At 64.1% G+C, this 55,493-nt stretch carries 56 protein-coding genes and 3 tRNA genes (1 of these 59 running past the window's edge); 22 read left to right on the top strand and 37 right to left on the bottom strand.

Going from position 1 to position 55,493, the window contains the following annotated elements; translation table 11 throughout:
* The 3 genes in view from CH256_RS25925 to CH256_RS25915 are tightly spaced (at most 22 nt apart) and all read right to left on the bottom strand, a layout consistent with a single transcriptional unit that may run on beyond the window.
* Positions 1-1,529, bottom strand: partial view of a galactan 5-O-arabinofuranosyltransferase gene (locus CH256_RS25925; RefSeq protein WP_176460221.1) — the 5' portion only. It extends 433 nt beyond the left edge of the window; the window shows 1,529 of its 1,962 coding nt (coding positions 1-1,529); it begins with the start codon at positions 1,527-1,529; the stop codon falls past the left edge of the window.
* Positions 1,530-1,551: 22 nt separating this feature from the next.
* On the bottom strand, positions 1,552-2,316 hold the full coding sequence (locus tag CH256_RS25920; protein ID WP_094638921.1) for a decaprenylphospho-beta-D-erythro-pentofuranosid-2-ulose 2-reductase: 765 nt from the start codon (positions 2,314-2,316) through the stop codon (positions 1,552-1,554).
* Entirely contained in the window at positions 2,313-3,764 is a 1,452-nt protein-coding gene (locus CH256_RS25915; RefSeq protein WP_037187223.1) for an FAD-binding oxidoreductase, read from the bottom strand. The genes CH256_RS25920 and CH256_RS25915 overlap by 4 nt, the downstream gene beginning before the upstream one ends.
* Before the next feature lie 47 nt (positions 3,765-3,811).
* On the opposite strand from CH256_RS25915, the gene CH256_RS25910 reads away from it, so the two are divergent.
* On the top strand, positions 3,812-4,330 hold the full coding sequence (locus CH256_RS25910; RefSeq protein WP_082899055.1) for a GtrA family protein: 519 nt from the start codon (positions 3,812-3,814) through the stop codon (positions 4,328-4,330).
* A 368-nt stretch (positions 4,331-4,698) separates the two neighbouring features.
* On the opposite strand, the gene CH256_RS25905 is transcribed toward CH256_RS25910, so the two are convergent.
* Together CH256_RS25905 and rfbA are read right to left on the bottom strand one after the other, a co-directional pair.
* Complete coding sequence (locus CH256_RS25905) at positions 4,699-5,283, bottom strand: dTDP-4-dehydrorhamnose 3,5-epimerase family protein (protein WP_094638920.1); 585 nt, start codon at positions 5,281-5,283, stop codon at positions 4,699-4,701.
* Positions 5,280-6,152, bottom strand: a complete 873-nt coding sequence (rfbA, locus tag CH256_RS25900; RefSeq protein ID WP_068054767.1) for a glucose-1-phosphate thymidylyltransferase RfbA — start codon at positions 6,150-6,152, stop codon at positions 5,280-5,282. The genes CH256_RS25905 and rfbA overlap by 4 nt, the downstream gene beginning before the upstream one ends.
* Positions 6,153-6,282: 130 nt before the next feature.
* On the opposite strand from rfbA, the gene CH256_RS25895 reads away from it, so the two are divergent.
* Positions 6,283-6,801: a maleylpyruvate isomerase family mycothiol-dependent enzyme gene (locus CH256_RS25895; protein ID WP_176460220.1), complete on the top strand. Its 519-nt coding sequence runs from the start codon at positions 6,283-6,285 to the stop codon at positions 6,799-6,801.
* Between the two features lie 16 nt (positions 6,802-6,817).
* Here CH256_RS25895 and CH256_RS25890 read toward each other — a convergent pair whose 3' ends face one another.
* The 4 genes from CH256_RS25890 to CH256_RS25880 all read right to left on the bottom strand — a co-directional run bounded on the left by CH256_RS25890 (position 6,818) and on the right by CH256_RS25880 (position 9,162).
* Positions 6,818-7,186: a hypothetical protein gene (locus tag CH256_RS25890; protein WP_255183188.1), complete on the bottom strand. Its 369-nt coding sequence runs from the start codon at positions 7,184-7,186 to the stop codon at positions 6,818-6,820.
* A complete protein-coding gene (locus CH256_RS28815; protein WP_255183187.1) occupies positions 7,183-7,746 on the bottom strand; it encodes a hypothetical protein in 564 nt (187 codons plus the stop codon). Before CH256_RS28815 ends, CH256_RS25890 begins: the two co-directional genes overlap by 4 nt.
* A 112-nt stretch (positions 7,747-7,858) precedes the next feature.
* Positions 7,859-8,389, bottom strand: coding sequence for a hypothetical protein (locus CH256_RS28810; RefSeq protein ID WP_255183186.1), 531 nt, complete (start codon positions 8,387-8,389; stop codon positions 7,859-7,861).
* Positions 8,386-9,162 (bottom strand): hypothetical protein, encoded by a 777-nt coding sequence (locus CH256_RS25880; protein ID WP_141215228.1) that lies wholly within the window; start codon positions 9,160-9,162, stop codon positions 8,386-8,388. The genes CH256_RS28810 and CH256_RS25880 overlap by 4 nt, the downstream gene beginning before the upstream one ends.
* 88 nt (positions 9,163-9,250) lie before the next feature.
* Here CH256_RS25880 and rfbB point away from each other — a divergent pair, with 88 nt between their 5' ends.
* Positions 9,251-10,255, top strand: coding sequence for a dTDP-glucose 4,6-dehydratase (rfbB, locus tag CH256_RS25875; protein ID WP_094638917.1), 1,005 nt, complete (start codon positions 9,251-9,253; stop codon positions 10,253-10,255).
* Between the two features lie 8 nt (positions 10,256-10,263).
* Here rfbB and CH256_RS25870 read toward each other — a convergent pair whose 3' ends face one another.
* From CH256_RS25870 to CH256_RS25850, 5 genes are read right to left on the bottom strand one after another with little or no spacing between them, the layout of a single operon-like run.
* Complete coding sequence (locus tag CH256_RS25870) at positions 10,264-11,100, bottom strand: glycosyltransferase family 2 protein (RefSeq protein ID WP_094638916.1); 837 nt, start codon at positions 11,098-11,100, stop codon at positions 10,264-10,266.
* Entirely contained in the window at positions 11,097-11,564 is a 468-nt protein-coding gene (locus tag CH256_RS25865) for a GtrA family protein (RefSeq protein WP_068054828.1), read from the bottom strand. Before CH256_RS25865 ends, CH256_RS25870 begins: the two co-directional genes overlap by 4 nt.
* Positions 11,561-12,502, bottom strand: coding sequence for an NAD-dependent epimerase/dehydratase family protein (locus CH256_RS25860; RefSeq protein WP_094638915.1), 942 nt, complete (start codon positions 12,500-12,502; stop codon positions 11,561-11,563). The genes CH256_RS25865 and CH256_RS25860 overlap by 4 nt, the downstream gene beginning before the upstream one ends.
* Complete coding sequence (locus CH256_RS25855) at positions 12,499-13,527, bottom strand: glycosyltransferase (RefSeq protein WP_176460251.1); 1,029 nt, start codon at positions 13,525-13,527, stop codon at positions 12,499-12,501. Before CH256_RS25855 ends, CH256_RS25860 begins: the two co-directional genes overlap by 4 nt.
* A 14-nt stretch (positions 13,528-13,541) precedes the next feature.
* Entirely contained in the window at positions 13,542-15,794 is a 2,253-nt protein-coding gene (locus CH256_RS25850) for a hypothetical protein (protein WP_094671280.1), read from the bottom strand.
* Between the two features lie 174 nt (positions 15,795-15,968).
* On the opposite strand from CH256_RS25850, the gene CH256_RS25845 reads away from it, so the two are divergent.
* From CH256_RS25845 to CH256_RS25830, 4 genes are all read left to right on the top strand, one after another.
* Positions 15,969-17,756 (top strand): N-acyl-D-amino-acid deacylase family protein, encoded by a 1,788-nt coding sequence (locus CH256_RS25845; protein ID WP_094671278.1) that lies wholly within the window; start codon positions 15,969-15,971, stop codon positions 17,754-17,756.
* Positions 17,753-18,358, top strand: a complete 606-nt coding sequence (locus tag CH256_RS25840; protein ID WP_068054851.1) for a TetR/AcrR family transcriptional regulator — start codon at positions 17,753-17,755, stop codon at positions 18,356-18,358. The genes CH256_RS25845 and CH256_RS25840 overlap by 4 nt, the downstream gene beginning before the upstream one ends.
* Entirely contained in the window at positions 18,355-19,188 is an 834-nt protein-coding gene (locus CH256_RS25835) for an alpha/beta fold hydrolase (protein ID WP_094671276.1), read from the top strand. Before CH256_RS25840 ends, CH256_RS25835 begins: the two co-directional genes overlap by 4 nt.
* Positions 19,189-19,299: 111 nt before the next feature.
* Complete coding sequence (locus tag CH256_RS25830) at positions 19,300-21,192, top strand: glycosyltransferase (protein ID WP_094671274.1); 1,893 nt, start codon at positions 19,300-19,302, stop codon at positions 21,190-21,192.
* On the opposite strand, the gene CH256_RS25825 is transcribed toward CH256_RS25830, so the two are convergent.
* The 5 genes from CH256_RS25825 to CH256_RS25805 are packed head-to-tail and all read right to left on the bottom strand — an operon-like array spanning position 21,193 to position 25,347.
* A complete protein-coding gene (locus CH256_RS25825; RefSeq protein WP_094671318.1) occupies positions 21,193-22,056 on the bottom strand; it encodes a TylF/MycF/NovP-related O-methyltransferase in 864 nt (287 codons plus the stop codon).
* Between the two features lie 51 nt (positions 22,057-22,107).
* A complete protein-coding gene (gene glfT1 / locus CH256_RS25820; protein WP_094671316.1) occupies positions 22,108-23,010 on the bottom strand; it encodes a galactofuranosyltransferase GlfT1 in 903 nt (300 codons plus the stop codon).
* Positions 23,003-23,809, bottom strand: coding sequence for a galactan export ABC transporter ATP-binding subunit Wzt/RfbE (wzt, locus tag CH256_RS25815; protein ID WP_094638910.1), 807 nt, complete (start codon positions 23,807-23,809; stop codon positions 23,003-23,005). Before wzt ends, glfT1 begins: the two co-directional genes overlap by 8 nt.
* A gap of 11 nt (positions 23,810-23,820) precedes the next feature.
* Positions 23,821-24,702, bottom strand: a complete 882-nt coding sequence (wzm, locus tag CH256_RS25810) for a galactan export ABC transporter permease subunit Wzm/RfbD (RefSeq protein WP_094638981.1) — start codon at positions 24,700-24,702, stop codon at positions 23,821-23,823.
* A 48-nt stretch (positions 24,703-24,750) separates the two neighbouring features.
* The gene (locus CH256_RS25805; protein WP_094638909.1) at positions 24,751-25,347 is read right to left on the bottom strand and encodes a bacterial proteasome activator family protein; all 597 of its coding nucleotides are present in this window, start codon (positions 25,345-25,347) and stop codon (positions 24,751-24,753) included.
* 175 nt (positions 25,348-25,522) lie between these two features.
* On the opposite strand from CH256_RS25805, the gene CH256_RS25800 reads away from it, so the two are divergent.
* Positions 25,523-26,728, top strand: coding sequence for a cysteine desulfurase-like protein (locus tag CH256_RS25800; protein ID WP_094638908.1), 1,206 nt, complete (start codon positions 25,523-25,525; stop codon positions 26,726-26,728).
* A gap of 74 nt (positions 26,729-26,802) precedes the next feature.
* On the opposite strand, the gene CH256_RS25795 is transcribed toward CH256_RS25800, so the two are convergent.
* Both CH256_RS25795 and mgrA read right to left on the bottom strand, forming a co-directional pair.
* Positions 26,803-27,792 carry an NAD(P)H-quinone oxidoreductase gene (locus CH256_RS25795; RefSeq protein WP_094671272.1) on the bottom strand — a complete coding sequence of 330 codons (990 nt, stop codon included), beginning with the start codon at positions 27,790-27,792 and terminating at the stop codon, positions 26,803-26,805.
* 81 nt (positions 27,793-27,873) lie between these two features.
* Entirely contained in the window at positions 27,874-28,908 is a 1,035-nt protein-coding gene (mgrA, locus tag CH256_RS25790; protein ID WP_094671270.1) for an L-glyceraldehyde 3-phosphate reductase, read from the bottom strand.
* 147 nt (positions 28,909-29,055) lie between these two features.
* On the opposite strand from mgrA, the gene CH256_RS25785 reads away from it, so the two are divergent.
* The 3 genes from CH256_RS25785 (at position 29,056) to CH256_RS25775 (ending at position 30,755) form a co-directional block, all read left to right on the top strand.
* Complete coding sequence (locus tag CH256_RS25785) at positions 29,056-29,499, top strand: MarR family winged helix-turn-helix transcriptional regulator (protein ID WP_094638905.1); 444 nt, start codon at positions 29,056-29,058, stop codon at positions 29,497-29,499.
* A 45-nt stretch (positions 29,500-29,544) separates the two neighbouring features.
* Positions 29,545-29,634 (top strand) — tRNA-Ser (locus tag CH256_RS25780).
* A 308-nt stretch (positions 29,635-29,942) separates the two neighbouring features.
* Positions 29,943-30,755: a formate/nitrite transporter family protein gene (locus tag CH256_RS25775; protein ID WP_094638904.1), complete on the top strand. Its 813-nt coding sequence runs from the start codon at positions 29,943-29,945 to the stop codon at positions 30,753-30,755.
* Positions 30,756-30,772: 17 nt separating this feature from the next.
* Here CH256_RS25775 and CH256_RS25770 read toward each other — a convergent pair whose 3' ends face one another.
* The gene (locus tag CH256_RS25770) at positions 30,773-31,696 is read right to left on the bottom strand and encodes a pseudouridine synthase (protein WP_179272232.1); all 924 of its coding nucleotides are present in this window, start codon (positions 31,694-31,696) and stop codon (positions 30,773-30,775) included.
* 78 nt (positions 31,697-31,774) lie between these two features.
* Positions 31,775-32,098, bottom strand: coding sequence for an excalibur calcium-binding domain-containing protein (locus tag CH256_RS25765; protein ID WP_094638902.1), 324 nt, complete (start codon positions 32,096-32,098; stop codon positions 31,775-31,777).
* 141 nt (positions 32,099-32,239) lie between these two features.
* On the opposite strand from CH256_RS25765, the gene CH256_RS25760 reads away from it, so the two are divergent.
* Both CH256_RS25760 and CH256_RS25755 read left to right on the top strand, forming a co-directional pair.
* Positions 32,240-32,443: a DUF3072 domain-containing protein gene (locus CH256_RS25760; RefSeq protein ID WP_032395510.1), complete on the top strand. Its 204-nt coding sequence runs from the start codon at positions 32,240-32,242 to the stop codon at positions 32,441-32,443.
* Between the two features lie 288 nt (positions 32,444-32,731).
* Positions 32,732-33,778 carry an alpha/beta hydrolase gene (locus CH256_RS25755; protein WP_094671314.1) on the top strand — a complete coding sequence of 349 codons (1,047 nt, stop codon included), beginning with the start codon at positions 32,732-32,734 and terminating at the stop codon, positions 33,776-33,778.
* Here CH256_RS25755 and hisC read toward each other — a convergent pair.
* A complete protein-coding gene (gene hisC, locus CH256_RS25750) occupies positions 33,767-34,819 on the bottom strand; it encodes a histidinol-phosphate transaminase (RefSeq protein WP_094671312.1) in 1,053 nt (350 codons plus the stop codon). The genes CH256_RS25755 and hisC overlap by 12 nt on opposite strands.
* 93 nt (positions 34,820-34,912) lie before the next feature.
* Here hisC and CH256_RS25745 point away from each other — a divergent pair, with 93 nt between their 5' ends.
* From CH256_RS25745 to CH256_RS25730, 4 genes are all read left to right on the top strand, one after another.
* Positions 34,913-35,677, top strand: a complete 765-nt coding sequence (locus CH256_RS25745; RefSeq protein ID WP_068054886.1) for a dienelactone hydrolase family protein — start codon at positions 34,913-34,915, stop codon at positions 35,675-35,677.
* Positions 35,678-35,800: 123 nt separating this feature from the next.
* A tRNA-Ser gene (locus tag CH256_RS25740) sits at positions 35,801-35,890 on the top strand.
* Positions 35,891-35,940: 50 nt separating this feature from the next.
* Positions 35,941-36,013: transfer RNA gene (locus tag CH256_RS25735), tRNA-Arg, on the top strand.
* Positions 36,014-36,150: 137 nt separating this feature from the next.
* Positions 36,151-36,831: a hypothetical protein gene (locus CH256_RS25730; protein ID WP_094671266.1), complete on the top strand. Its 681-nt coding sequence runs from the start codon at positions 36,151-36,153 to the stop codon at positions 36,829-36,831.
* A gap of 34 nt (positions 36,832-36,865) precedes the next feature.
* On the opposite strand, the gene CH256_RS25725 is transcribed toward CH256_RS25730, so the two are convergent.
* The 5 genes from CH256_RS25725 to CH256_RS25705 form a co-directional block, all read right to left on the bottom strand.
* A complete protein-coding gene (locus CH256_RS25725) occupies positions 36,866-37,087 on the bottom strand; it encodes a hypothetical protein (RefSeq protein ID WP_143536679.1) in 222 nt (73 codons plus the stop codon).
* Positions 37,088-37,191: 104 nt separating this feature from the next.
* On the bottom strand, positions 37,192-37,971 hold the full coding sequence (locus CH256_RS25720; RefSeq protein WP_094671262.1) for an SDR family NAD(P)-dependent oxidoreductase: 780 nt from the start codon (positions 37,969-37,971) through the stop codon (positions 37,192-37,194).
* A 12-nt stretch (positions 37,972-37,983) separates the two neighbouring features.
* A complete protein-coding gene (locus CH256_RS25715) occupies positions 37,984-39,315 on the bottom strand; it encodes an MFS transporter (protein ID WP_094671260.1) in 1,332 nt (443 codons plus the stop codon).
* Between the two features lie 24 nt (positions 39,316-39,339).
* On the bottom strand, positions 39,340-40,779 hold the full coding sequence (locus CH256_RS25710) for an FAD-dependent oxidoreductase (RefSeq protein ID WP_094671310.1): 1,440 nt from the start codon (positions 40,777-40,779) through the stop codon (positions 39,340-39,342).
* Complete coding sequence (locus tag CH256_RS25705; RefSeq protein ID WP_179272231.1) at positions 40,772-41,596, bottom strand: SDR family NAD(P)-dependent oxidoreductase; 825 nt, start codon at positions 41,594-41,596, stop codon at positions 40,772-40,774. Before CH256_RS25705 ends, CH256_RS25710 begins: the two co-directional genes overlap by 8 nt.
* 217 nt (positions 41,597-41,813) lie before the next feature.
* Here CH256_RS25705 and CH256_RS25700 point away from each other — a divergent pair, with 217 nt between their 5' ends.
* Positions 41,814-42,476, top strand: coding sequence for an IclR family transcriptional regulator (locus CH256_RS25700; protein WP_179272235.1), 663 nt, complete (start codon positions 41,814-41,816; stop codon positions 42,474-42,476).
* 16 nt (positions 42,477-42,492) lie between these two features.
* Here the strand turns inward: CH256_RS25700 and CH256_RS25695 are convergent, their stop codons facing one another.
* Positions 42,493-42,912 (bottom strand): nuclear transport factor 2 family protein, encoded by a 420-nt coding sequence (locus CH256_RS25695; RefSeq protein ID WP_094671256.1) that lies wholly within the window; start codon positions 42,910-42,912, stop codon positions 42,493-42,495.
* 146 nt (positions 42,913-43,058) lie between these two features.
* Between CH256_RS25695 and CH256_RS25690 the strand changes: the two genes are divergently transcribed.
* The 3 genes from CH256_RS25690 to bla all read left to right on the top strand — a co-directional run bounded on the left by CH256_RS25690 (position 43,059) and on the right by bla (position 46,844).
* A complete protein-coding gene (locus CH256_RS25690) occupies positions 43,059-43,853 on the top strand; it encodes an endonuclease/exonuclease/phosphatase family protein (protein WP_094671306.1) in 795 nt (264 codons plus the stop codon).
* A gap of 179 nt (positions 43,854-44,032) precedes the next feature.
* Positions 44,033-45,712, top strand: a complete 1,680-nt coding sequence (locus tag CH256_RS25685) for a BCCT family transporter (protein WP_256989553.1) — start codon at positions 44,033-44,035, stop codon at positions 45,710-45,712.
* Positions 45,713-45,905: 193 nt separating this feature from the next.
* Positions 45,906-46,844: a class A beta-lactamase gene (gene bla, locus CH256_RS25680; protein WP_094671252.1), complete on the top strand. Its 939-nt coding sequence runs from the start codon at positions 45,906-45,908 to the stop codon at positions 46,842-46,844.
* A 3-nt stretch (positions 46,845-46,847) separates the two neighbouring features.
* Here the strand turns inward: bla and CH256_RS25675 are convergent, their stop codons facing one another.
* From CH256_RS25675 to CH256_RS25650, 6 genes are all read right to left on the bottom strand, one after another.
* Entirely contained in the window at positions 46,848-47,309 is a 462-nt protein-coding gene (locus CH256_RS25675; protein WP_094671250.1) for a MarR family winged helix-turn-helix transcriptional regulator, read from the bottom strand.
* 79 nt (positions 47,310-47,388) lie between these two features.
* Positions 47,389-48,198 (bottom strand): HpcH/HpaI aldolase/citrate lyase family protein, encoded by an 810-nt coding sequence (locus CH256_RS25670; RefSeq protein WP_094671248.1) that lies wholly within the window; start codon positions 48,196-48,198, stop codon positions 47,389-47,391.
* Positions 48,195-48,680 carry a MaoC family dehydratase gene (locus CH256_RS25665; protein WP_094638889.1) on the bottom strand — a complete coding sequence of 162 codons (486 nt, stop codon included), beginning with the start codon at positions 48,678-48,680 and terminating at the stop codon, positions 48,195-48,197. Before CH256_RS25665 ends, CH256_RS25670 begins: the two co-directional genes overlap by 4 nt.
* Positions 48,677-49,843, bottom strand: coding sequence for an acyl-CoA dehydrogenase family protein (locus CH256_RS25660; protein WP_094671244.1), 1,167 nt, complete (start codon positions 49,841-49,843; stop codon positions 48,677-48,679). Before CH256_RS25660 ends, CH256_RS25665 begins: the two co-directional genes overlap by 4 nt.
* A complete protein-coding gene (locus CH256_RS25655) occupies positions 49,840-51,837 on the bottom strand; it encodes an acetyl/propionyl/methylcrotonyl-CoA carboxylase subunit alpha (RefSeq protein WP_094671242.1) in 1,998 nt (665 codons plus the stop codon). The genes CH256_RS25660 and CH256_RS25655 overlap by 4 nt, the downstream gene beginning before the upstream one ends.
* A gap of 5 nt (positions 51,838-51,842) precedes the next feature.
* Entirely contained in the window at positions 51,843-53,420 is a 1,578-nt protein-coding gene (locus CH256_RS25650; protein WP_094671240.1) for a carboxyl transferase domain-containing protein, read from the bottom strand.
* Positions 53,421-53,511: 91 nt separating this feature from the next.
* On the opposite strand from CH256_RS25650, the gene CH256_RS25645 reads away from it, so the two are divergent.
* Positions 53,512-54,159, top strand: a complete 648-nt coding sequence (locus CH256_RS25645) for an SACE_7040 family transcriptional regulator (protein WP_094671238.1) — start codon at positions 53,512-53,514, stop codon at positions 54,157-54,159.
* A gap of 8 nt (positions 54,160-54,167) precedes the next feature.
* Here CH256_RS25645 and CH256_RS25640 read toward each other — a convergent pair whose 3' ends face one another.
* On the bottom strand, positions 54,168-55,220 hold the full coding sequence (locus tag CH256_RS25640; protein ID WP_179272230.1) for a DUF3068 domain-containing protein: 1,053 nt from the start codon (positions 55,218-55,220) through the stop codon (positions 54,168-54,170).
* Between the last annotated feature and the right edge of the window lie 273 nt (positions 55,221-55,493).

Genomic DNA, 55,493 nt, shown 5'->3' with positions numbered 1-55,493 from the left:
ACCGCGCTCGGCGGACGCATGTCGGCGCGGTTGCCGTCACCGTCGGTGTCGGAGTACGCGACGGTGATCTCGGTCTGCAGTACCTGGGGGATGTTCTGCGCGTAGGTCATCGCACCGATGGCTGCTACGACGACAGCGGCGATACGGAACTTCGGTGGCTCGTTGATGGCCTGATAGATCGCGTGGCTGCCCTCGAGGAAGCCGAAAACGCCTGCGCTGCCGAGCAATACGATCAGCACCGCTTCGAGGCGGAACGAGAGCAGGGTGGTGCCCGCGGCCGTGGCGGCCATGGAGAGCAGCGTCCATAGATAGATGGAGACGACGCCGACGCCCAGTGCCTGCGCTCGGCGTGAGGACGAGAACCGCACCGCCACCCACACCGTGCCGATGAGGCACAGCATGCCCATCAGGGAGAACTCGAACATCGGGAAGGGAAGTGTCGCACCGGCTTCGGGCAGATAGTGCAATGCCGTGCCCGACGTGGAGGGTGCACCACGCAGGAATTCGATCAGGTACGGCAGCCACACGGTCGCGGCGATGACGCCCGATATCGCAGCGATCGCGGCGACCTTGATCGCGATGGGAACCAGTACGTTCCAGGACTTCTTCTCGCGATAGGCGAGGACGGCGGCGAACAGCGCCATCAGTACGACGGTGAACGCCGCCAGGCCGAGATACAGCGTGTAGAACGTCGCGGCCAGACCGAGAAAGAGTCCGGTGCCGACCACCGCTCCCCATCCGCCCGATGCGGTGCGCCCCCCAGTCGGGATCAATGTCCCTTTCTTGCACTCTGACTGACTGGATGCCACATTCATCCCGGCGGGCCGGTGCAATGCTCCCCAGGCGAGGACCAGCGCGGGTGCGAAGAGCATCACGATCACGGCGCTGTATGCCTCGGGGGAGGCGTGCGCGACGACGAGTGCGGTGGTGACGGCGCTGACGGCGACGGCCCAGTCGGCTCGGATCAGCGCCTTCCACAGCACGAACGACACGACGGCAGTGACGGCGAGCAGCCCGATTGCGTACGGCTTGAACACTTCCCAGCCGTCTATGCCCAAGATGTTGCCGACGCGGCCGCCGAGCCAGAACCAGCCGGCCGGATAGAAGGGCGGAATGTCGGCGTACGTCATGTCGCGCAACGACGCCGAATCCGTCAGTCGCGTCAGGTATTCGGTACGGAACTCCTGGTCGACGGAGATGCCGAACAGGTAGAGCTTGGTTGCAGCCAGCGGCATCCCGAGGGTGACGGTGACGAATCCGCTCAGCCCGATCCACGCCGCGAGCCGAGCGACCCACGGCCACTTGTGAATCCGGTACAGGTAGATCGACGCGGCGAACAGTGCAGCGGCGGTCACCTGCCCGAGCGTCGTGATGGCGCGGGTGACATTGGACGAGTTGAACGCCGGCCACTGAACCAGTGAGAAGGCGTACAACCCGACCGTCGCCACGACCACTGCGACGAGCACACCGAGAGCGATTTCCCCGACGGCAGAGGCGGTTCTGCGAGCCGGTGCAACCTGCTGTGTCATGAAAACTGAAATGCCGTCGAGATCAGATGGGCAGCTTGCGGAAGATCGGCCGCGGCACGTGCCGCAGCACCATCATCACCAGACGCCACGGTGCGGGAGTCCAGATCAAGGGGGTGCCCTTGCGTGACGCGTTCACCGCGAGCTTCGCGATGACCTCCTTGTCGACGGTCATCGGGGCTTCCTTGACGTGCGCGCTGAACTTGGTGCGCACCATGCCCGGGCGAACGACGGTGACCCGAGGTCCGAACTCGCGCAACGCTTCTCCGAGTCCGAGGTAGAAACCGTCGAGTCCGGCCTTGGTGGAGCCGTAGACGAAGTTGGAACGACGAACCCGCTCGCCTGCCACCGAGGACATGACGATTATGCGGCCGTAGGCCTGCGCCTTCATCTTCTCGCCCAGCAGCACGCCGACCGAGACGGAGGCGGTGTAGTTGATGTTCGCGGCGAGGACGGCCTTGCGCTGGTCCTGCCAGAGCTGTTCGGCATCGAAGTCGACGGCGAAGGCGACGATGGCGACGTCGACGTCACCCTTGGCCCATGCCGCGTCGATCACCTTGGGATGCGAGGCGGTGTCGAGTGCATCGAAGTCGATGATGTCGACGGACTTCGCGCCCTTGGCGTTCAGTTGGGCAACCGCGCTCTCACGAAGCGGGTCGTTCGGCAGCGCAGCGAGGATGACACGTGCCGGAGACTTCGACAGGTACTCCTCGGTGATCGCGAGACCGATCTCGCTGGTGCCGCCCAGAACGAGAATCGTCTGGGGGTTGCCTACGGCGTCTATCGTCACAGCAGTTCCAGCCTTCTAGCCATATCGGAGGCGAAAACGCCTGTGGGGTCAACGGATCGGCGGACCTTGATCCACTCGTCGATCCGCGGGTACATCGAGTGGAAGGTCTCGGCGTCGGTGCGCGAATCCTTCGCGGTGTACAGACGACCGCCGAATTCGAGCACCCGCTTGTCGAGCTCGCGGACGAACTCGTTCAAGCCCGGCTTGATCGGGAAGTCGACGCAGATGTTCCACCCTGGAATCGGAAAGCTCAGTGGCGCTTTGTTTCCGGGCCCGAACAGCTTGAAGACGTTGAGGAACGAGTAGTGCCCGGACTTCTGGATGTCGACGATGATCTTCTTGAACTCGTCGACCGCCTCCGGCGGAACCACGAACTGGTACTGGAGAAAGCCCTTGGAGCCGTAGGCACGGTTCCACTCACCGAACATGTCCAGTGGGTGATAGAACGCCGTCAGGGACTGGACCTTGTTCCGGTAGTTGCCGGCCTTGCGGTACCAGACCTCGCCGACGGCGGAGAACGTGTACTTGTTGGCCAGGCCGTTGGGGAAGACGTCCGGGAACGTCACCAACGGCTTGGCGTTGAACCGCAGCGGGTCCTTCTGGAGTTTGGCCGGCAACTGGTCCAACGTCGCGAGCGATCCGCGGGAGAGGGCCGCGCGGCCGAGCTTGGGCGGCGGGGCGACCGCGTCGAACCAGGCACTCGAGTAGTCGTAGTTGTTCTCGCTGCCGTCGCTGTGCAGGGCGATGGTCTCGTCGAGGGTGGTGGTGACGTCGCCGTCGGCGATGAAGTAAGCCGTCTCCGTCGGCGTCATCTCGATCGTCGCGCGCAGGATGATGCCGGTCAGGCCGTTGCCGCCGACCGTCGCCCAGAAGAGCTTGGCGTTCTTGCCCGACGGCGTCAAGTGGCGGACCTGACCGTCCGCGGTCAGCAGTTCCATCGAGCGGACGTGGTTGCCGAAGCTACCCGCGCTGTGATGGTTCTTGCCGTGAATGTCGGTGCCGATGGCCCCGCCGATCGTGACCTGGCGGGTACCCGGCAGCACCGGTACCCAGAGGCCGAACGGCAGCGCGGCACGCATCAGCTGGTCGAGGTTGACGCCACCGTCGACGTCGACGATCCGCGTCGACGCGTCGATGCTGTGGATGCCGTTCAAGGCATTCATGTCGATGACCAGGCCGCCGGAGTTCTGCGCGTTGTCACCGTAGGAGCGGCCGAGGCCGCGGGCGATGACGCCGCGTCGGAGGTGGGCCGGCTTGGAGTCGTTCTGCTCGGCGACCTGCTTGACCGCGTTCGCGATGAGCTCGGGGTCGGAGGTCGAGAGCACCTCTCCGGTGGAGGGAGCGGTGCGGCCCCAACCGGTGAGTGTGCGGGTCTGCGTGGGTAGCGGCGCAGTGTTCCCGGCCTGTGGTTCCAGGGGGAAGAGTGCGTCGTCGGCTGTCGTGGACATCGCTCAAGAGGGTACCCGCACCGCAGCAGCGGCTAGTGTCAGTCCTCGTGTCCACCCCCGACCGCTCCGCAGAAGAAGGCTCCACGGGCGACGACTGGTCGCCCGAGAACGACGAGTTGCAGCATCACGTCCCGCTACCCGTCGAGTTGCCGCTGACCGAGAACATCGCCGACGCGGCCCTCGATCTCAAGACGCAGGTGGTGCGTTTCTTGGCGACCGGTGTGCTGTCGGCCATCGTCGACCAGGGCGTCAACCTGATCCTGCACTTCGTGTTCGGCGTCGGTGTGACCCTCGCCAAGGCCATCGGCTTCGTACTCGGAACGACGACGGCCTACCTGATCAATCGTCGATGGACGTTCAACGCGGCCCCGTCACGGGCCCGGTTCTTCGCCGTCGTCGCGCTGTACGGAGTCACCTTCGCCGTCCAGGTGGGCATCTACACCTGGCTCTACCAGGCTCTTCCCGACGGCTTCTGGTACGCCAACGTGGCCTTCGTCATCGCGCAGGGCACGGCGACGGTCATCAACTTCCTCGTCCAGCGATTCGTGATCTTCAAAATCCGCTGAGTCGCGGGGTTCGCCGGCGCGGGTTCGCCAGCGCGGGTTCGCCCCGTGTGGTTCGCAAACGCGCGCGCACTTGCCAAATGCGCGCATTCTCGTCAGCGGTCAGGGGCGATTTTGCGCGCGTCTGAAGAATGCGAGCGCGTTTGCCCACATCTGGCGTCGTCGCCTCGTCCCGCCGCTCAGGAGAAGTTCGGCAGGTCTCTGCGTTCGAGGGCGTCGGCGAGGGTGGGTGCGGCTTTGACTTTGCCGCGGGTTCGCAAACGCGCGCGCATTTGCCAAACGCGCGCATTCTCGTCAACGGTCAGGGGCGATTCTGCGCGCGTCTGGCGAATGCGAGCGCGTTTGCCCGGATCTGGTGGCGTCGCCGCCGCTCACGAGAAGTTCGGCAGGTCTCCGTTTTCGAGGGCTTGGGCGAGGGTGGGGGCGGCCTTGTCCTTGTCGGAGAGTTCGTAGGTCAGGGGTGTGCCGTCGCGGGCGGTGGTGGGCCAGTCGATGCCCAGGGCGGGGTCGAGTGGGTTGATGTCGCGGTCCAAGGCCGGGGTGTATTCGAGGGAGCACAGGTACATGACGGTCGAGTTGTCTTCCAGGGACAAGATGGCGTGGCCGAGTCCTTCGGACAGGAACACTGCTTTGCGGTCGATGTCGTCGATCAGCACCGAGTCCCACTGCCCGAACGTCGGTGATCCGACGCGCAGGTCGACGATGACATCGAGGAAGGCTCCGCGGGCGCAGGTGACGTATTTCGCCTGCCCGGGTGGGTTGGTGGTGAAGTGGATCCCGCGTAGGACCCCGGCGGCGGAGATCGAGCAGTTCGCCTGCAGCAGCTCCAACGACCGCCCGGTGGTGGCCTCGAACGCCGACGCTTTGAACCACTCGAAGAACACGCCGCGGTCGTCGCCGAACTGGCGTGGGGTGTACTCGTAGGCACCGGATATTTTCAGTTCACGAAAGGTCATCGGTTCCCTCGGTCGATCAATTCCAGCAGGTAGCGGCCGTACCCGGACTTGACGAGCGTCTCGGCGCGCACGCGCAGTTCGTCGTCGGTGATGAATCCTCGTCGCCAGGCCACTTCTTCGGGTGATCCGATCTTGAGGCCCTGGCGTTGTTCGATGGTGCGCACGTAGTTGGAGGCGTCGAGCAGGGAGTCGAAGGTGCCGGTGTCGAGCCAGGCGGTCCCGCGAGGCAGGACTTCGACGTGGAGGCGGCCGGCCTCCAAGTAGTGGCGGTTGACGTCGGTGATCTCGTATTCCCCACGGGCGGACGGGGTGAGGTCGCGGGCGATGGCGATGACGTCGTTGTCGTAGAAGTACAGGCCGGGGACGGCGTAGTTCGATTTCGGGGCGGCGGGTTTTTCTTCCAACGAGATGGCTTTGCGGTCGGCGTCGAATTCGATGACCCCGTAGGCGGTGGGGTCGGAGACCTCGTAGGCGAACACGGCTCCGCCGTCGATGTGATCGAACCGCGACAGTTGGGTGCCCAGGCCGGGGCCGTAGAAGATGTTGTCGCCCAACACCAATGCCGCGGAGTCGGTGCCGATGTGCTCGGCACCCAGGACGAAGGCTTGGGCGAGACCGTTCGGCTCGTGTTGGACCTTGTAGGTCAGTGAGATGCCGAACTGGGAGCCGTCACCGAGGAGGCGGGTGAATTGGTCGGCGTCCTGGGGTGTGGTGATGATGAGGATCTCGCGGATCCCGGCCAGGATCAGTGTCGAGAGCGGGTAGTAGATCATCGGTTTGTCGTAGACCGGGACCAGCTGCTTGCTGACACCCATCGTGATCGGATGAAGACGCGAGCCCGTGCCGCCCGCCAGAATGATTCCCCGCATGACCGCGAAGTCTTCCAGACCCTCGGATCACCCGCTCGCTTGTGCCTGCCCCGTTTCTGCTGCGTGAGCTCCGAGGTGCACCTACGCTCGCCGCATACCCAGCCTTCCGAGAGAGCCGAGGACAAGCCACGTGACGACAACGCACCAGATCTCCACCGGTATCGATCAGGTCACCGCTCTGCTCTCCACAGTGACCGAAGCCGAACGCGCATCGGCCACGCCCTGCACCGAGTGGACCGTCGCCGAGCTGACGGACCACCTGGTGAACACCGCGGCCAACTTGGTGACCATGGCTCGGGGCGGCGAGATCGATTGGTCGGCGTCGCCAGAACCGTCGTCGGATCCGATTCCGCTGTGGAAGGAGAGGGCTCGCGAACTGCTGGCCGAGATCGATGCAGGTTCACCATTGCCGCTCGGCATGGTGGCTGCGGAACTCTCGGTGCACGCGTGGGATCTCGCGACCGCACTCGGGCGCGGCACGGACGATCTCGACCAGACGGTGGCGGAGGAGGGGATGGTGTTCATGTCGGCCAACATGACCGACGAACGGCGAGGCGGTGCTTTCGATCCTGAGCAGCCGGCACCCGACGGCGCAAACGCGTACGAGCGGTTGGCGGCCTTCGCCGGACGCACTGTCCGAGGGTCCTGACAGTTCCAGCGGCCGATCACTCCCACGGGATTCGGTACGGCGAAGTTCCGGTCTCGGCGATCGGAGTCGGCCATTCGGCCGGCCACAGGATCTGCGGATCGGCCTTGAGCCTTTCGACTTCCGGTGGCACCGGAGTTGCGTCCACCTCGACACGTTCCCAACTGCATTCACCCGACGCGACGCGGGTCGCGTAGTGGATCAGGTCGGCCGATGCCCGGCGTGAGGACGCCAGGCGGGCCAGCAGTTCCGCTGTGACGTATCGGGTTCCCGCCGGAGCTTTCAGATCGGTGTTCAGGGCCCGCGTGCGCGCGGCCTCGAGCTCACCGCAGGATGTCATCAGACGGTCGTACGCGGCTCGGGCGTGTGGAGGCAGTGACTGGATCATGCGTCCCGCCAGGGTTCGTCGCCGGTGCCAACGGAGAAGTCCTCGTCCGGAGTGTCGAGGACCGGTCGGATATCCGCGATCTTTCCCGCTTCGACGGACTGCTTGCCGTAGTCGAGGAAGTCGTTCAATGGGCGTAACGTGTCGTCGATCTTCTTGCCCACCTGGCTCTCGGGATCGCCGAGCGCGTCGAGGAACGCGCCGAAGTCATCGACCACCTGCTCGATCTTCGCAATGAGTTCCTTGGTCAGATCCATTGCTGTCCAGCAGATTTCGATGATACTTTCGACCTGCCAGGCCGTGCCCACCATCGGTACCTTCTTGATCATGACCTTCAACGCACCGCGGGCGTTGTCGACGGCGACCTCCAACTCGAGAAGTTCGACGATTTTCCGAACCACTGCCAGCGCAGCGTCACGGAGTTGTTCGGATATCACTGCACAGACCGCGGAAATCGTGCGGCCTGCGGGCCCCTCCCATCGCATTGCGGCCAGTTGTCGGTCGGCGTAATCGGTGAATGCCTGTGCGGCAGCGCCGTTCCAGTAGGCGTCTACGCGCCCCACACCTGCCGGAACGACTCCGACGCGGCTTCCATGGCGTCGCCTGCGATCTGATATGCGTGGCCGATTCTCCTGATTTCGTTTCAGTTGCCGGTGATCGGCATTGTCGCCTCGTTCAGGGGGCTCCACCCGCAGAGTTCGAAAATCGTTGTGTCGATCTCTCCGAGCCAGCCCGCGGCATCGTCGAGTAACTCTCGGACTTCGTCGACGACGGGATTCGGCGCGGGATAGTCGATCCCGTGGGCCGTCCGTAATCGGCTGCCTCGTCGAATTCGTCCACGTGGCCGACGGCGGCACGATCCGAGCTGCCACGATCGATGCCCGGTAGTGGCGGCGCGCTTGTGTGAGCGTTCAGCAGGTCATAGTTTCGCTGATCCTGATCGGCATACAGCCATGCCGCTCTGTTGAGTTCTGCACCCATTTCCCCGCAGTTGGCGGACAGGTGAACCTGCCGAGTGCGTGTCATCTCCTGAAACCGTGCGAGGTACGGCTGAAGTCGTTTCAGAATCTGCCCAACCACGTTCTCGCTCAGGCCCGCCTGATCGAGCAGATAACGATGACTGGCCAGAGTGTCGCCGCCGATGCGATCGAGAAGATGTCCGAGGCCGGCTATTTCCGAGGATCTGGCGATCAGCGGTTCGGTCATTGCGTCGCGGTCCTTCTCAGTGACGAGATGAGGCCGTCGACGTCCTCATCGGAGAGTGCGTTCTCGACATCACGGTCGGCAAGTACGACGAAGACCGCGACCTCTGCCGTGGCGAAACCGGTAGTGGTGACAACGTCGAATGTGGCGCGGGGAGGAGGGCAGTACGGCGAATCCGGTATGTCTTCCACCAGGGCTGTGTAGCGGACAGCCGGGACTCCGTCGACCTGTAGATACTCGGGGTCGCTGATCTGAACAGTGGGTGCCAGTGAACCGTCTCGGTTGGTGAAGATCATCGACGCCTTCTGCGCTTCTTGATAGGCGAGGACAGTCAAGTCCCCGGCACGTCGACCGGTCATTCCGCTGATCGCCGAAGACTCGAACTCACCCCCCTCGCAATCGAATCGACCGTGGAGGCCCATTGCGCCGTACGTTGCGGTCGACCCGTCCTCGCCGACCCACTCCGAGAAACCGTCGTTCCAATTTTCCCAGTCCGCAGGAATATCGTAGGTCCAGCCGAATTTGGTGGCGATGGGCTGCGGTTGGCCGTCGGGCACCTCGATCTTCGGTGGCGGCCGGTTCATGGACGGAAACCCCGGCGGCATTGGTGGCGGGGCTGTCGTCGAGCCCCTGGGTTCCGGCGACACCGGCGGCAGAGTCTGTACCCCCTCGTACGGCTCGGGCACCTGCGGTGCCAGCTGCGGGATTACCCACATGATTCCGAACAGCAGTGCCACCGATGCCGCGAGACGCAGCAGTATGTATCGAAGACGCATCGTCACTCCCCCCGAAGTCGAAGAGAAGCTAGCACGCGCGCCCGACAAGAACGGCCGTCGCCGACCAGCACCGGTAAAGTGCCGGTACATGAGAATTCTCGTCACGGGTGGGGCCGGGTTCATCGGCGCGAACTTCGTACATCAGACCCTCGCGCAGCGCCCCGACTCCCAGGTCACCGTGCTCGACAAGCTCACCTACGCCGGCAACAAGGCCTCCCTCGACCCGGTGGCGGATCGCATCGAGTTCGTGCACGGCGACATCGCCGACGCCGATCTCGTGGACCGCCTCGTCCGCGAGACCGATCTGGTCGTCCACTTCGCCGCCGAATCCCACAACGACAACTCGTTGACCGATCCGTGGCCGTTCGTGCACACCAACGTCATCGGCACCACCACCTTGCTCAACGCGGTCCGCGAGCACGACGTCCGCTACCACCACATCTCCACCGACGAGGTCTATGGCGACCTCGAACTCGACGACCCGGCACGGTTCACCGAATCGACCCCGTACAACCCGTCGAGCCCGTACTCCTCCACCAAGGCCTCGAGCGACCTGTTGGTGCGCGCCTGGACCCGATCGTTCGGCGTCCGCTCCACCATCTCCAACTGCTCGAACAACTACGGCCCGTACCAACACGTGGAGAAGTTCATCCCACGCCAGATCACCAACATCCTCAGCGGCTCCCGGCCCAAGCTCTACGGGGCAGGGCAGAACGTGCGCGACTGGATCCACGTCGACGACCACAACAGCGCCGTCTGGGCCATCATCGACGGCGGCCGCATCGGCGAGACCTACCTCATCGGAGCCGACGGCGAAGCGAACAACCGCACCGTCCTCGAAGCGATCCTCGAAGAGACCGGCAACCCATCCGACGCGTTCGATTTCGTCACCGACCGCCCTGGCCACGATCTGCGCTACGCCATCGACTCGACCAAGCTGCGTACCGAATTGGGTTGGACGCCAACGTATGTCGACTTCCGGGCGGGCTTGAAAGCGACCATCGACTGGTACCGCGAGAACGAGCAGTGGTGGCGGCCGCAGAAGGACGCCACCGAGGCGGTCTACGCGGCGAAAGAATCCGTACTGCCCTGAAGCCGGAACTAACTACTGCGTGACATTCGATGGCGCAGTAGTAGGTACACCGCGCGACGCATGAACGACGTCATCAGAGCCTTGGCATTACCGATGCGAACGTCGTTGTCGGACAGCAGTGTCGGGTCGCTTGCTTGCAGGGAGCGATGGAAGTCCGCGGCCTGACGTGCCTGCTGTGTCGCCAGTTCCACGCTCCACTGTCCCGAGTTGATTCGGAACGACGCCAGTGGTTGCGGAATTGCCACGATGTCGCCTCGTAGCGCAACCGCGATGAAGGTGGCCTGGTCGATCAGGTAGGGATGGCTGTTGTCCCACAACCCGATCTCGCGGAGTTCCGACAGCTTCATCATGACGCCGCCGGGTTCGCCGAAGATGTTGGCACCGGCCCGAACTGCGGTTCTGGCGGCGACTCGGCCCGATACCGTTCCGTGCAGTCCACCGAGCCCGCGGGCGGCGATGACCGTCTTGCCGTAGGCGTCGATCAGCGTCCGCTGTGCGGCGACCAGAACGGCAGACGGGTTGTCGTCGAACGCCCGCACCTGAGTGTCCAGCGCGGTGGGCGCGATGGTGTCGTCACCGCAGACGAGCTTGATCAGCTCGCCCGTGGCTTCCTCGGTGACGCGGTTCCAGTTGGCCTGCGCTCCGCCGCCGGCCGGGGTGGTCAGGAGGCGGATCCGTGGGTCGTCGAACTTCTGCGCGACGGCGAGGGTTCCGTCGGTCGACGAATGATCGGCGATGACCAGTTCGAAGTCCGTGAACGTCTGGGCAAGAATCGAATCGATGGTCTCGGCCAGATACTCGGCGTTGTTGTACGCCGGGACGACTACGGAAACACGGGGCGTCATGATGTGGGGGCCTGGCTCTTTCTGCGGAACGAGAAGTCGCGGTAGCCGAAGAAGCTGACGACTGCCATCACGGCTGTGACGACCAATTGTGAAGGGATGGGCGGGAAGTGGAAGACGGACACGGCGATCGTCATCAGGGAGATGTTGGCGACGAACGCGCCGAAGTTCACGACGAAGAACCGCAGCAGATCGCGTAGGAAGTGACCCCGCACGCGGAACACCAGGTAGCGGTACATCGCGAACGCGCACAGCACGTTGCAGAGATAGCCGAGCACGATCGCGGCGTGGTATCCGTACTGCTCGCCGATCAGCAACTGCCACAGGATGAACCACGCGGTACCCAATGCGGTGTTGACGCCGCCGACGAGCAGGAACGCGATCTTCTGATTCTTGACGATGCGCATCAGCGGCCCCGGCGCACCGTTCATGCCCGCCGGGGGAGCAGGAGTCTGTGGTTCGGTCATCGACCCACCGCCAGTGCTTGACGCGTCGCGAACAGGGTGGACGCAATACCTGCCGGCAATGTTCGGTGCGTTCGGCGATCGATCTGTGGCCAGACCGTCGACCGCAGCCGTAGATCGCGACCCTGGAACACCGCCAATGGGGACGCCGCCAACACCACGTTCGGTCGACGGCGAAACACCGTCCGGCAGGCTCCGAGAATCGAGCCGATGGTCACGGCCTCACCGGAGGCGAAGATCTTGATCGTCGGCGATATTCGTTGCGTGGCCGACATGGCAAGGGTGTCGGCGACCATCTCGGCCGCGTCGGTCACGTAGAGGTAGTCGCGCAACGTGTCCATCGGGACGTAGATGGAGACGGGGGAGGCCATGAGGTATCCCCGGCACAGGTGCGAGATCAGGCCCTGTGGTTTCGCGAGGTTCTGCCCCGGCCCGTATAGGTTCGCGAACCGGCCGATGGCCACGTTGATTCCGGAGCGTTCACCGAACTCGGTCGCGATGGCCTCGGACTGCAGCTTGGCAAAACCGTAGTCGCCCAACGGAACCGGGTTCGTTCCCTCGTGATGCGGGGCTCCGGTCGCGCCGGCGTAGACACCTCCGGCGGACGAGGCGAGGAACACGGTTCCGGTGCCCGCGCGGTCGGCGGCGACAGCCTCGATGTGCGCCAGGACGGTGCGGATCAGACCGTTCTCTTCGGCGAACTGTGCTGCACTGGTTCCGTTCACGCCCGCGCCCGCGGCCCAGATCACGTTCCAGGTATCGTCGGCGAAGGAATCGAAGAACTCCGAACAGCGTTGTAGCAGAGCCTGTTCGGCGGACACCGTGTCCGACCACGGGATGGTGCTGGTGTGCACTCGATGCCCGCGACGACCGGCCTCCCGGGTCACCGCAGCGCCGAGCAGCCCGCCGCTGCCGACGATCCACGTGTGCGTCGCGGTCACGCCGGCGGTGGGGGTTCGGTCGATGGCGCGGTGCGTCCGAGCGGGCCGTTTCCCGGGTCGGTGACTATCAGGTACGGCGGCTTGCCCATGGCGGTCTTGACGTTGACGCCCACGTACTCGGCCACCACACCGAGAGAGAACAGTGTTGCCCCGAAGCCGAACAACAGGATCACCATCGTCGATGCCCAGCCTCGCACCTCGGCGCCCGAATCGAAGACGAAGTACGACACCAGCACGTACGCCACCAGAATGAGGCCGAGTACCGCGAAAGCGATGCCGATGAAGCTGACCAGTCGCAGGCCCTTGGTGCCGCTCGAGAGCACCATCCGCCAGAAGTGCGAGAGCAAGGTGCGCAGTCGGTAGCCCGATCGACGGTCCACCTCTTCGCGCAACGCCACCGGGCTGGTCGTGACGTCGCCTGCGATCCAGCCGAGTGCGATGTCCAGGTATGCCTCGGAACCGGCGTAGGCGGCGACCGAGCGACCGACTTCACCGAGCACCAGGCGGTAGCTCTGGTAATCGATGGTGTTGTCCCCGGCCAGCGCCTTGGCGATCAGCCACTTCGAACCCTTGGAGGCTGCGTTGCGCCACATCCCGTGCGGTGCGACGTTGGTGGGCTTGGCGTAGACGACGGTGGACTGCTGGTCGAGGGCCGTATCCAGCATGCCGCCGATCGCCGCCGGATCGTGCTGTCCGTCCTCGTCCATCGTGACGATCCACTCGCCGCCGCTCGAGGCCATGCCGGCGAGGGTGGCGGGATGCTGACCGAAATTTCGGCTCAGCCACACCCCGCGAACGAACGTGTGCGCGGCTGTGAGCTGGCGAATCACCGCGGCAGAGTTGTCGGGTCCGTGATCGAAGACGAGCAGAACTTCCTCGACGATCATCGGCCGCCCGAGGGGAGTATGCGTCACCTGCGTCAGCGGAAGGATCTCGTCCATCAACGCGCTGAGCGTCCGTTCGCCCTGGTAGACCGGTACCACGATGGAGATGCGGTGCGGATCAGCGGCAGAGTCGTCGGACATCACGAGGTCTGAGCCTAACCGCTTTCGGGCTCTCCACCGAACTCCGGCGCAGAGGAGATTCTGCGTCGTCGCACATCGAGCACCACCAGGCCGACCAGCACCATCACTCCGCCGGCCATCGCGGCCAGTCCGAGTCGTTCGCCGGGCGGTCGGAAGGTGATCTGCAGGTCCGCGTTCTCGGTGCCGGGCGGCAGGTCGACGTAGAGGAAGATGTCGGCCAGCCCCTTCGTCTGCAGCTCCTCACCGTTCAGCGTCGCGGTGTAGCCGGGCCAGGCCAGACGCGAGAACACGACGCTGCCACCGTTGGGTGCGCTGACGTCGACGTGCTCCGAGTCCGCATCGGACGATCGGGGTTCGGCCGTGGCGTTCACGGTCGCGACGACGCGTCCCGACGACGCGGGAATCAATCCGTCGACGCGTTCGAGGACGTAGATCTGGCGAGCGGAGTCGGGCGTGGGAGCGGTCACCCACATCCAGCCTGCGGGTGCGGGCCGGGAGTTCGCGAGCGGATACTGGTTCTTCTGCAGCACGATTCGATCGAGTTGCATCAGGTCGGCGTACGTCTTGCCGGTGTACGGCTCGATCTCGAACACGCGCCGGAAGGCGTCCGTGCAGGTCGATCCCTCGTGCTCGAAGCACAGCAGGTTGGCGAAGTCGAGATAGCCGACGGGGGTGTACGCGTTGACGTAGTCCAGGCCCATGATCTTGGCGGAGTTGCCGTACACCTGGGAGTGCCAGGGCAGCCGGGTGTCGTCGGGTCCGTCGGCTGCGGTTTCGGTGAGCGCACGGCTACCGAGTTGCAGAGTCGCGCCCTGCCACTGTGGGAACTCGGCCTTGGCCTCGGATTGGGACGTGGGCAGCCACCACTTGGCGAAGGGCGGATCGTACGTGGCCACCTGGTACATCGCGACCGGCGCGATGGTGACCAGGAGCAGCGCCGCAGTTGCCCGGGTGGAGAAGCGGTGGGCCAGCAGCAGAGCGAGCGCGCCGACGAGCAGGATCACCAGCGCAGCGAGGACGTGGCGACCGAAGAATTCCGGACCCGACGAGCCGGCGCGAAGCAGCAGTACCAGCGTCAGCAGGCCGGCCGCGAGCAGCCGTGGCCGGAGCTTGTCCAGAGTTCCGTACCGGCTGATCAGAGTGACCACGAGAATCAGTGCGACGAGGGCGACGAACGGCAGAATGCGGGCGGGCCAGCGGATCGGCCCGATGTCGCTGGGACCTGCGGTGAAGATCAAGGCGAACGCCAGCATGATCAGTGGTGCCGCCAGCTCGCGCAGAGCCGCGGGCACCCGGCGCCACGCGATGAACGCCAGCGCGGGGACCACGAACCAGGCGATGTAGGTGACCGGCGATTCGGTGGTCTCGCCCGCCCAGGATTCGATGCTCGTCACGGCGGTCGGGATGCTCGCGGTGAGCGATTCCGACCACGGTGCCGTCAGGAAGTTGTCGTTGAACGTGCCCTCGTCACCGCTGCGCCAGGTGACCGCGGACGTGAGCACTCCGGGCAGGAAGGTGACGGCGCCGCAGGCCGCGGCAGCGATACCTACCGCGCACACCTTCAGTGCCGGACGCCACAGCCGCTGGAACAGTCGTTCGCCGATGGCGACGGATCCGATCATCACTCCGGCCATCACCGCGGCGTGGACGTATCCCACGCTGATGGCGAGGTAGAGAAAGACGAACGGCACAATCGGGCCGCTGCGGCCGCGGGCGTAGGACACCGAGCTCGCCCAGGCGTTCATGATCCACGCGGTGCCCATCAGCGCGGTCACCCACGAGGTGTTCTCGAAGAAGAGTGTGAACCCGACGAACGGTGCGCTCGCGCCCGCTACCGCAGCCCAGTTGGCTCGCGCTCCGTAGGCCAGAGCGACTCGAAACACGCCCCAGGCCAACAGAATCGAAAAGCCCAGTTTGACGACCGTTGCCAGCAGTACCAGGTTGTCGATCGACGGCGAGATGTAGTTGATCGCCATCTGCACGGGATTCCACAGGCCGCCCTGGCCCTCGACCGGGTAGTTGCCGGCCATCCACTGATCGAGCACCAGCGAGGGGAATTGCCCGTCGCGCATGATGCGTCCGAGTTGGAGCCAGTTGGGTACGGCACCCGATTCGGTGTCGTCGATGTAGAAGAAGCGGGGATCGACGCTGAGCACCAGGAGATAGCCGAGGACCACCACTGCAGCGACCGCTGCTCCCCACGCGAGGCGCTCTCTCCTGCTGTCGGGCAGGGCGGCGCGCGCGATGTGGGTATCCGTGGGGGTCAAGGGTCAACTCCGTGAGTTCGGGCAAAGACACTCGACTGTATCTCTCGAGGTGTCCAGGAACCGAAACGTCGACGCGCGAAACACGCAGGTGATCGCAAGACGGCCGACGCGGTACTGCTATTGCGAGTGACCGCTCTCTAAGTTAAATTAGCCCCACTCTATGACGGAGGTCACATGAACTCGAACATTCCTTTCGACGTCGTCATCACCGGCGGCACTGTCTACGACGGATCCGGCGGTCCGGGAGTTCGAGCCGATGTGGGCATCGTCGACGGCGTCGTGCGGGCCGTGGCCTCCACTCCGCTCGAGGCAGGCCCGACGACCGAGGTGGTCGACGCCACCGGTAAGTGGGTCACCCCGGGCTTCGTGGACGTGCACACCCATTACGACGCGGAAGTGCTCGTCGGGCCGGGACTCGAAGAATCCGTTCGGCACGGGGTCACGACGGTTCTGCTGGGGAACTGTTCGTTGTCGACGCTCTACTCCACTCCGGTCGACATCGCTGATCTGTTCAGTCGGGTGGAGGCGCTGCCGCGCGATCATGTGCTCAAGGCCGTCGATACGCACAAGACGTGGACCAGCCCCGACGAGTACATTGCAGCGCTCGAGCGCCTGCCTCTGGGCCCCAACATCGCAGCCTTGGTCGGTCATTCTGATCTGCGTGCGCACGTGATGGGCTTGGACCGATCTACCGACCGCAGTCAGAAGCCCACCCGCGAGGAATGGCGCGCCATGTCGGACGCGCTCGAGAAGGCACTCGATGCCGGGCTGCTCGGAATGTCGACGATGACGAACCCGTGGGACAAGCTGGACGGAGATCGGTACCGATCTCGTTCGCTGCCGTCCTCGTACGCACGGTGGAGCGAATTCCGTGCTCTGCACAAGATCCTGCGTAAGCGCGGCCGTCTGTTGCAGAGCATTCCGAACTTGAACACCAAGTACGACATGCTGTTCTTCCTCGCCTCGGCCACCGGGATCGGCCGCACTCCGCTCAAGATCTCGTTGCTGGCGGCGGCCGACGCGAAGGCCTCGCCGTGGATTCATCGGATCTTCGGCCCGCTCGCCCGCATCGTCAACGGACCGGGCAAAGGACAGTTCCGCTGGCAGCACCTGCCCACCACCTTCGACGTGTATTCCGATGGCATCGACCTCGTGGTGTTCGAGGAGTTCGGCTCGGGCCGCGCCGCGCTACATCTGCGAGAAGAGTTGGGCCGCAACGAGTTGCTGTCGGACGAGGCCTACCGCCGGTGGTTCCGCGCCGATTTCGAGAAGAAGTTCAGCTCGCGCGTCTGGCATCGAGACTTCGCGGACGCCGAGATCACCGAATGTCCCGACGCGTCGGTCGTCGGCAAGAACGTCGCGGAGGTCGCGGAAGAACGCGGTGTGCACGTGGTGGACGCGTTCCTCGATCTGGTGGTCGAGCACGGCCGAAAGCTGCGCTGGCACACGACGGTGGCCAATCATCGCAAGCGGCAGATGGACAAGCTGATCAACCAGCCCGGGGTGACCGTCGGCTTCTCCGACGCCGGTGCTCATCTGCGCAACATGGCGTTCTACAACTTCGGCATCCGGTTGCTGCACCGTGTGCACGACGCGCGAAACGACCGCCGACCCTTCATGACCGTGGAGAAGGCCGTGCACAAGCTCAGCGGCGAGCTGGCCGACTTCTACGGTCTCGACGCCGGACACGTGCGGGTGGGTGATCGCGCCGACATCGTGGTGATCGATCCGGCGGGTCTGGACGAGGAGGTCCTGGCCTACCGGGAGGAGACCATGCCGGAGTTCGGAGGCCTGAGTCGAATGGTCAACCGCAACGACCGGGCCGTGGCCGCCACCCTGGTCGCAGGCCGAGTGGTGTTCTCCGCTGGCGCCTTTGCGCCCTGGTTCGGTGTGTCGGAGCGCGCAGGTAGCTTCCTGCGGGCCGGCACACCTACGGCTCCGCGTCGCCGGGAGCGTGTGTGAGCCCGAGTCAACTGCAGCGTCGGACCGAGACGATCGGAAAGTTGCTCGACGCGACCATCGAGTCGTTGTGCGAGAAGGGCTATGCCGCAACCAGTGTCAGTGAGATCGTCAGCCGTGCAGGGGTGTCTTCCGGTGCCATGTTTCGGCATTTCGACACCAGGCTCGACCTGATCGTTGCCGCAGCAGACGAGGTTCGCCGACGCCAGTTCGTGGAGTTTCGCCGTGGCCTGTCCGGTTTCGGGAGCGCGTCGATCGAGCACTGCCTCGAATTGCTCAGGGCTGCGTGCCGCGCTCCGATCAACGGTGCCTGGTACGAGCTGTTGACCGCGGCCCGCAGTGACGAGGAACTGCGAGAGAGGCTGCAGCCGTTCACCGTTCGGTATCACGAGCAGATCGCCGAACTGGCTCGCACGCTACCGGTCGCCGGCGTGATCGATCCACGCCATCTGGAGACGGTGGTCTTCAGCGTGGTGCATCTGCTCGACGGGGAGGCGTTGGCCGCGGTGGTGCATCCGCAACCCGAGCAGGAGGCCATGCGGCTGAGGATGATCGCCCACTTGCTACGCGGCGGCACTCTGTACGCACTGAGCGACGCGGGATGACCCACTGGACGGTGCGCACTCCGGGTGCCGAGCTTCCCGTCTTCGAATACGGGGACCCGGCGGCGAAGTCCACAGTGCTGCTGGTGCACGGCTATCCCGACAATCGTCACGTGTTCGATCCGCTGATCGCCGAGCTCGGCGACACGGTTCGGGTGATCGTCTACGACACGCGAGGCAGTGGAGCATCCGCGCTCGAGCCCGCAGCGGACGTGTCCATCGAGCAGCTGGCGCGCGACGCTTTCGCGGTGGTCGAGTCGATTCCTGACGTCACCGGGAAGGTGCACGTCTTCGCCCACGACTGGGGGTCGGTCCAGATGTGGGAGGCGATGGCCTCGCCTCGCGCATCGACCCTGTTCGCGTCGTACACATCGGTGTCCGGGCCGAGTCTGGATCATCTGCGGCAGGTGGCACGGGCGCGGCTTGTGCGGCCGCATCGGTGGCCGTCGTTGGTGGGGCAGTTGGCCCGGTCCTGGTACGTCTTCGGGTTTCATGTACCCGTTCTGGGCACACGGGTACCGGACCTGTTGGCACGGCTGAATGTCGAGGGTGAGCCGACCCCGACGGTGGCTGACCAGCAGCGCGGCATCGCCCTGTACCGAGCGAACGTGTTGCGGCGTGTGCTCCGCGGGCCTGCTCCGCGGTGCGCGATCCCGACCACCGTGGTCGTACCGACACGAGACCGCATGCTGTCGACCAACCTCACCGACGGTCTCGATCGACGGATCCCCGATCTGCGCGTCGTTCGAGTCGATGCGGGCCACTGGTGGCCGTACACGCACCCCGCCGACGCCGCCCGCGTGCTGATGGCGAGGGTGCAGGAAGCGAAGTAGACGGCGAGCGTCGGACAGATCGGTCGGGGCCTGTGCAACCATGGTCAGTGGTCTTCTTCTCTCCACGACCGCACAGAGCCACTACTCGAACTGGATGGGGTACTTCTCGGTATGGACGGCACTGCTCTCGATCGTCTCGGCTCGCCATCGGATGTGTCGGCTGCTGCCGGCGGTGACGGTGAGCCCGAACTGACAGTTCAGAGATTGCTGTTCGACGGCCCGTCGCCCCTGGTCAGTGCCGATATGTACAGCTCTGTCGGTAAGGGAAATGCCGAGCGCACCCGCACGGGCGTTCGTATCGCCAAGCGCAGCGTGCTGCACACCAACAGCTACTTCGGACGGTTCCCGGCCAGCTACTGGCAGCGGTGGACCACCGTCACCGAGGTGGTGTTCCGGGCGACCGTCGCAGGTGCAGGTCGTATCGATCTGGTGGGCACGGACTACAAGGGTCACGAGCGCACGATGGCCAGTACAACGGTCGATTCCGCGAACTCGTCGACTCAGTTGGCCGTTCCCGTCGCCACGACGCAGTTCCTCGACGGCGGTGCGCTCTACGTCCGCTTCACCACCACGTCGAGCGAGTTGTCGGTACAGGACGCGGAGTGGACCGTCGCCGCGCCGGAGAAGCTGCGTCCCACCTCGGTGGTGATCTGCACGTTCAACCGCGCGGACGACTGCGCCAACACCGTCGCGGCCATGGCCGACGATCCCATCGCGCTGCTCGGGGTCGACAACGTCTACGTCGTCGATCAGGGCACCGATCAGGTGCAGACGCGCGAGAAGTTCCAGCGCGTGGCGGCCGAGCTCGGCGACAAGCTCGTCTACATCACCCAGCCCAACCTCGGCGGTGCCGGCGGGTTCACCCGCGGGCTGTACGAGGTGCAGGGCAAGGGCGGCGATCCGGCCAACGTGATCTTCATGGACGACGACGTGCTGTGCGAGCCCGAGGCGATCGTGCGGATGAACTCGTTCGCCAACATGACCGTCGAGCCCGCGATCATCGGCGCGCAGATGCTCTACCTCTTGCACCCCGATCGCGTGCATGTCGGTGCCGAGGTGGCGAATCTGCAGAAGCTCGAAGCCGGGGTGCACGTCAAGAATGCGATCTCGGACAAGAGTGCGTTCAAGCGCAAGCGTCAGCAGGACGTTCGCGTCGATGCCGGCTACAACGGCTGGTGGTCGTGCCTCATCCCGTCCGAGATCGTCGGTCAGGTCGGCTACCCGCTGCCGCTGTTCTTCCAGTGGGACGACATCGAGTACGGATACCGTTCTCGTGCAAATGGTTTCGCGACAGTCACGCTGCCCGGTGCAGCTGTGTGGCATGCCGACTTCGCGTGGAAGGACTGGGACGAGTGGCACCGCTACTTCAACCTGCGCAACGGCATGATCACCGCCGCCCTGCACATCGAGCTCGACGGTAGGACGCTCGCCAAGCAGCTGTTCACCGATCTGCTGCGGTACCTGGTGTCGATGCAGTACGGCATGGCGTACACGCTGATCAAGGCCGTCGAGGACTTCCTGGCCGGTCCGGAGAATCTGCTCGACGGCGGCATGGACGCTGCCGGTTCCATCCGGCGCGAACGTGCTGCGTACGGAGAAACGAAGCGGCACAACGCGAACGACGTTCCCGGGGTGCGTCCGGCGGATATGTTCATCACCCCCGCGGGACCGCACCCGAAGAAGAGCATGGAATTCGCCGTGTTGGCCAAGCGGATGCTCAATCAGTGGCGCGGCACGGTGAACCCCGGTCCGGTCGCCATCTCCGCCGACGACGCCCACTGGTGGCACGTCTCGCTGTTCTCCCACGCGATCGTCACCGATCGCTCGCAGGAGGGCGTCCGAGTTCGCCAGCGCAACAAGCAACATGCGGTCGAGCTGCTCAAGCGGGGTGTGACCGCACTCAAGCGTCTGCGCACCGAAACCCCGACGGTCGCTGCGTCGTACCGCGCAGCGGTGCCGAAGCTGACGAGCCGAGAGAACTGGGCTCGCCTGTACGGGCAGTAGCTAGTTCGACCGGACCTTGGGCGCCGTGCGAATCCGCACCACGACCTGCTCGTTGTCGGCCGTGTACCCGAGGTAGTCGAATTCTGTGCCGGTGCGTGCGACGAATTCCGTCCACGCCCGGTACTCGTGGTTGCGCCAGCCGGGGAAGTTGAAGTACTCGTCGAACACGATGACGGTGCCGACCGCGAGCCGATCGGCCACCAGATCCAGCACGGTGACCGTCGACGAGTACAGGTCGGCGTCGAGGTGCAGGAACGCCAACTTCTCGTGGTGGCCCTTCAGGAAGCCCGGCAGCGAATCCTCGAACAGCCCCGGGACGATCTGTGCGCCGGGCACTTCGGGGATGGTGTCCTGCTCGAACAGTCCCTTCGGAAAGCCCGTACGCCAGGTCTCGGGGAGGCCGGAGAACACGTCGAATCCGGCGACGACGGTGATGTCCTTGCGTGAGCTCAATTCCTCGGCGATGATCTCGAGCGTCGTTCCGCTGGCAACGCCGAACTCGAGTGCCATGCCGCGAATGGAGACCTCGCCGAGGGCGAACCGCAGCGTCGCGTGCGGCCGCAGGAACGTGGGGGCCTGCGGCATCATCTCTTCGGCGAATTCGGCACTCTGAGCGGCTGCTTCGACGTCGGAGGCGTACGGAATGTCGCGACGCATCCGCATCTCCAGGCCGCGGATGAACGAGTGCAGATCGTCGATCTCACGCCGCTGGCGTTCGAGGACGTCGAGCAATTTCGCCTGCTGATCGCTGGTCTGCTCGGCCAGCTGGGCGGTCTGCTGAGCCAGAACCTCGCCGATCGCTCGTTGAAGCTTCTCCCGTGCCGACGACTTGATGCGATCAGCGAGCTTCCGAGGTTCCGTCATGGGCACACGGTAGCGGTACCACGCGGGTGCGCGCACCCCTTAGCGGCAGCATCAGGGCCTGCGAAAGTGTTCCCGACGCCCCAGCCCGCGCAACCGGAACCATTCGGCCAGACCCTTCGGGTTACGGGTGGTGATCAGGAAGAACCAGGTGAACCGAATCCACTCCTGCGGCAACAGCTTTCGCATGCCGGGCTGCGACATGAGGTAGCCGCGATTGCGGTACGTGAAGTATCGCTTGGTCGCGTCCTCCGGGTACTGCGTGTGCATCCGGCCACCGAGGATCGGCTTGAACTCCTCGGCCCCGTTGGGGTGGACGTAGGCGGCGGTGAGGCAGGTGCCGAACTTCAGGCCCGATCGCTGCAATCGGCGGTGTACTTCCACCTCGTCGCCGCGCACGAACAGCCGTAGATCGGGCACGCCCACCGCGTCGATCGTCGACGCCTTGAACAGGGCACCGTTGAACAGCGAGGCGATGCCTTCGAGAAGATCGTCGTCCGGGTTCGCCGGGTCGATCAATTCGGACCGCAGCCGACGCCATTCGACGCCGCGGCGCAGCGGAAAGGCCAGCCGGTCCGGATCCTCGATGTCGCAGACGACGGGGGAGACCTCGTCGAGGCCGTGGGTGAGAGCGCAGTCGTAGAGGGTCTCGAGCACCTTCGGGCCCTCGGGGCGGCCGTCGTCGTCGGCGAGGAACACCCAATCCGCACCGAGCGAGAGCGCATACAAAATCCCGAGTGCGAACCCGCCCGCGCCACCCAGATTGTGCTGCGAACCGAGATACGTCGTCGGCAGGTCGATCGATTCCACCAGTTCGCGTACGGCGGGCTCGTCGGCATTGTCGACGACGACCAGATGATCGAGCGGACGAGTCTGCGCACCGATGACATCGAGGGAGAGAGCCAACAACTCACGCCGCTTGTGCGTGACGATGACCCCGATGATCTTGTCAGCCACCGGCACTGTCTTCCCGCTCGATCTCCTTCAAGATCTGCGCGACGTGGTCTCCCGCGTCGTCACCGTCGTACGCCCGCACCACGTCCTCGATGCCGCCCTGTTGCCGAATCTGGCCGTGATCGATCCACATCGCGGTATCGCACAGCTGAGCCAGGAATTCGTTGGAGTGGCTGGCGAACACCAGGATTCCCGAGCGCTTCACCAACTCCTGCAGGCGGTGACGCGCCTTCTTCATGAATTCCGCGTCCACGGCTCCGATGCCCTCGTCGAGCAGCAGGATCTCCGGGTCGATGCTGGTGACCACGCCCATCGCGACGCGCACGCGCATGCCCGTGGAGTAGGTCCGCAGCGGCATGTCCAGGTAATCGCCGAGTTCGGTGAAGTCGGCGATCTCGTCCATCTTCGCGAGCATCTGCTTGCGCGTCTGGCCGAGGAACAGGCCGCGAATGATGATGTTCTCGTAGCCGGAGATCTCGGGATCCATACCGACGCCCAGATCGAACACCGGCGCGACGCGGCCGCGGATGGTGGCGCTGCCTCGCGTCGGCTCATAGATGCCCGAGAGCAGCCTCAGCAGCGTCGACTTGCCTGCACCGTTGTGACCCACCAGTCCGACGCGATCGCCGTCCTTCAGGTTCATCGTGATGTTCTTCAGAGCTTCGACGACGACGACGTCGGAGGAGTTGCGGTCGATGGCACCACCGGCCTTGCCGAGGAACGCCTTCTTCAACGACCGCGTCTTGGCGTCGAAAATAGGGAAATCGACGCACGCGTCGTGAGTGCTGATGCTGATGGACAACTCGAATACCCCTAAACCCAGTAGGGCACGCGGGCCCGGTACTTCTTGAGTGCGACTATGGCCAGTGCCCATCCGACGACGGTGAAGCCGAGCACGATGTACCAGTGGTACGCCTGCTGATCCTCGCCGATCAGGGGGGCCCGGATGATGTCGAGGTAATGGAAGAGCGGGTTGATCTCGACGAGCTTGGCGCGGTTCGCGGCCTCACCGCCCATCGATTCGAGTCCCGAGGTGGTCCACACGATCGGTGTCATGAAGAACATCAGCGTCACGAAGCTGCCGAGGATCGGGGCGATATCGCGGTAGCGGGTGGCGACGATGCCGAACAGAATGGACACCCACACGGCGTTGAGCAGAATCAGCACCAGGGCGGGGATCGCGAAGATCACGGTCCAGTGCAGCCCGCCCTCGGGCCAGAAGATCGCAATGATGATCACGTAGATCAGCATGTTGTGGCCGAGCAGCAGCAGCTGACGCCACACCAGGCGATAGACGTGCACGCTCAGCGCACTGGGCAGCTGTTTGATCAGGCCTTCGTTCGCGACGAAGACGTCTCCGCCTTCGAGAATCGCGGCACTGATGAGGTTCCAGATGATCAGCCCGACGGTGACGTGCGGCAGGAACGAGCGCAGATCGATGTCCAGGAGTACCGAATACAGCAGACCCATCGCGATGGCCTGCACGCCGGTGGCGATGGTGATCCAGAACGGACCGATCACCGACCGGCGATACCGCTGTTTGATGTCCTGCCACCCGAGATGCAGCCACAGCTCGCGCTGGTTGAAACCAGTTTTCAGGTCGCCGAAAGCGCGCCGATAAGTCTGTGAGTCCGAAACCGGAGCAGGCATCTGGTCTCCTGCCTCGCTCTCGGGATCCTTCGCTGGTGCCGACACGACGGTCGACACTACCTCTCTTCGGAGACTGAGCTCATTCCGAGCTTGCTACAGATACTGGCCGGTACCGCCGCCGCCGTGGCCCCCGCCACCCTGGCCGCCACCCGGAGCGCCCATCACACCGGGAGGCAACGCGCCCTGGCGCATCTGTTCGAGTTGAGCCCGCGCTGCCATCTGCTGAGCGAACAGGGCCGTCTGGATGCCGTGGAACAGACCTTCGAGCCAGCCGACGAGCTGAGCCTGCGCAATGCGCAGTTCCGCGTCGGTAGGGACCACGTCGTCGCCGAAGGGCAGGACGAGGCGCTCGAGCTCGTCGCGCAGTTCCGGGGCGAGGCCCTGCTCGAGTTCGTGGATGGACGACTTGTGGATTTCCTTCAGTCGCGTCCGGCTCGCGTCGTCGAGCGGTGCGGCGCGCACTTCCTCGAGCAGCTGCTTGATCATCGTGCCGATGCGCATCACCTTCGCGGGCTGCTCGACCATCTCCGACAGGCCCGATCCATCGTCCGATCCGTCGTTCGCGGAGGATCCGGCGGCGCGGGCCGCAGCGGCCGTCGCTTCCTCGCGGCTCAGGGCGAGCGGTTCCCCGTTGGGGCCGATCACAACGACATGGTCATCGGGCGCGCTGTTCGGCTCGGATTGAGTCATGTATCCATCTTTACGCGTCGCTCGCCGTTGCGCGATCGTCAGGGGCGATTATCCTGGTTCGGTCGTCGGGAACAGTGGAGGCCGGGAGGATCGAGCGTGCGAGGTGGGCAACCGCTCCCTGGGGAAACAGGACGTGGAACACATGCTTCACCGGTCGGCGCTTAGAGTGTCCGGCATGGGTTACGACGTCGCGCGAGTGAGAGGTTCCATCCCCTCGCTCGGTGACGGGTGGATTCATCTCGACCCTCAGCTGGGGATGCTGATCCCGGACCGCGTGTCGACCGCTGTGTCCACTGCATTTCGGCACAGTGCCTCCAATCATTCGGCCGGCAACACTTCGGCCAAGCGCAGTGCGGCTCTGCTGGAATCCGCCCGCGTCGCGATCGCCGATCTTGTCGGTGCCTATCCGTCCGGTGTCGTCATCGGTCCGGACCGCGCGACGCTGCTGTCCTGGCTCGCGGATTCGATGAGTTCGCGGCTGGGCCTGGGAACCGGTCTGGTGCTCTCGCGTCTGGACGAGGAAGCGAACGTCGCACCGTGGCTGCGGGTGGCCAGCCGGTCGGGCGCGCATGTGCGCTGGGCCGAGGTCGAGATCGATACGTGCGAGTTGCCCACCTGGCAGTTCGACGATCTGATCACCTCCACCACTCGGCTCGTCGCGGTCACTGCTGCGTCGCCGATCGTCGGTAGTGCGCCCGATGTTCGGGTCGCGGCGGACTTGGTGCACGAGGTCGGTGGCCTGATCGTGGTCGACGCGGCCGGAGCTGCCCCGTACGCCCACGTCGACATCAAGGAACTCGGGGCCGACATCGTCGCGATCGACACGGCCGCGTGGGGTGGGCCGTCGGTCGGTGCGTTGATCTTCCGCGACCCGACGCTCCTGGAACAGCTGCCGTCGATGTCGTTGAACCCGTCGGCCAAGGGACCCGAGCGGCTCGAGGTCAGCAGTCACCAGTACGCGTTGTTGGCCGGCGTGGTCTCGTCCATCGACTACCTGGCCAATCTCGACGACGCAGCGACCGGGACGCGTCGTGAGCGCCTCGAGCTGTCGATCGGATCGCTGCAGCACTACCACGACGGTCTGTTCGATTACCTGATGAAGGCGCTCGGTTCGCTGGACCACGTGATGGTGCTGGGCAATGCACCGACACGCATTCCTACTCTGAGCTTCACCGTCGAGGGCATGCCCGCGGTGAAGGTGTCCGAGCAACTCGCGCAGGCCAGAATCGGTAGTGTCAGCGGAGTCCACGGCGGCAGTCGGTTGCTCGACGCGTTGGGCGTCAACGACGAGGGTGGTGCCGTCACCATCGGTCTGGCTCCGTACACCACCCGCTACGAGATCGATCAGCTCGTCAAAGCGCTCACCGCCCTCGCCCTCTGAGAGCGGCTGCGCCGCATGTGCACGGAACCTCGTAGCAGAGGTCGAGGTTCCGCTCACGACCGCCGACCTGCGCGCTACTGAATTCGCAGGATCACTTTCCCGATGGTCTCGGCCTCGTCGAGCATTCGATGACCCTGCGCCGCTTCGGTTATCGGGATCTCGGCGTGCACGACGGCGGTGACGCGGCCCTCGGAGATCATCGGCCACAGATGCGCGGTCATGTCTGCGACAATGTTCGCCTTGCTCGACGGCCCGGTTTCGGGTCGGCCACGCAATCCGGCTGCATGCACCGAGCCGCGCTTGGCGAGGAGTTTGCCGAAGTTTAGCTCGCCCTTCACTCCGCCCTGCATACCGATGGTGACGACGGTGCCGTCCATTGCCAATGCGTCGAGGTTGCGGTCGAGGTACTTCGCGCCCATGTTGTCCAGGATCAGGTCTGCCCCGTGATCCTCTGTCTGTGAACGGATCTCGGTGACGAAGTCCTGGTTCGTGTAGTCGATCAGGATGTCGGCTCCGAGGTCTGCGCACATGTCCAGCTTGTACTTGGATCCGGCGGTGACGGCGACGGTGACGCCCATCTGCTTGGCCAGTTGGATTGCGTGCGTACCGATTCCGCTGCCGCCGCCGTGAACGAGCAGTACCTGCCCCGAACGCATGTGCGCGTCCATCACCAGGTTGGACCACACGGTCGAGGCGACTTCCGGAAGTGCCGCTGCGACATGCAGATCGAGGCCCTGCGGAATGGGGAAGAGTTGGGTGGCGGGTACGGCGACCTGCTCGGCGTAGCCGCCGCCGGCCAGCAGTGCACAGACCCTGTCTCCGACGTTCCAGCCGCTGACGCCCTCACCGAGTTCGGAGATGATGCCCGAGCACTCGAGTCCGAGGATGTCGCTGGCACCCGGAGGCGGTGGGTAATTGCCCTGACGCTGCATCAGGTCGGCGCGGTTGACGGCGGTGGCCGAGACATCGATGATCACCTGTCCGCGGCCGGGGCGGGGGTCGGGGACCTCGGTCCATTCCATGACGTCGGGATCGCCGAATTCTTTCAGTGTGATGGCACGCATGTCTCCATAGTGCGCCTCCGGCGCAGTGGTGCGGTTAAGTGCCCTCTGGAGCGCTTAGCCGCGCCACTGCCGCAGGCACTCTTACAGGTCCCAGAGATTGATTCCGAAGTCCTCGGCATGCGTGTCGATCTCGGCGAGTTCGGCGTCGGTGAAGTCCAGGTTCTTCAACGCCGCCACGTTGTTCTCGAGCTGTTCGACGCTCGATGCGCCGATCAGTACCGAGGTCACGCGTGGGTCGCGCAGTGCCCAGCTCAGGGCGAGCTGCGCGAGGGATTGGCCACGGGTGGCGGCAATGTCGTTCAACGCCCGGAGATGCTCGACGTGGTCATCGGTGAGCCAGTCCGGATTCAGTGATTTACCCTGTGCTGCTCGCGAATTCGAGGGAACACCGTCGAGGTACTTGTCGGTGAGCATGCCCTGGGCCAGAGGCGAGAAGGCGATGACGCCCGCGCCCACCGCGGCGAGGGTATCGAGCAGTTCGGGTTCGATCCACCGATTGACCATCGAGTAACTGGGCTGATGGATCAGCAAGGGAACGCCCGCTTCGGCGAGCAGGTCTGCCATCTTCTGAGTGCCCTCGGGCTTGTACGAGCTGATGCCCGCGTACAGGGCTTTGCCCTGCTGCACAGCGCTGATCAGTGCGCCTGCTGTCTCTTCGATCGGGGTGTCGTGGTCGGGGCGATGGCTGTAGAAGATGTCGACGTGGTCGAGTCGCATTCGGGTCAACGATTGTTCGAGCGAGGACAGCAGGTATTTGCGAGAGCCACCGAAGCCGTAGGGGCCGGGCCACATGTCCCAGCCGGCCTTGCTCGAGATGATCAGCTCATCGCGATATCCGGCGAAATCCTCGGAGAAGATGCGGCCGAAGTTCTTCTCCGCGCTGCCGTACGGCGGGCCGTAATTGTTGGCCAGATCGAAGTGTGTGATGCCGAGATCGAATGCGCGACGCAGGATCGCGCGCTGGTTCATCAGCGGTACGTCGTCACCGAAGTTGTGCCACAGTCCCAACGACACTGCCGGAAGTCGCGGGCCACGTGAGCCCACTCGGCGGAACAGCATGGACTCGTAGCGATCGTCGGCGGCAACGTACGGCGGGTCGATGTAGGGATCGGTCATACCTCGACCATAGGGCGCTGTGCCGAACGGGGCCTCGAACCGCGCCAACCTACTCGTGGGTAGATTTCCCGCCTAAGATGACACGCGTGACGGCCGAATTAGCCATTGGTCCCGGGGGGGGACCCGCAGTGGCTCGACACTGCGGAAATGAAAGCATGGCGCGCCTATATGGACGGCGGGCAACGATTGATGGGGGTATTGAACAAGGACCTGCAGGATCGCCACGATCTGTCGATGGCCGAGTACCGCATCCTGGTGATGTTGTCGGAATCGGTCGACGGCTCCATCAGAATGAGCGAGCTGGCCGACGGTGTCCTGTCCTCGAGAAGTCGCCTGACGCATCAGATCAGGCGAATGGAACTCCAGGACATGGTGACTCGCAGTACCTGCGTCAACGACGGCAGAGGCGTGCTGGCGGTGATCACCGAAGAAGGGCGTCGGCGATTGTCGGAGGCGGCACCCACGCACGTCCGCGGCGTCCGCCAGCACCTCGTCGACATCCTCTCGCCCCACGAACTCGAGGTGCTGGGCGACATCTTCGAGAAGGTCGACGCCGCGATGGACGCGTCCGGCTCGACACCGCGACGGTGAGGGGCGATTGGGCCTCGGGCCGCTCGGCCGTTTAAGATCGCACACGGAAGCGTGGCAGAGCGGCCCAATGCACTCGCCTTGAAAGCGAGAGACGTGTAAAAGCGTCCGGGGGTTCAAATCCCTCCGCTTCCGCCACATGTTCGTCGTTCGAACCCGGTCCACCCGCAAGGTTGGGCCGGGTTCTTTCGTGACGGTGCAAGCCGAGCGGCATCGTTGACCTCGGAGTTGCGGACCTGTGTCGTCACTGAGTATGTCGTCGGACCGTCCGTCGAGCTGACTGCCGGGACCATTCATCGCGATGAGACGCACTGCGACAGTTCGAGTCTCGGACAGCGTGATGCGGTTGGCCTGACCAGGCTGGGTGCTGCTGCAATGGCCGAGCGTCACCGCGACGATTGTCGACGAGCAGGTATCGATACCGGCTCAGTGGGTACTACCTGCGAATGAGTGAAGAAGCGCGGCGCAACGACGGCGACAACGAGGGACCTCTGGAAGAGGAACTCGAGGAAAGTTTCGACGCTGTCGTCTCCGAAGGTGCCGAGCGATTGCATCGGACCGTGCGCACAGTGTTGATCACCGGATTCTTCGGCGGGCTCGAAGTTGCTCTGGGTGTGATGGCATATCTCGCAGTGCTGGACGAGACCGGAAGTCATCTGCTGGCGGGCCTGGCGTTCGGCATCGGCCTGGTGGCCATTTATCTCGCGCATGGTGAGCTGTTCACCGAGGACTTCCTGATGCCGATCGCGGCGGTGGTTGCCCGCGACGGAACACCTCTGCAGCTGGCAAGGCTGTGGGTCGGAACGTTGCTTGCGAATCTGCTGGGCGGTTGGTTCGTGATGTGGTTGATTGCACACGCGTTTCCGCAGTGGCTCGAGGTGCTGTCCGAGGCGGCACATCATTTCGTCGACGCACCGCTGAATCTCCAATCGATCTGCCTCGCCGTTCTCGGCGGCAGCACGATGACGTTGCTGACTCGCATGCAGCAAGGAACAACCTCTGATGTCGCACGGATCATTGCCGCCATGGCGGCAGGGTTCCTGCTGGCCGGATTGCAGTTGTTCCACTCGATTCTCGATTCCCTGCTGATCTTCGGGGCCATTCACGCGGGCGCGGACGTGAACTACCGCGACTGGATCGAATGGTTCGGCTACACAGTGCTCTTCAACATCATCGGAGGCGTCGTGTTGGTCACCGCGCTGCGCTTGGTGCGCACGAAGGAACTCGTGAAGTCCGAACGTCACCGGAATCCCGAGTAGTCGAGCAGAGCCGGAAGTTACGACATGCCATCCGATACCCACCGCTCCAGGCCCAATCCGGTCTCGAAGCGTCGCACGGCTTTCGAGATCGGGTCCGTGAATTCGAGTGCACTGGCGAGCAATTGGAGTGGGTCGGTGAAGTCGTCGACGGCTCGGCCGGATGCCGTCGGGTACAGATCGTCGCCGAGGATGGGTACGCCGAGTGAATTCATGTGCAACCGCAGTTGATGGGTGCGGCCGGTCAACGGTGTCAATCTATAGCGACCGAGTCCGTCTCGATGCTCCAGTAGCTCGACGGTGGTGTGCGCGTTGGGTTCTCCGTCGACCTGGTGGGCAGTGAATTGTCCCTTCTCCGAGACGATTCGACTGCGGGCGACGGTCGGCAGCGTGAGCGACGGGTCGTAGCGCGCGATTGCCTCGTACTCCTTGTGGACCTTGCGATCCTGGAAGAGAGTTTGGTACGCGCCGCGCAGTGTCGGATCGACGACGAACAGGACCAGGCCTGCGGTCACACGATCGAGCCGGTGAGCGGGCACCAGTTGCGGCAGTTCGAGTTCGAGACGCAATCGCACGAGCGCGGTCTGCAGAATATGTCCGCCGCGGGGGATGGTCGACAGAAAGTGAGGCTTGTCGATCACCAGCAACGCGTCGTCCCGGTGCACGATCGAGATATCGAACGGCACAACGGTTTCCGACGGTAGGTCGCGGTGGAACCAGACCGCCTCGCCGGGGAGGTACGGAGCGTCGAAGGAGATGGGACCGGCCATGTCGACGATGTGACCGGCGGCGAGCATGGCGTCGATCCGGTGCGGGGGAATGCGTGACTCGGTCGCTGTCAGGAAGTCACGAACGGTGCACCAGGTGCCGTCCTCGGGCATTCGTATTCGCGCGGGATCGAGACCGTGCCGCTTCGCCAGGGGCGGTTGCTGGCGTCGTCTCACCGGATGAGCGTATCCGCCCGCCGAGATCGCACTTGTGCAGACGAATCGGTGCCATCTGCCTGCACAAGTGCGAGTTCGCTACTCGCAGCCGATGCCGTCGTTGTCGCGGTCGAGATGAGGTCCGTAGCCGTACTCGTCCCGATAGACCGGGTCGGCTCCGGCGTCGCGCGCCGCGTCGCAGTTCTCGTACTGGAATGTGCCGCCCTGACGGGGTGCGGGCGCAGGAGCCGCCAGTGGGGCCGGGGGTGGGGGCAGGAGCACCGGGCAGAACTGGGCCGAACCACTGCTGCAGAGGAAATCGGTGATCGGATCGGCCGAGGCGACGGCCGGAGCGGTGACGAGCGCGGCCGCAGCGATCGCGCCGCTGATGCCGATCTTGACCAGCAGGTTCTTCGTCTTCATGGAACTCCAATCGAGGGGATGTGATGTGGAGCATCCTCGGCTGATTATTGAACTGTCAATCAAGTCATTCGAGTGACCTACGCCCGAGCGCACACGGGCAAGCGTGTTTGGAACCCATCGATTCGGCGTATTTACGAACGTATGAGCGAAAACGAGCAGGTCAACCAGAACCCCGAGAAGGATCCCGACGATTGGGTCACCGGCGACGAGCCGATGACCGGCCCGCAGAAGAGCTACCTGAGCACTCTTGCGCAGGAAGCGGGCGAGGAAGTTCCCGAGGGTCTCAACAAGGCACAGGCGTCGGAAATGATCGACAAGCTGCAGGGCGAAACCGGCCGCGGCTGACACTCCCAGAGGTCCACTCGATGTGACATCGACCCCCGAAAAGTCCACCCAATGTCACATCGAGTGCCCTCGCGGTAGCGGTGTCCGCGAGGACATCCGACCAGGTAGACCGTTATGTCTCGAGTACATGTAACAAAGGATCACGTGGACTTTTGTACCCGTGTATCCGCGGCTATTGTGAGCGAACCCACAGCTTTAGCGTGCGCGCATATCGGTGGGTACGTTGAGTGACGGATGTTGTTTGTGTTGCGCCCCGTGAGGGTGCGCCGGGGGAGGATGGGCAATCTGATGCACCGCCGAGTGTTGGCAGTAGCGGGAGCCGCTCTGGCAGTGTCGCTGCTGGGGTCGGGTCTCGCCGGGGCGCAGCCGCTCCCCGATACCGGCAGTTCCGATGGCGCCGGTGGGGCTCCTGGCATCGCAGCTCAGTCCCAGCCTCTGCCGTCGGCGCGCATCGATCGGGTGGACATGCTGACCGACCGCCGCGCTGCCGTGTGGGTGGAGTCGCCGGCCATGGGCCGCGCCATCCAGGTCCAGGTTCTTCTTCCGGCCGCGCAGGCGGTGTCTCGTCCGACGCTGTACATGCTCGACGGTGTGAGCGCGGGCAAGGAATCCGATTACAAGGAAAGCACCTGGACGCAGAAGACCGACATCGTCGACTTCTTCGCCGACAAGCAGGTCAACGTCGTGCTCCCGGTCGGTGGATCGAGCAGCTACTACACGGACTGGAACGTGCCGGACCCGGTGCTGGGCGTGAACAAGTGGGAGACGTTCCTGACGTCGGAGTTGCCGCCGCTGATCGATGCGCGCTTCTCCGGTAACGGCACCAACGCGATCTCGGGTGTCTCGATGGGCGCCCAGGCCGCGATGGACCTGATGACACGTCACCCCAGCCTCTACACCGGCGTCGCCGGCTTGAGCGGTTGCTACGACAATTCGCAGACCAACTTCAAGGACGCGGTGCGCGCCACCGTCGCCACCAACGGCGGAAACGCAACCAACATGTGGGGCGAGAACACCGATCCCAAGTGGGTCGAGCACGATCCGTCGCGTAATGCCGAGGCGCTCCGCGGCAAGGACGTCTACCTGTCCGTCGGCACCGGCCTACCCGGTCCGTACGAGCTAGGCCCCGGTGGCAGCGGAGTCGAGAGCGCCCTGATGGGTGGACCGCTCGAGGCTGCCGCGCTCTACTGCACAACGGTGTTCGATACTCGGCTCCGGTCGCTGGACATCCCCGCGACAGTCGTCTACCGCCCGTACGGCATCCATCAGTGGCCGTACTGGCAGGACGACCTGCGTGAATCCTGGCCGACGCTCGAGCGCGCGCTAGGTCTGTAGAGCAAACTTCAGAAACGCGTCGTTCTCGTGCGGGTCACCGATGGTGACCCGCACTCCGTCGTTTCCGTAGGCGCGCAGCAGTACGCCCTGTTCGGCTGCAGAAGCGGCGAACTCACCCGAGCGTTCGGCCAGCGGCAGCCAGACGAAGTTGGACTGCGATGCGCCGACGTCGTAGCCGCCCGCAACGAGCGCGTCGCGCACACGATCCCGTTCCGCGATGAGGGCATCGGTGCGGGCCAGCAGCTCTGCCGACGCCTCGAGCGATGCCACCGCAGCCTGCTGGGCAACGGTGCTGACAGCGAAGGCGATCCGCACCTTCGACAGTGCCGTGATCACCTCGGGATCGGCCACCGCGTAGCCCACCCGCAAGCCGGCGAGTCCGTAGGCCTTCGAGAACGTCCGCAGCACGATCACATTGCGTCGTCCGCGTGCCAGCTCCACTCCGTCGGTGTGGTTGCCTGCGTCGGGGCGGGTGTACTCGAAGTAGGCCTCGTCGAGGACCACGAGAATGTTCGACGGCACCGCATCGAGAAACGCCTCGAGCCTGTCGCGCTGAACGACGGTTCCGGTCGGGTTGTTCGGGTTGCAGACGAAGATAAGCCGGGTGCGGTCGGTGATGGCGGCGAGCATCGCGTCGAGGTCGTGCACGTGGTCGGCGGTCAACGGAACCAACACAGGTGTCGCGCCGGCGACGCTGGTGACGATGGGGTATGCCTCGAACGAGCGCCAGGCGAACAGCACTTCGTCGCCGGGGCCGCAGGTGATCTGTACGACTTCCTGGCACAGCGAGACCGAACCACTGCCGACGGCCACGTTCTCCGCGGCGACTCCGAGCTTCTTCGCCAGTGACTCGACGAGCGCGGTCGCTCGGTTGTCGGGGTAGCGGTTGACGCCACCGACGGCCTCCGCGATCGCGTCGCGCACGCTCGGCAGCGGCCCCTGCGTCGTTTCGTTGCTCGCCAGTTTGATCGCACCCGGAAAGGTGCGTCCGGGAACGTAGGCGGGGATGGCGTCGAGGTCGGGGCGGATGCGCGCGGTCACGGCTGCCATTATGCGCCCAGGTTCGGGGTTGACTTCTGCGCGTCCGTGATATTGCTGTGCACGACCGGACCGATCGTCCTATCTTCGATAAGTATGTCGGGAATATTGAGCGACGTCGCAGTTCTTCGGTCCGCCTCCGCGCCCACGGTCGGTGCGGACGACGTGGTGGACACGACCGCGCACGAATCACCCCCGCGCGAGAAAGTGCCGTTGACGGCCGTCGAACCCGATGGTCCACCTCGCGGCGGAATCGTCGTGCTGCACGAGGCACGTGAGGTGCCCGAGTCTCTGCTCGACCTGCTGCGCGCACTCGCGCTTGAAGGCTGGCTCGCCGTCGCGCCGAACCTGTTCCATCGAGGCCACGGCGACGACAAGGAAGTCTTCGGCGACGACCTCTTCGCGGACTTCGATGCCACCTCCGACTGGCTCGTCCAGCGCGGTGTCTATCCCGATTGTGTCGGGGTGATCGGGTTCGACGACGCAGGCACAGCAGCGTTGATCGTGGCCACAAGCCGTCCGGTCGGGGCGGCGGTCAGTGTTGCTGCCGCCGGCATCGTCGAACCGCTCAACTCCGACGCTGTCGCGTTGGTCGAGGCCGCACCCAAGCTGCAGGCCCCCTGGCTCGGTCTCTACGGCGAGGACGACCCCCACACCCCACCGGAACACATCGAAGCCCTTCGCGACGCCGCCACGCGCGCTTCAGTGGCCACGAACGTCGTCAGCTATTCGGGGCTGAAGCATCGAGCCGATCATCCCCGCGAACAACCCGGCAGCTCCGACCACAGCGACCCAGCAGCGGCCGCGCTCGTGGACGCGCAGACGAGAATCTTCGACTGGTTCGACAGCTTCATGCGCTGAAGAGCAACTAGCATCCTTGACGCGAACGACGCGCGAACCATAGGCGTCGACCAGCCGTTTTGCCTTCTGGCCTCCGCTGTGGGTAATCTCTTTCCTCGGCGGTCCGAGAGGGCCGGCAGCCTAGGAGGCGTGCCAGAGCGGCCGAATGGGAGTCACTGCTAATGACTTGTCCTTTCACCGGGACCGGAGGTTCAAATCCTCTCGCCTCCGCCACGAACGGTAGATTTTTGCCGTTCAGCTGGACCAGTTGAATAACTGAACATGCGCCCGTAGCTCAACGGATAGAGCACTTGACTACGGATCAAGAGGTTAGGGGTTCGAATCCCTTCGGGCGCACAGAAGAAGAAGCCCCGAACTGCAGCGATGCGGTTCGGGGCTTTTTCGCTGCCTCGAGTGGTGCGGTGGTCAGCTCTGATCTGGACAATCAAAACAAACCGGGCGTAGGGTTTGGTGACGTCGTCGAGGGAGTTCACGTGAGCGATCGACCGGGCAGAATCTCGATTGAACGGGCTCGGCTGGACGGCGTCGGTGCCGATTCTCGACCGCATGCCGTCACCGGGTGGTTGTCCGTCCCTCTGTTGCTCATCGCGGCTTTGTTCATCGGCGCGCTGCCGTTCTACGTTCGGCAGCCGCTCGGGTCCGGGGAGTCGGTATCGAGTCCGATGTGGTTCGGCGGAGCTGGGCATCTCGCATCACCGGCAGCGGGTCTCTACTGGCTGATCGCACTGCCGGTGTGCATCGGGGCAGTTGCTCTCTTTTGCACGTGGCGTGAACGTAGATCAGGTGCCGAATTGCACGTTCGTCTGTGGCTCGCGGTCAGTGTTGGATTGTGTGTTGCCACGGTCGTTGCCGTGCGGAGCGGACTGCTGTTCTTCCTGAGCAACTTGACCATTCGTGGACTGCTACCGCTGTTGACGATGTCGGTAGCGGTGTTGATCTGGGGTGTTGCCCTGCGATCGCGCGTAGTGATCGGGGTGGGCGTCGTGGCCGTCGCGGCGAGCCTGGTGTCGAACCTCTACAACGTGGAGAACCGTGTACCGCAACAGTTCACGTTCGACACTCGCTTCAGCCTCTGGTCGAATATCTTGCTGACGGCGTTCGTCTTCGTAGTCGGCGCGGCGATGGCCGTGTTCGCCAAAAGATCCAAGCGCTGAATTCCTGCAACTCGATCTCCCGCGTGAGGCGGCGTCAGCCGCTGAGAGAGTTAACGCGATTGAGCACGGCCCACAGGAGTTCGTACATTCCGCACAGGGCGGCACTCGCCAGGGCCACCGACCAGAACCCGATGTCGTACACAAGTACGGCAGTGAACTGGCAGATCACCAGGCAAGCAAAGAACACGTGCCACGAACGCCGCTTGCGCTCCTCGAATTTCGAAGTCGACTGTTCTGCGTAGTCGACCGGGCGCATGGGTTCCATTCCTCCACAGTCTCATGCGTTGGCCGGTGGCGCGAGGGCATAGTCGAGCCGACCGCAGAGAACTGATGCAGTGGAGGGCCCGCCCATCCCGGACATCAGCGTCCGGGTTTCAACTCATCGGTGATGCGGTGGTAGATCCCGCCGGACGTCAGTCCGCCGTCGACGACTATTTCCGTCCCGGTGATGTACCGCGATGAATCCGACAGCAGGAACGCAACGGATTCCGCGATCTCTTCGGCGTCGGCGACGCGTCCTGCAGGTACCGATTGCAAGCTTGTCTCTACGAAAGCCGTTGAGCCGGAATGCAGTAGCGGTGTGTCGACCAGGCCGGGATGGATCGAATTGACTCGTACTCCGTATTCGGCGAATTCGAGGGCACCTACTTTCGACAGACCCCGCACTCCCCATTTGCTTGCGCCGTATCCTGCCGCGAAGTAGCCAAGCATTCCGGCGATGGATGACACGTTGACAATGGAACCACCACCCCGCTTGAGGAGTGGCGCACAAGCTTTCATTCCATAGAACACCGAGCTCAGATTGATGTTCATGACGCGGTGCCAGTCGTCGACAGTCGTCTCCTCGATGCCCGCTCGGTGACTGACGCCGGCGTTGTTCACCAGTCCGTCGAGGTTACCGTCCGATGACTCGATGGATTTCGCCAGTGCCGTCCACGATTGCGGTGCGGTGACATCGAGTTGGAAGAACTCCGCCCGGCCACCGGCATCGAGGATGCTCTTCACGACGGCTTCACCTGTGGCCGTCGAGATGTCGGTGACCCAGACTTTTGCTCCCCGGCCTGCCAGCATCTCCGATTCGACTCGGCCCATGCCACTTCCTGCACCGGTGACGACGATGGTCTTGTTCTCGAAGTTCATGCGAGGGGCCTCTCACTCTGTTTTCAGTTCGGTACCTTTCGTCTCGGTCACGAAGAAGACCGTGGCGAAGGTGATGACGGCGCAGAAGACGAAGTAGCCAGCGGGTGCGAGCGGATTTCCGGTGAGCGAGATCAGGTACGTCGCGATGAAAGGTGCAGTGCCACCGAGCAACATGTTGGTGGTGTTGTTGCCCAGGGCCAAGCCGGTGTACCGCACCGAGGTCTTGAGCATCTCCACGTATGTCACGTACGAGGCACCGTTGACGACGGACACCGCGATGAACAACACCGACTGCCCGACGACGGCCTGCCACAGGGTGCCGCCTGCCATCATCATGAACATCGGCACACCGAGAACAATGGCTGCGAAGCTGCCTGCGAACAGCACGGGCTTGCGCCCGTACCTGTCTGCCATGTAGCCCGAGATGGGCAGGGTGATCACCCCGAGAACCAAGGCGAGCGAGGTCGACAGGAATGCTGCTTGCGAGGTCTGGCCGCCCTCGGTCCTGAGGTACGTGGCGGCGTAGACCGATGCGATGTAGTAGCCGCCCGTGATGAGCGCGCCGAGCAGGATTATCTTCACGACGCTGCCGCCGGAGGTGCTCAGTAGCTCCGAGAGGGGAAGCTTCTTGGTCTCTCCCTTGTCCTCTAGTTCCTTGAATTCCGGAGTGTCGTCGAGGCGGTTCCTGATCCAGATGCCGACGCCGCCGATCACGAGGCTGAGCAGGAAGGGGATTCGCCATGCCCAGGAAAGGATCTGTTCATCGGTGAAGACGGAGTTCAGTGCCAGTGCGCACAGCGAGGCGAGCAATGATCCGATGTACGTTCCGGTGTTGACCATCGACGTCTGGGTCGCGCGCCACCGCGTCGGCGCGGACTCGGACACGAACGCGTTCGCCCCTCCGAGTTCGCCACCTGCAGCGAATCCCTGCAGGCATCTGCACAGGACGAGAACCGAGGTGGCCCACACTCCGAGAGTGACGTATGTCGGGAGCAATCCTATTCCTGCGGTGGCGATCACCATCAGCAGGATGGTCCAGGACAGCGCATTTTTGCGGCCGTACTTGTCGCCTATGTGTCCGAAGAAGATTCCGCCCGGAACCCGTAGGAAGAAGGCGACGGCGAAGGCCGCGAACGTACCGAGAAGTGCGGCCGTCGGATCATCGGACACGAAGAACAGTGCGGCGATGGTGGTGGCCATGTAGCCGTAGATACCGAAGTCGTAGTACTCGACGATGGTTCCGACGACAGCGGCCCGGATTACTGTCAGGGGCGATTGTTTCGGGTTCGTGCTGGGGGCTCGTGCATCCGACTCGGGCTGCACGGCGCGATCGTTCGTAGTCATCGGGGTCCTCGAGGTCTGGGGTGGTCAGGCCGTCAGTGGCTGAGCATCGACGGTGTGAAGGGCGGCGTTTCGACCGGCAATCCGGCCCATGGTGAGTGCATTGGCGACAGCGTTACCGCCACCGACGTACCGTTGCCCGAGAACTCCCGCTCCTGCCTCACCTGCGGCGAACAGGCCGGGTACGCGGGTGCCGCGTGTTGTCAGTACGGCGGAATCGGAATCGATCTCCAAACCTGCATGTGTGCAGACCAATTCGGCGGGGAGGATACGTGCGGCATAGAAGGGGGCGGTCTCGATGGGTTCGGGATTCGACGTGCTGCCCTTGTTGGCGAGTGTCCGATGGCGCAGAAAGTCGGGGTCCTCGCCGTGGGGCAGATGCGCGTTCCATCGCTCGACCGTGGCATCGAGGGCCGCGGCGGGTACAGCCATGAGTTCGGCCAGCTCCGCGAGGGAGGAAGCGCGAAGCGTCCGGCCGGCGTCTGCCTCGTCCTCGACACGATCGGGTGCCCAATCGGCATATCCCGCAGGCAGATTCTGTCGAGCGTTGTCGTCGAAAATCATCCAGGCGGAGCCACCCTGACCATCGATGATTCCGGTCGAGACCGCGTACGAGGCGTCCTCGTCCATGAATCGACGTCCCCCGGCGTTCACGTGAATACGTGATTTCGGGGGAAATCCCGACTGCCAGTGGTGGTAGCGCTGAAAGTAGACGGTGGGCAGCATGAGTCCCCACCCGTGACCTGCTATGGACGCGTCCACCGACGGCGCAAAGCGAAGGTGGTCACCGCGACTGCCCTCGGCAGCAACGACGAAGAGATCGGAGCCGGCCCGGTTGGCAGCTGGAAAATGAAAATCGACCAGCTCGGGATTCCGGGCGAAACCACCCGAGGCCACTACGACTGCCGCAGAACGGAGTTCGACATCATCGGCGACGACTCCCACGACCCGGTCGTTCTCGGTGAGTAGCGCCTGCACACGGGTGTCGAGAACGACCTCGATTCCGTGCCTGCGGCGTGCGGCGTCCAAAACCTGGACGAGGCCGTAACCCTGGTCCTTCGGAACGTGCCCCCTCCAGACATCCTCGACGCCCGCCTGGCTCAGGCCCGGTTGGTGTGCGTTGCCGGAAGTCCTTGCGGGGATCTCCAATCCGAGCTCGAGCAGCCACTCCAGAGTCGGTCCTGCCTGCTCGCAGAAGGTTCTGATCAGGCCGGGCTTGAGCATCCACTGATTGAGATCCATGTAGTGCTGGAAGTACTTCTCTGCGCTGTCGTCGATTCCGAGGGCGCGTTGCACGCTTGTCGCCGCAGCGGTGAACAATCCGGCCGACAGCGCCGTCGATCCGCCCAGTTCCTTGCGCGCCTCGAAAAGAATGACGGACGCACCGTTCTCGGCTGCCGTGACTGCCGCGGCAAGCCCCGCGCCGCCGCCGCCGATCACGATGACGTCGTAGTCGGTGTCAGACATGTCGCGACCCGCCGTCCACTGCAATACTGTGCCCGGTCACGTAGCGAGCACTGTCCGACAGTAGGAAAAGGAGCGGACCGAAGACCTCCTCCGGTGCACCTAGTCGATGTAGTGGAACGGAATCGAGCGCTCGAGCAAGCGCTTCGGGATCTTCCTGCACCCACCGAGTCATCTCGGTGTCGATGTAGCCGGGTGCAATCGAGTTGACGCGAATGCCCACATCTCCGAACTCGACGGCAAGGGATTCCGTCAGGTGGGCGACGGCCGCTTTGGACGTGCAGTAGGCACCACGCCCCTTACGGACACGAAGCGCGGATACCGAGGATATATTGACGATCGCGCCCCCTTCGGACATATGACGACCTGCTGCTTGCGAACCGAACAGAACGCCTTCGACGTTCACGCTGAGCGTGGCACCGATCTGCTCTGGGGTGATGTCCGCGGCATATGCGAACGGGAAGATGCCGGCGTTGTTGATCCAGAAGTCGATTCGCCCGAATTCGGCCAGCGCAGTTCGGGCGAGCGCTTCGTGGTCATCGGCGACGGTGACGTCGACTCGAGCACCGATGATCGTTCCAGGCTGCTCGACCAGCGATTCGGTAGCCAGCTCCGTGTTGAGTTGCTCCGCTGTCTCTTTCATCCGAGCGTCGTTGATGTCGGCACCGACGACGTGCACGCCGCGCGCCGCAAGTCCCTTGGCGAACACCGCTCCCATTCCCTGAGCGGCCCCGGTGACGACGGCAACCTTGCCCGACAGTTCGGGGTAGACCGCGGTCATCATGCGATCGACGACGCGACCGGGATTGGGGTTGTTCATAGCGTTCTCCTCATGCCGAAGATGTTGAGCGGGCACCCGAATCGGGCTGAAGCGAAAGCTTGCGGTGCGCTCAACTGTGTGCGATAATCGCACGCAGTGTGCGATTCACTCCGAACTGTAGGTGGTCCACCTCACACTCGTCAATAGGGGGTCCTTCATGTCCGATGCCGACTCGGGCCGCATGGACGGCAAGGGAGCCGTGACCATCGATTCGGGAATGTCCAAAACGCTGCACCACGGACTCGCCGTGCTCGAGCTTCTAGCCGAACATCCGAACGGCTTGTCGATCACCGAGATCGGCGACGGAGTCGGTGTGCACCGCACCGTCGCTCACCGCTTGGTTCGGACTCTCGAGGCCCATCATCTGTGCAGGCGAGACGAGTTCAAGCGAATAGCGCTCGGAGCTGGTCTGGTGGCACTTGCGGAACCCGTCGAGCAAGATCTGCGAACCGTAGCGCGCCCCGTTCTCGAGGAACTGGCGGATCAGTTGGGGGCGACAGTCCATCTCGTCGTTCGCGAGAATTCGACAGAAGTAAGGGCGTTGATGGTTGTCGAGCCACGAGGCGCGAAGGTGCACGTGGCATTCCGTGGAGGGCAGGTCGATCCGATCGACCGGGGATCTGCCGGCCTGGCGATACTCGCGTCACTACCCCCGGTCGACGGCGAGCGCGCAGAAGTGACCAGGGCGCGGAGCGTCGGATACGCGGTCACCCAAGGCGAGGTGATTCCATCGGTCGGCGGCGTGTCCGCCGTGGTGCCAGGTCGCCGCGGGGATGCCATGGCGAGTGTGGGTGCGTCGGTGTTCGAGATCGACGACGAAGCGCAACTCGGCGCGGCCGTCGTCGCTGCTGCGGCACGGTTGGGGCGTTTGCTTCGCTAGCCAGTGGCTGGGGGTGTCAGGCGTCGTCGCGGGACACGGTCCTGTGCTGGATACGCCACCGATCATCCACTCGTACAACACGATCACGGACCGACGTGAACCGGACGAGCCGGGTATCGCCGCCACGTGGCGTTGCCATGATTTGGAGATAGCAGTCGACGATCAGTTCATCGACACTCACGAGATCGACGGCAATGTTCGTGATGACATGCCTGCGTTTCTCATTCGATTCGATCGCGCTGTCGAAGAAGCGCTGGGCAAATGCGGTCAACTGGTCGCTGCCGACCTCGGGTTCGGGGTAACTGGGCGAATCGAAGACGCCGTTCGCGGTGAATGTCTCGGCCCACTCCGCCGCGCGTCCGGAATCGATTGCGTGGCTTTGCCTCCCGTAAAGAAGCTGGATATCGGCAACGGTTGTCGAGTCGGGACCGGGCATCGGCGTCTCCTTGGTGCGCTATTCGCACGCGTAGTGCGTATTGATGTCGACGTTACGTTCGGTCCGCCCGATAGTCGAGTCAGGGTCCGCGCGCGGTGACCGAAAAGGGACTGCGTGGGTATCACCGCGTCTGCCATCATGACGCCGTGAAGATCGTATCGATCAATGCGTGGGGTGGTGCCATGTACGACGAGCTCGTCGCCTGGCTGAAAACCGTTGAAGCCGATGCTATTTGTCTTCAGGAGGTCACTCGCACTCCGCATCGATCGGGCTGGGCGACGTTCGCGGACGGTGAGCGCACTCTGCCGCAGCGATTGAACCTGTTCGACGACGTGTCGGCGGTGCTTCCCGGATATACGCCGCATTTCGTCGCGAACGACGCAGGGCCTGTCACCGACGGTGACGGCACCGAGCTGAGGCAGGACTTCGGGATCGCCACCTGGGTGCGTAACGACTTTCCCGTCGTGGGAATCGATGCGAGGTTCGTTCACTCCCGGTTCGTCGATCACGCGGAGTGGAATGTGGAGGACCGACCGCGAGCTGCCCTGACGGTCACCGTTCGCGATCGCGTAGCCGAAAGCTTCATCTCTGTCATCCAATTGCACGGGCTGCGAGATCCAATAGGCAAGGGCGACAGTCCCGCTAGGTTCGAGCAGGCCCTGAGGCTAGCGGAGATCGTCGAGCACGTTCGGGCGGTGAGCGACGAAATCGTCCTGTGCGGAGACCTGAATCTGCTGCCGTCGAGCGAGACGTTCACGTTGCTGGCCGAGCATGGGATGACCGACTTGGTGGGAGAAGCCGATACCCGAACGTCGAGGTACACGAAACAAGTGCGCAGTGCCAGCTATCTGCTGGTGTCCTCGCCGTTCGAGGTACGCAGCTTCGAGATCGTCGCCGCGCCGGAGGTGTCCGATCACCGAGCACTTGCGCTCGACATCTGAGGGCCGGGTCCTGGTTCGAGCTCGGCGGGTTGCCCGTCTCGGGCAGGTAACAACTCGGCTGCAGCGGTGGACAGGCCGGCTCGAGTAAAGAATTGTTAAAGGTCGGCGACGGCACGCCCCAACGACCGCGCAGGAACCGAATCCGACGAACCGTGCCGTCGAGGATGGTGACGGCAACCGTGGACACACTTGCTCGCAAACTGGGCCTCAGAACCGACAATCACATCTTCTTCGTGTCGGCCGGCCTCACGATCACATTGCTGGTTCTGTTCCTCGTCTTCCAGGACTGGGTGGGAAACGCGTTCGGTGTCGGGAGGGAGTGGATCGTCACCAATCTCGGCTGGTTCTTCATCATCGGCGTCACGGTGTGGCTGGTGTTCTTGATCTGGGTTGCCGTCAGTAAGTACGGTCATCTGCGGCTCGGTGAGGACGACGACAGACCCGAGTATTCGAACCTGTCGTGGTTCGCAATGCTCTTCGCCGGCGGAATCGGCACTGTGTTGATGTTCTGGGGTGTGGCAGAACCGATTTCGCACTTCTCCGCGCCGCCGTTCGACGACGTGGAGCCTTACAGTGTCGAAGCATCCCAGGATGCGATGAGTATCTCGCTCTATCACCTCAGCTTGCACACCTGGGCGATCTTCACGTTGCCAGGGTTGGCATTCGGCTTCTTCATCTACCGGTACAAGCTGCCGATGCGCGTGTCGTCGGTGTTCTATCCGATTCTGAAGGAACGCATTTGGGGTCCGATAGGCAAGACGATCGATGTATTCGCAGTATTGGGCACGATCTTCGGACTGGCAGTGTCGTTGGGGCTCGGTACTTCTCAGATCAACGCCGGACTGAGTGAGCTTGTCGGGCTTCCCGATGCCGTGTGGGCGAAGGTGCTGATCATCGGCGTACTCACTGTGGTTGCGACGATTTCGATTGCCGTCGGGTTGGACAAGGGCGTGCGTCGCCTCTCCAACCTGAACATCCTCGTCGCGGTCGGTTTGATGATCTTCGTCCTGATCGCGTCGGACACCGTCTTTCTGCTGCGCCAGGTGTTCGAGAGCTTCGGCAATTACGCACAGGACATCGTTCCGCTGTCCTTCTGGAACGACGCCATGGCCGAGTTCACCTCCGACGGCGGGTGGGGATGGCAGGGTGGTTGGACCGTCTTCTACTGGGCGTGGACCGTCACCTGGGCCCCGTTCATGGGCGTCTTCCTCGCACGGATCTCGCGGGGCCGCACGATCCGCCAGTTCGTCGCCGGAGTTCTGGTCGCACCGTCGCTGTTCACACTGGTGTGGTTCGTCGTATTCGGCTGGTCTGCAATGAGAATCGATGGAATCGGTGGCAGCGGCGGTTCGATCTCGGAAGCAGTGTCCGAGAGCGTGCCATTGGCGATGTTCACGTTCTTCGAGAACTTCCCGGCCGCGACCCTGGTTCAAGGGATCGCCGTGGTCGTCGTGGCGCTGTTCTTCGCAACCTCGTCCGACTCGGCATCGCTGGTGATCGACATGCTGTGCTCCGGTGACGGTGAAGCGGGCCCCGTGCGGCAGCGAGTGTTCTGGGGCGTCACCGAAGGCGCGGTGGCCGCCACTCTGATCGTGCTCGGCGGTGAGGCAGGACTGCAGGCGCTGCAACAGGTCATCACCGTGATCGGGCTACCGATCTTCATTCTGGTGTCGTTGATGATCATTGCTCTGGTGATGGGACTGCGCGCCGAGCGAGTGAAGGTGCAACCGCTCACCCGGGAGGAATTCCGCGAACACAACGGCGAGTCGACCGCTACCGAGTCCGAGAAAGTGCGCTCGTCGAGCCTGGCACGGAATTCCGATACCCGCGTCGAGTCTCCCGACGATCGAACGGAGTGAGGGCTCGAATATCTGTTTCGAGGCCGGTCGAGGTCACTTGTGCCGTCACTTCCGTGGGCCTGAGTGTTCAGGATCGTGCGGACGACGCGGGAAGTCGCGCAATGTGTTCGATTGTGAACGCTCGGGTGCGGGCGGGGTAAGAAATACCCTGGGTGCATGGCTCGAGAGCAACCGGATGTGATCGGGTGACTCCATGCGCACCTCGACCTCCACCCGACTGATCACCGCTATCGCAGCGGTGACTTTGACACTCTCCACAGGCGTCGCGTGTTCGGCGACGACCACAGCAGAACCACCGCAGACCGCTGCAACCACCACCGAACAGTCCGTCGATGAACAGTCCAGTACCGAACAGGTCTATCTCGATTTCGAGGCCAGGGATACTGCTCGACTCGGCGTCAGTGCTGTCGATCTCGCCTCGGATTCCACCGAAAGTCATCGCGGCGACGAACGTTTCGCGTTCTGTTCGACGTTCAAGGTGTACGCCGTCGGCGCCGTTCTTGCCGCCGTCGATGCAGGTGAACTGCAGCTGAGCGACACCAGAACGATCACCGCAGCGGACAAGGTGCCCGAGTCCGCAGTCGACTGGGAACCAGGATCCGTCGTCACGATCGCAGACCTGGCGGCGGCCGCATTGACCGAGAGCGACAACACCTCCGGCAATCTTCTGATTCGTGAGGCCGGTGGAACTGCGGCTCTCACCGAGTTCGCGAGGTCGCTGGGCGACACCGAGTTCCGGCTCGACCGCACCGAGCCCGAACTCAATACCGCTATCCACGGAGATCCACGCGACACCACAACACCGAACTCGATGGCCGCCGGCTACCGAACCTTGCTCGACGGCGACGTGCTGACCGAGGCCTCACGCGACCAGCTGTTGGCCTGGATGGCCGATACCCAGACCTCCGACGCCCGGTTCCGCGCCGGCATCCCCGATGGGTGGACTTCGGCCGACAAGACCGGCACGGGCAGTTACGGCGTCTCGAACGATGCAGGGCTGTTGCTGGGACCGGACGGGCAACGAATTCTCGTGGTCGTCCTCAGCGCTACGACGTCGAACAACGAAGATTCACCGGCCATGAATTCCCTCGTTGCCGATGCGACGCGACAGGTCGTCGAACAACTGCAGTGATTCTCAACCCTCCGCGCGGCGGACGGCGTCGACCAGTGGGATCAGATCCGGCTCGGTCGACGCCTCGTCGAGTGCCTCGCGCAGCGCCGCATCGTTGGTCGGGCGTGCGGCCTCGAGCAGGGCCAGGCCTTCTTCGCTGACGTCGGTGTAGATGCCTCGGCGATCGGTGGGGCACAGGTACCGAGTGAGTAGTCCGCGGTCTTCGAGCCGGGTGACCAGGCGTGTCGTCGCACTCTGGCTCAGTACGACGGCGTCGGCCACCTGCTTCATCTGCAGATGCCCGCCCTCCCCATCGTGCTGTCTGCCCAGGACGTCGAGCAGCCAGTACTCACGAGCACTGAGGTTGTGCTCGGCCTGTAGTGCGCGTTCGATCCGACCCTCGATCCGGCCGTGCAGCACCGCCAGCGCCAGCCAGTTCTGCGCCAGCGCCGTCAGCGCCGTCAGCGCGGGGTCGTGTGCGCTCATGTGTCGTGCCTCTCGGTACCGATACTCGTGACCACCCACCGTACCGCGCCGGCAATTAACGGCGTCTGCAACGACAGGCCTACGACGGCCTCCGTGCGACGATGCGTCGAGCATGCGCGAGTACCGGGGCATCGACCATCTGGCCACGGAAGGTGAAGACGCCGCGGTTCTGGGCTACGGCGTCGAGCACGTCGGTGGCCCAGTCGAGTTCCTCGGCGGTGGGCGCATAGGCCTGGCGAACGACGGGGATGTGGCTCGGATGAATGGCCACTTTTCCGTCGAAGCCGATAGCCACGGCATCCTCGGACTCCGCGCGGACACCGTCGAGATCGGGGATGTCGAGGAACACCGAGTCCAACGCGAACACCCCGCGTGCCTTGGCTGCAAGCAGCGTCTGCGACCGAACATGCTGCGCCACAGCACGATACTGTCCATTGGAATGCCTGCTCGAGTTGCCACCCATGGCGGCCACCAGATCCTCGGCACCCCACATGGCACCGATCGCATTGTCGGCGGCGAGGGAGTCGAACACCGTCATCGCGCCGAGCGGGGACTCGATCAGCGCGACGACATTCAACGGAGCCAGTGCCGCAATCTGTTCGGCCGATTCACATTTGGGGAGCATGACGGTGGTGTACTCGGTCTGCTGCAACGCCGCGAGGTCCGCAGCCTGATCGTCGGTGCCGTGCGCGTTGACGCGGACGATGGTGCGCGCCGGATCCAGGGGGGTCGACAGGACGGACTCACGAGCACCCGCCTTGTCCGCCGCCCCGACCGCATCCTCCAGGTCTAGGATGACGACATCCGCTCGTGCTGCGGCCTTTTCGTAGCGCTCGGGGCGGTCTGCCGGGCAGAACAACCACGCGGGCCCCGGCGGAACCCAGGTCACGACGCCTCCTCCGGTGGTTGCATCCGGACGAGCGTCTTGCGGACGGCGATCGCGACGACGTCCCCGTGTTGGTTTCGACCGGTGTGGGTGAATGTCACGATGCCCTCGCCGGGGCGGGATTTCGATTCGCGCTTGTCCGAGATCACGGTCTCGGCGTAGAGGGTGTCGCCGTGGAACAGCGGCTTGGGGAACGACACCTCCGAGAAACCGAGGTTCGCAACAATAGTTCCCTGCGTCAGTTGGGCGACCGACAAGCCCACGACAGTGGAGACCGTGAACATCGAGTTCACCAGGCGCTGCCCGAACGGCGTCGACTCGCTGTAGGCCGCATCGAGATGCAGTGCTTGCGTGTTCATCGTCTGTGTGGTGAACAGGGTGTTGTCGGCCTCGGTGATGGTGCGGCCGGGTCGGTGTTCGTAGATTGTGCCGAGTTCCATCTCCTCGAACCACAGGCCCCGCTGGCGAATTCGCTTGTCGCTCAAAGTCCCAGGCTCCGTGCGATGAGCATCAGCTGAACCTCGGTGGTGCCTTCGCCGATCTCGAGGATCTTGCTGTCGCGGTAGTGCCGTGCGACGACGTACTCGTTCATGAAGCCGTAGCCGCCGTGGATCTGCGTCGCATCGCGGGCGTTGTCCATGGCTGCCTCGGAGGCGACGAGCTTGGCGATGGACGCAGCCTTCTTGAACGGCTTGCCCGCCAACATCAGTGCCGCCGCGTCGTAGTACGCGGTTCGCGCGGTGTGGGCGCGGGCCTCCATGCGGGCGATCTTGAACGAGATCGCCTGATTGCGGGCGATCGGGCTGCCGAAGGCTTCGCGCTCCTTGGCGTACTTGACGCTCTCGTCGACGCAGCCCTGTGCGGCACCGACCGAGACGGCGGCGATCGCGATCCGGCCCTCGTCGAGGATGTGCAGGAAGTTGGCGTACCCGCGGCCTTCCTCGCCGAGCAGATTCTCCTGGGGCACGCGTACATCGGTGAAACTGAGCGGGTGGGTGTCCGACGCGTTCCAGCCGACCTTGTTGTAGGCGGCCTCTGCGACGAATCCCGGGGTATCGGTGGGGACGAGGATCGAGGAGATCTGCTTGCGCCCGGTGGCTTCGTCGACACCTGTCACGGCGGTGACGGTGACCAGTTCGGTGATGTCGGTGCCTGAGTTGGTGATGAACTGCTTGCTGCCGTTGATGATCCAGTCACCACCGTCGCGCTTGGCGGTGGTCTTGGTGCCACCCGCGTCGCTGCCGGCGCCGGGCTCGGTGAGACCGAACGCGGCCAGGGCCTTGCCTGCGGTGAGCTTGGGCAGCCACTGCTGCTTCTGCTCGTCGTTGCCGAATCGGTAGACGGGCATTGCGCCGAGCGAGACGCCGGCTTCGAGGGTCATCGCCACGCTCTGGTCGACTTTGCCGAGCTCCTCGAGGGCCAGGCACAGCGCGAAGTAGTCGCCGCCCATGCCGCCGAACTCCTCGGGAAACGGCAGGCCGAACAGGCCCATCTCGGCCATCCCGGCGACGACCTCGTACGGAAAGGAATGCTCGGCATCGTGTTTCGCCGAGACCGGGGCCACGACCGTTCGGGTGAAGTCGGCAACGGATTTGACCAGTTGCTGGTACTCGTCGGGCAGATTCGCGGACGACAGATGATCGGTCATGATGGGTCCTGTTCGGTGTGGTTGGGGACGATTCGGGCGAGGAGCTGGTCGACGCGGACCTGATCTCCCACTGCGACAGTCAGTTCGACGGTGCCGTCGATCGGGGTGGTGAGGGTGTGTTCCATCTTCATCGCCTCGACGACGACGATGGCCGTACCCGCGCTGACGGCGCTGCCCGTGGTTGTTCCGATCGCGATGATGGAGCCCGGCATGGGCGAGAGGATCTCGGCGTCGCCGGAGTGCGCGTCGTCCTCGCGGACGCTCGCCTCGGCGATCCGGTCGACTCGCCAGGTGCCTCGGGAGCTGGAAATCCATGTTGCCGAGCCGCTTCGAGCGAAGGTCATCGATTCGCGTAGACGGTCGAGCACCAGATCCACTGAATTCTCGGTGGCCGTTGTCCGCAAGGCGCGCGGCGATCCGTCGTCGACGACGACCGTTGCCGCGGTTGTCGTGCCGGTGATCGCTACGTGCGCCGTCCGACCTCCGGACGCGAGGCGACGATGGAACGACGCGTGCGCGCCGACTCGCCAGCCCGACGGTGCTGCCCAGATGTCCTGATCCGCGGTCTGCCACGCGTCGAGCCACTGCACTGCGGCGGCGGCGATCAGCGCCTCGTCGGTGGCCTCGGCGGCCACGAAATCCTCGACACGGCGGTCGAGCAGCCCGGTGTCGAGATTACCGGCACGAACATCGTTGTCGGCGAGCAGGAACCGAGCGAACTCGATGTTGGTGACCACCCCGAGTACTGCGGTGTCGGCCAGTGCACGATCGAGGCTGCGCAATGCGGTCGCGCGATCGGGGCCGTGCGCGATGACCTTGGAGAGCATGGGGTCGTAGTTGCTGCCCACCTCCGTTCCGACGGCAAGGCCGGAGTCGACGCGAATCCCCGGCGCAGAGGGCTCACGCAATCCGACGACGGCACCGCCGGTGGGGAGGAATCCGCGGCCGGGGTCCTCGGCGTAGACGCGGGCCTCGATGGCATGTCCGGTGAGCCTGATGTCGTCCTGCGCGAGAGTGAGGGGTTCGCCCGATGCCACCCGAACCTGCCACTCGACGAGGTCGAGACCGGTGACCATCTCGGTGACCGGGTGCTCGACCTGAAGACGAGTATTCATCTCCATGAAGAAGAACTCGTCGGGGCGATCGGCCGAGACGATGAACTCGACTGTGCCGGCACCGGAGTAGTCGACACTGCGGGCAGTGTTGCAGGCGGCCTCGCCTATGAGTGCGCGGGTTGCTTCGTCGAGCAGCGGAGACGGAGCCTCCTCGATGACCTTCTGGTGCCTGCGCTGGAGACTGCATTCGCGTTCGCCGAGGTGGATGACATTGCCGTGTCCGTCGGCGAGGATCTGTACCTCGATGTGCCGGGGCCGCAACACGAATCGCTCGAGGAAGAGGGTCTCGTCTCCGAAGGACGAGGCCGCCTCCCGGCGAGCACTCGTCAACGCTGCAGGCAGATCCTCGGCACGCTCGACCAGACGCATGCCCTTGCCGCCGCCACCGGCGGAGGGTTTGACGAGTACCGGGAATCCGACGTCCGGCGCGCCGGCGACGAGATCGGCGTCGGTGAGGCCGGGGCGGGAGATTCCCGGAACGACGGGTACGCCGAATGCGCTGACGGCAGCCTTCGCAGCGATCTTGTCGCCCATCACTTCGATGGCTTTAGCCGGGGGCCCGAGGAATGCGATTCCGGCTTCGGCACAGGCGGTCGCGAACTCGGAGTTCTCGGAGAGAAAGCCGTATCCGGGGTGAATGCCCTGAGCGCCTGTGCTTTTCGCGGCCGCGATCACCTTGGCGATGTCGAGGTAACTCTCGCGAGCGTTCGCGGGTCCGAGTCGGACGGCGGTGTCGGCCTCACGAACGTGTCGGGCATCGGCGTCGGCATCGCTGTACACGGCGACGGTACGAATTCCCATGCGGCGCAGTGTTCGTGCCACCCGCACGGCGATCTCGCCGCGGTTGGCGATCAGAACGGTGTCGATCATCGTGGTCATATCTCTCACATCCTGAAAACGCCGTAGGAGACCGGCTCGAGCGGCGCGTTGGCGCACGCCGAGAGGGCCAGTCCGAGAACCTGCCTGGTATCGGCCGGGTCGATGATGCCGTCGTCCCACAGGCGGGCCGTCGAATAGTAAGGGTTGCCCTGACTTTCGTACTGGTCACGGATGGGAGCCTTGAACGATTCCTGGTCCTCGTCACTCCACGGCCGACCGGCAGCGTCGAGTTGTTCGCTGCGCACCGTGGCGAGCACGGACGCCGCTTGCTCGCCGCCCATCACCGAGATACGCGCGTTGGGCCACATGAAGAGGAAGCGCGGAGAGTATGCGCGGCCGCACATCGAGTAGTTGCCCGCACCGTACGAGCCGCCGATGACGACGGTGATCTTGGGGACCCGAGCACAGGCGACCGCGGTGACCATCTTCGCGCCGTGCTTGGCGATGCCGCCTGCCTCGTAGTCGCGGCCGACCATGAAGCCGGAGATGTTCTGCAGGAAGACCAGCGGAATGCTGCGCTTGTCGCACAGTTCGATGAAATGCGCGCCCTTCATGGCGGATTCGGCGAACAGCACGCCGTTGTTGGCGACGATTCCGACGGGATGGCCGTGGATGTGGGCGAATCCGGTGACGAGCGTCTTGCCGTATTCGGCCTTGAACTCGTCGAATTCACCCGCGTCGACGACGCGGCCGATCACCTCACGCACGTCGTAGGGAGTGCGTGGGTCGGTGGGGACGACGTCGTAGAGATCGGTCTGGTCGGCTACGGGTGCGCGTGTGGGAAGAAGGTCCCACGGCCGCGGAGTGCGGGGTCCGAGGGTGGAGACGATGCGGCGGACGCGGTGCAGCGCGTCTCGATCGTCCTCGGCCAGATGGTCGGTGACGCCGGAGATCTTCGAGTGCAGATCACCGCCGCCGAGTTCCTCTGCGGTGACGACCTCGCCGGTCGCGGCCTTCACCAGAGGCGGGCCGCCGAGAAAGATCGTGCCCTGATTCTTGACGATGATCGCTTCGTCGCTCATCGCCGGCACGTAGGCGCCGCCCGCGGTGCAGGAGCCCATGACGGCGGCGATCTGCGCAATTCCCTTGGCGCTCATGGTCGCCTGGTTGAAGAAGATGCGGCCGAAGTGGTCGCGGTCGGGAAAGACCTCGTCCTGGCGCGGAAGGAATGCGCCGCCGGAGTCGACGAGGTAGATGCACGGCAGAGTGTTCTGCAGTGCGATCTCCTGCGCGCGTAGATGCTTCTTCACCGTCATCGGGTAGTAGGTGCCGCCCTTGACGGTGGCGTCGTTGGCGATGATCACGCATTCGCGACCGGAGACGCGGCCGATGCCGGCGATCACGCCTGCGCCGGGGCACTCGTCGTCGTAGAGGCCGTTGGCGGCCAACGGTGAGATCTCGAGGAACGGGCTGCCGGGGTCGAGAAGCTCGTCGACGCGGTCGCGGGGGAGGAGCTTGCCGCGGGCGATGTGCCGTTCCCGAGACTTCTCGCTCCCGCCGCGGGCAGCAGTGGCCAGCTTTTCTGCGAGCTCACTGGTGAGAAGCTCGTGATCTGCCCGGTTGGCAGCTGTGTCGATCGCCATGAGGTGCACGCCTTAAGGGGTTGGACGTCAGTGTCACGAAAGTTCAGTTAATCGTTGATAACTGACACGATAGTAAACTACGATTAACTGAGTGTCCAGAGTCGAGGAGGTGACGGTGCAGGAGTCGGAAGCGAAACCGACGACCGTGCGTGAGCAACGCAAGGCCGAGCGTCGGCAGCAGTTGCTGGGCGCTGCAGCATCACTGTTCGCCGAACGCGGGTTCACCTCGGTGCGACTCGAGGATCTGGGCGCGGCCGTCGGTGTCAGCGGACCGGCCGTCTACCGGCACTTCCCCAACAAGGAGGCCGTGCTCGTCGAGTTGATGGTCGGGATCTCGGAGTATCTGCTCGACGGTGGCCGTGCGGTGGTCGATCGTGGTGAGGTCGCCGCGGACACCGTGTCCGCGTTGGTCGAGTTCCACCTCGACTTCGCCTTCGACACACCGGCATTCATCAGAATCCAGGATCGGGACCTGCAGAGTCTTCCGGAGGGCGCTCGACGCAAGGTGCGCCGAATGCAGCGCGAGTACGTGGAACTGTGGGTCGAGGTGTTGTGTGCCGTCGATCCGAAATTGAACGAGTCCGACGCGCGAACCACGGCGCACGCGGTCTTCGGTCTGATCAACTCGACGCCCTACAGTGCGGGGCGTACTCCGTCGAAGAACGCTCGTCCGGTGCTGCGGGCAATGGCGCTGGGGGCGTTGGGGGTTGCTGCGCCGAGCCGCGCAGCATCGACCTGAGCGTCCACCTACACCGACGCGCGCTCGGCTTTCTCCGCATGTCGGCGGGTGGGCTCGGGCGGACGAGCGCTACGGGATCCGATCACTCCGGCGGCAACGGCACCGACGAGGCACACTCCACCGACCGCGTATCCCAGGAGCGGTCCCCGGGTAGTCACCCAGGCCAACTTGTTGGCCGCGTCGCGTGCCGAGGCCACCTGCTCGAGCCGACCCGTCTCGTCCAGGGCGAGTGAGGCCTTGAAGATCGTCACCTCGGGGACCTTCGGATCTCTCGCGAAGTACTGGTACGGCGTCTCCTGTCCCCACACCAGGCTCCCGCTCGTGGGCTCGACGTAGATGTCGCGCACGTTCGAGTACCAGCGCTTCATCGTGATCGGCTCGTCCCCGTCGCCCAATCCCCACTTCGAAGCCGGGAGGGTCACCGAGTTGATCGGCGACTGCGTGGTGGTCGAGAGGTCGGCCTCGGTCACGATCGATCGGAAGTGATAGATCGGCAGCCCCTCCATGGTGAGCTCCTCGACGAAGTTCGCCTCGAAGCTCGTCCACGCAGTCGCGTCGTAGACCGTGTACGTGATCGGCTGGGTATCGAAGGGAAAGCGATGCTGTAAGCCGTTGCGCGGCAGAGGAATGGCCGGCGAGTCGACTGTGGTCTGCAAGGATCCGGCAGGCTCGACGGGGAGTCCGGTGCGCCGGTCGCTCGTCACCCGATCCACCGAGGCGGTGAGCAGGCCCGCGTCACCGTCGCGGTCGGCGCGTCTCACGGTCGCTCCCGCCTGGAAGGTGACGCGGTCTGCGTCGGAGGGATCCTCGACGGTGATGTACCGCTGGAGAACGAGGGGTACATCCGTCGCGATGGAGAGAGGGCCGGGTCCGGTGATCGTCTTCGAGTCGAGAACCTCACCGCCCGCACCGTCCGTGGTGGTGGCCACCGTGGTGGCGTCGATGTCGAGTGGAGTCACCGCCAGGCGGTCGTACACGAGGGTGGGCAGAAGTAGAGCGACGACGATCGCGAAGGAACCCAACCCCGCGAGCAAGCACATCGCGATTCTCACCCGTGACATGAACACCGTCCCAATTCTTTTCGTTTCCGGCCGTCTCATCGTGCCGTGGCGAGAGCCCTGAGAGTCCGCTTCCGCGTTGTGACCTGTCAGCATGTTCGTGGGAATTTACAGAGACATCAACCGATGTTGAGAATTTCCGGAAAGGTGCACACTGGGGTCACTCGTCATTTGCCGCACAACGCTGAATCGGGGGACGACACATGGCGACCGGTATCGATCGAGGTACGACGGTCGATCGCGGCAATCGTTGGCGAACCATCGGGACGTTGCGAA

Source organism: Rhodococcus sp. 05-2254-6 (genome assembly GCF_002258565.1).
Taxonomy (GTDB): Bacteria; Actinomycetota; Actinomycetes; order Mycobacteriales; family Mycobacteriaceae; genus Rhodococcoides.
The sequence above is the reverse complement of the archived record's forward strand: the minus strand, read 5'-3'. Positions and strand labels throughout refer to the sequence as shown.

Bases quoted from the DNA above. Each gene is read 5' to 3' on its own strand.
- CH256_RS25915 (WP_037187223.1), bottom strand. From the start codon at position 3,764: ATGTCCACGACAGCCGACGACGCACTCTTCCCCCTGGAACCACAGGCC.
- CH256_RS25905 (WP_094638920.1), bottom strand. From the start codon at position 5,283: ATGACCTTTCGTGAACTGAAAATATCCGGTGCCTACGAGTACACCCCA.
- rfbA (WP_068054767.1), bottom strand. From the start codon at position 6,152: ATGCGGGGAATCATTCTGGCGGGCGGCACGGGCTCGCGTCTTCATCCG.
- CH256_RS25890 (WP_255183188.1), bottom strand. From the start codon at position 7,186: ATGATCCAGTCACTGCCTCCACACGCCCGAGCCGCGTACGACCGTCTG.
- CH256_RS28810 (WP_255183186.1), bottom strand. From the start codon at position 8,389: ATGACCGAACCGCTGATCGCCAGATCCTCGGAAATAGCCGGCCTCGGA.
- CH256_RS25880 (WP_141215228.1), bottom strand. From the start codon at position 9,162: ATGCGTCTTCGATACATACTGCTGCGTCTCGCGGCATCGGTGGCACTG.
- rfbB (WP_094638917.1), top strand. From the start codon at position 9,251: ATGAGAATTCTCGTCACGGGTGGGGCCGGGTTCATCGGCGCGAACTTC.
- CH256_RS25870 (WP_094638916.1), bottom strand. From the start codon at position 11,100: ATGACGCCCCGTGTTTCCGTAGTCGTCCCGGCGTACAACAACGCCGAG.
- CH256_RS25865 (WP_068054828.1), bottom strand. From the start codon at position 11,564: ATGACCGAACCACAGACTCCTGCTCCCCCGGCGGGCATGAACGGTGCG.
- CH256_RS25855 (WP_176460251.1), bottom strand. From the start codon at position 13,527: ATGTCCGACGACTCTGCCGCTGATCCGCACCGCATCTCCATCGTGGTA.
- CH256_RS25845 (WP_094671278.1), top strand. From the start codon at position 15,969: ATGAACTCGAACATTCCTTTCGACGTCGTCATCACCGGCGGCACTGTC.
- CH256_RS25835 (WP_094671276.1), top strand. From the start codon at position 18,355: ATGACCCACTGGACGGTGCGCACTCCGGGTGCCGAGCTTCCCGTCTTC.
- CH256_RS25830 (WP_094671274.1), top strand. From the start codon at position 19,300: ATGGACGGCACTGCTCTCGATCGTCTCGGCTCGCCATCGGATGTGTCG.
- CH256_RS25825 (WP_094671318.1), bottom strand. From the start codon at position 22,056: ATGACGGAACCTCGGAAGCTCGCTGATCGCATCAAGTCGTCGGCACGG.
- CH256_RS25805 (WP_094638909.1), bottom strand. From the start codon at position 25,347: ATGACTCAATCCGAGCCGAACAGCGCGCCCGATGACCATGTCGTTGTG.
- CH256_RS25800 (WP_094638908.1), top strand. From the start codon at position 25,523: ATGGGTTACGACGTCGCGCGAGTGAGAGGTTCCATCCCCTCGCTCGGT.
- CH256_RS25795 (WP_094671272.1), bottom strand. From the start codon at position 27,792: ATGCGTGCCATCACACTGAAAGAATTCGGCGATCCCGACGTCATGGAA.
- mgrA (WP_094671270.1), bottom strand. From the start codon at position 28,908: ATGACCGATCCCTACATCGACCCGCCGTACGTTGCCGCCGACGATCGC.
- CH256_RS25785 (WP_094638905.1), top strand. From the start codon at position 29,056: ATGAAAGCATGGCGCGCCTATATGGACGGCGGGCAACGATTGATGGGG.
- CH256_RS25775 (WP_094638904.1), top strand. From the start codon at position 29,943: ATGAGTGAAGAAGCGCGGCGCAACGACGGCGACAACGAGGGACCTCTG.
- CH256_RS25765 (WP_094638902.1), bottom strand. From the start codon at position 32,098: ATGAAGACGAAGAACCTGCTGGTCAAGATCGGCATCAGCGGCGCGATC.
- CH256_RS25760 (WP_032395510.1), top strand. From the start codon at position 32,240: ATGAGCGAAAACGAGCAGGTCAACCAGAACCCCGAGAAGGATCCCGAC.
- CH256_RS25755 (WP_094671314.1), top strand. From the start codon at position 32,732: ATGCACCGCCGAGTGTTGGCAGTAGCGGGAGCCGCTCTGGCAGTGTCG.
- CH256_RS25745 (WP_068054886.1), top strand. From the start codon at position 34,913: ATGTCGGGAATATTGAGCGACGTCGCAGTTCTTCGGTCCGCCTCCGCG.
- CH256_RS25725 (WP_143536679.1), bottom strand. From the start codon at position 37,087: ATGCGCCCGGTCGACTACGCAGAACAGTCGACTTCGAAATTCGAGGAG.
- CH256_RS25720 (WP_094671262.1), bottom strand. From the start codon at position 37,971: ATGAACTTCGAGAACAAGACCATCGTCGTCACCGGTGCAGGAAGTGGC.
- CH256_RS25715 (WP_094671260.1), bottom strand. From the start codon at position 39,315: ATGACTACGAACGATCGCGCCGTGCAGCCCGAGTCGGATGCACGAGCC.
- CH256_RS25710 (WP_094671310.1), bottom strand. From the start codon at position 40,779: ATGTCTGACACCGACTACGACGTCATCGTGATCGGCGGCGGCGGCGCG.
- CH256_RS25705 (WP_179272231.1), bottom strand. From the start codon at position 41,596: ATGAACAACCCCAATCCCGGTCGCGTCGTCGATCGCATGATGACCGCG.
- CH256_RS25700 (WP_179272235.1), top strand. From the start codon at position 41,814: ATGTCCAAAACGCTGCACCACGGACTCGCCGTGCTCGAGCTTCTAGCC.
- CH256_RS25695 (WP_094671256.1), bottom strand. From the start codon at position 42,912: ATGCCCGGTCCCGACTCGACAACCGTTGCCGATATCCAGCTTCTTTAC.
- bla (WP_094671252.1), top strand. From the start codon at position 45,906: ATGCGCACCTCGACCTCCACCCGACTGATCACCGCTATCGCAGCGGTG.
- CH256_RS25675 (WP_094671250.1), bottom strand. From the start codon at position 47,309: ATGAGCGCACACGACCCCGCGCTGACGGCGCTGACGGCGCTGGCGCAG.
- CH256_RS25660 (WP_094671244.1), bottom strand. From the start codon at position 49,843: ATGACCGATCATCTGTCGTCCGCGAATCTGCCCGACGAGTACCAGCAA.
- CH256_RS25655 (WP_094671242.1), bottom strand. From the start codon at position 51,837: ATGACCACGATGATCGACACCGTTCTGATCGCCAACCGCGGCGAGATC.
- CH256_RS25650 (WP_094671240.1), bottom strand. From the start codon at position 53,420: ATGGCGATCGACACAGCTGCCAACCGGGCAGATCACGAGCTTCTCACC.
- CH256_RS25640 (WP_179272230.1), bottom strand. From the start codon at position 55,220: ATGTCACGGGTGAGAATCGCGATGTGCTTGCTCGCGGGGTTGGGTTCC.